Origin of the sequence: Streptomyces sp. NPDC002619 (genome assembly GCF_042889305.1) — a bacterium.
In the GTDB taxonomy this organism is placed as follows: Bacteria; Actinomycetota; Actinomycetes; order Streptomycetales; family Streptomycetaceae; genus Streptomyces.
This window is the reverse complement of the sequence record NZ_JBIAQV010000011.1, coordinates 1-55,961: the sequence shown is the minus strand read 5'-3', so window position 1 is coordinate 55,961 and position 55,961 is coordinate 1. Positions and strand designations below refer to the sequence as shown.

Annotated in this window: 52 protein-coding genes and 6 pseudogenes (1 of these 58 running past the window's edge); 34 read left to right on the top strand and 24 right to left on the bottom strand. The window is 70.0% G+C overall.

Translation table 11 applies throughout. The annotated features are described in order from the left end of the window. On the top strand, positions 1 to 330 hold the 3' portion of the coding sequence (locus ACFYXB_RS19525; RefSeq protein WP_389583802.1) for a 6-phospho-beta-glucosidase. Its footprint begins 1,008 nt before the window's first position; only the last 330 of its 1,338 coding nucleotides appear in the window; its start codon lies beyond the left edge, outside the window; its stop codon occupies positions 328 to 330. 184 nt (positions 331 to 514) lie between these two features. Continuing rightward, the gene (locus tag ACFYXB_RS19520; RefSeq protein WP_389583800.1) at positions 515 to 1,384 is read left to right on the top strand and encodes a sulfotransferase family protein; all 870 of its coding nucleotides are present in this window, start codon (positions 515 to 517) and stop codon (positions 1,382 to 1,384) included. 50 nt (positions 1,385 to 1,434) lie between these two features. On the opposite strand, the gene ACFYXB_RS19515 is transcribed toward ACFYXB_RS19520, so the two are convergent. Both ACFYXB_RS19515 and ACFYXB_RS19510 read right to left on the bottom strand, forming a co-directional pair. After that, positions 1,435 to 3,120, bottom strand: a complete 1,686-nt coding sequence (locus ACFYXB_RS19515; protein ID WP_389583798.1) for a carbohydrate binding domain-containing protein — start codon at positions 3,118 to 3,120, stop codon at positions 1,435 to 1,437. Positions 3,121 to 3,283: 163 nt separating this feature from the next. Further along, positions 3,284 to 4,429 carry an ATP-grasp domain-containing protein gene (locus ACFYXB_RS19510; RefSeq protein ID WP_389583796.1) on the bottom strand — a complete coding sequence of 382 codons (1,146 nt, stop codon included), beginning with the start codon at positions 4,427 to 4,429 and terminating at the stop codon, positions 3,284 to 3,286. A gap of 333 nt (positions 4,430 to 4,762) precedes the next feature. Here ACFYXB_RS19510 and ACFYXB_RS19505 point away from each other — a divergent pair, with 333 nt between their 5' ends. Both ACFYXB_RS19505 and ACFYXB_RS19500 read left to right on the top strand, forming a co-directional pair. Beyond that, complete coding sequence (locus tag ACFYXB_RS19505) at positions 4,763 to 5,671, top strand: metallophosphoesterase (RefSeq protein WP_351346708.1); 909 nt, start codon at positions 4,763 to 4,765, stop codon at positions 5,669 to 5,671. Then, complete coding sequence (locus tag ACFYXB_RS19500) at positions 5,619 to 6,299, top strand: 4'-phosphopantetheinyl transferase superfamily protein (RefSeq protein WP_351346709.1); 681 nt, start codon at positions 5,619 to 5,621, stop codon at positions 6,297 to 6,299. Before ACFYXB_RS19505 ends, ACFYXB_RS19500 begins: the two co-directional genes overlap by 53 nt. Positions 6,300 to 6,312: 13 nt before the next feature. Here the strand turns inward: ACFYXB_RS19500 and ACFYXB_RS19495 are convergent, their stop codons facing one another. From ACFYXB_RS19495 to ACFYXB_RS19485, 3 genes are all read right to left on the bottom strand, one after another. Continuing rightward, on the bottom strand, positions 6,313 to 6,540 hold the full coding sequence (locus ACFYXB_RS19495; protein WP_351346711.1) for a hypothetical protein: 228 nt from the start codon (positions 6,538 to 6,540) through the stop codon (positions 6,313 to 6,315). A 203-nt stretch (positions 6,541 to 6,743) separates the two neighbouring features. Beyond that, positions 6,744 to 7,277, bottom strand: coding sequence for a toxin-antitoxin system, toxin component (locus ACFYXB_RS19490; protein WP_389583793.1), 534 nt, complete (start codon positions 7,275 to 7,277; stop codon positions 6,744 to 6,746). 32 nt (positions 7,278 to 7,309) lie between these two features. After that, positions 7,310 to 7,975: a helix-turn-helix domain-containing protein gene (locus tag ACFYXB_RS19485; RefSeq protein WP_389583791.1), complete on the bottom strand. Its 666-nt coding sequence runs from the start codon at positions 7,973 to 7,975 to the stop codon at positions 7,310 to 7,312. Between the two features lie 232 nt (positions 7,976 to 8,207). Here ACFYXB_RS19485 and ACFYXB_RS19480 point away from each other — a divergent pair, with 232 nt between their 5' ends. Then, positions 8,208 to 8,879, top strand: coding sequence for a hypothetical protein (locus ACFYXB_RS19480; protein WP_351346715.1), 672 nt, complete (start codon positions 8,208 to 8,210; stop codon positions 8,877 to 8,879). Positions 8,880 to 8,952: 73 nt separating this feature from the next. Here ACFYXB_RS19480 and ACFYXB_RS19475 read toward each other — a convergent pair whose 3' ends face one another. Both ACFYXB_RS19475 and ACFYXB_RS19470 read right to left on the bottom strand, forming a co-directional pair. Then, positions 8,953 to 9,735 carry a cache domain-containing protein gene (locus tag ACFYXB_RS19475; RefSeq protein WP_389583789.1) on the bottom strand — a complete coding sequence of 261 codons (783 nt, stop codon included), beginning with the start codon at positions 9,733 to 9,735 and terminating at the stop codon, positions 8,953 to 8,955. A 37-nt stretch (positions 9,736 to 9,772) separates the two neighbouring features. Next, the gene (locus ACFYXB_RS19470; RefSeq protein WP_389583787.1) at positions 9,773 to 10,519 is read right to left on the bottom strand and encodes a FadR/GntR family transcriptional regulator; all 747 of its coding nucleotides are present in this window, start codon (positions 10,517 to 10,519) and stop codon (positions 9,773 to 9,775) included. 104 nt (positions 10,520 to 10,623) lie between these two features. Here ACFYXB_RS19470 and ACFYXB_RS19465 point away from each other — a divergent pair, with 104 nt between their 5' ends. From ACFYXB_RS19465 to ACFYXB_RS19450, 4 genes are read left to right on the top strand one after another with little or no spacing between them, the layout of a single operon-like run. Next, the gene (locus ACFYXB_RS19465; protein ID WP_389583785.1) at positions 10,624 to 11,664 is read left to right on the top strand and encodes an ABC transporter ATP-binding protein; all 1,041 of its coding nucleotides are present in this window, start codon (positions 10,624 to 10,626) and stop codon (positions 11,662 to 11,664) included. Positions 11,665 to 11,691: 27 nt separating this feature from the next. Then, positions 11,692 to 12,891, top strand: a complete 1,200-nt coding sequence (locus ACFYXB_RS19460) for an ABC transporter substrate-binding protein (protein ID WP_389583782.1) — start codon at positions 11,692 to 11,694, stop codon at positions 12,889 to 12,891. A 3-nt stretch (positions 12,892 to 12,894) separates the two neighbouring features. Then, the gene (locus ACFYXB_RS19455; RefSeq protein ID WP_389583779.1) at positions 12,895 to 13,794 is read left to right on the top strand and encodes an ABC transporter permease; all 900 of its coding nucleotides are present in this window, start codon (positions 12,895 to 12,897) and stop codon (positions 13,792 to 13,794) included. A gap of 11 nt (positions 13,795 to 13,805) precedes the next feature. Beyond that, complete coding sequence (locus ACFYXB_RS19450; RefSeq protein WP_389583776.1) at positions 13,806 to 14,621, top strand: ABC transporter permease; 816 nt, start codon at positions 13,806 to 13,808, stop codon at positions 14,619 to 14,621. Here the strand turns inward: ACFYXB_RS19450 and ACFYXB_RS19445 are convergent. Then, the gene (locus ACFYXB_RS19445; RefSeq protein WP_389583774.1) at positions 14,618 to 14,836 is read right to left on the bottom strand and encodes a hypothetical protein; all 219 of its coding nucleotides are present in this window, start codon (positions 14,834 to 14,836) and stop codon (positions 14,618 to 14,620) included. The two genes, ACFYXB_RS19450 and ACFYXB_RS19445, sit on opposite strands and share 4 nt — an antisense overlap. 71 nt (positions 14,837 to 14,907) lie before the next feature. Here ACFYXB_RS19445 and ACFYXB_RS19440 point away from each other — a divergent pair, with 71 nt between their 5' ends. From ACFYXB_RS19440 to ACFYXB_RS19415, 6 genes and pseudogenes are all read left to right on the top strand, one after another. After that, positions 14,908 to 15,444: a GNAT family N-acetyltransferase gene (locus ACFYXB_RS19440; protein WP_389583772.1), complete on the top strand. Its 537-nt coding sequence runs from the start codon at positions 14,908 to 14,910 to the stop codon at positions 15,442 to 15,444. Between the two features lie 2 nt (positions 15,445 to 15,446). Continuing rightward, positions 15,447 to 15,629 (top strand): annotated as a pseudogene (locus ACFYXB_RS19435) (transposase); the annotation flags it as partial. A 341-nt stretch (positions 15,630 to 15,970) separates the two neighbouring features. Then, positions 15,971 to 16,168, top strand: a complete 198-nt coding sequence (locus ACFYXB_RS19430; RefSeq protein ID WP_389583770.1) for a hypothetical protein — start codon at positions 15,971 to 15,973, stop codon at positions 16,166 to 16,168. A 109-nt stretch (positions 16,169 to 16,277) separates the two neighbouring features. Beyond that, the gene (locus ACFYXB_RS19425; protein WP_389583768.1) at positions 16,278 to 17,396 is read left to right on the top strand and encodes an alpha/beta hydrolase; all 1,119 of its coding nucleotides are present in this window, start codon (positions 16,278 to 16,280) and stop codon (positions 17,394 to 17,396) included. 160 nt (positions 17,397 to 17,556) lie between these two features. Next, a complete protein-coding gene (locus ACFYXB_RS19420) occupies positions 17,557 to 18,018 on the top strand; it encodes a nuclear transport factor 2 family protein (protein ID WP_351346734.1) in 462 nt (153 codons plus the stop codon). A 50-nt stretch (positions 18,019 to 18,068) separates the two neighbouring features. Beyond that, a pseudogene (locus ACFYXB_RS19415) lies at positions 18,069 to 18,221 on the top strand (IS3 family transposase); the annotation flags it as partial. Here ACFYXB_RS19415 and ACFYXB_RS19410 read toward each other — a convergent pair. The 5 genes from ACFYXB_RS19410 to ACFYXB_RS19390 form a co-directional block, all read right to left on the bottom strand. Then, on the bottom strand, positions 18,214 to 19,218 hold the full coding sequence (locus ACFYXB_RS19410) for an aldo/keto reductase (RefSeq protein WP_389583764.1): 1,005 nt from the start codon (positions 19,216 to 19,218) through the stop codon (positions 18,214 to 18,216). The pseudogene ACFYXB_RS19415 and the gene ACFYXB_RS19410 overlap by 8 nt on opposite strands. Beyond that, complete coding sequence (locus tag ACFYXB_RS19405) at positions 19,215 to 20,048, bottom strand: amidohydrolase family protein (protein ID WP_389583761.1); 834 nt, start codon at positions 20,046 to 20,048, stop codon at positions 19,215 to 19,217. The genes ACFYXB_RS19410 and ACFYXB_RS19405 overlap by 4 nt, the downstream gene beginning before the upstream one ends. Before the next feature lie 122 nt (positions 20,049 to 20,170). Beyond that, complete coding sequence (locus ACFYXB_RS19400) at positions 20,171 to 20,494, bottom strand: L-rhamnose mutarotase (protein WP_389583758.1); 324 nt, start codon at positions 20,492 to 20,494, stop codon at positions 20,171 to 20,173. A gap of 4 nt (positions 20,495 to 20,498) precedes the next feature. Then, on the bottom strand, positions 20,499 to 21,251 hold the full coding sequence (locus tag ACFYXB_RS19395; protein WP_389583755.1) for an SDR family NAD(P)-dependent oxidoreductase: 753 nt from the start codon (positions 21,249 to 21,251) through the stop codon (positions 20,499 to 20,501). Between the two features lies 1 nt (position 21,252). Beyond that, on the bottom strand, positions 21,253 to 22,086 hold the full coding sequence (locus tag ACFYXB_RS19390) for a fumarylacetoacetate hydrolase family protein (protein ID WP_389583752.1): 834 nt from the start codon (positions 22,084 to 22,086) through the stop codon (positions 21,253 to 21,255). Positions 22,087 to 22,461: 375 nt separating this feature from the next. Here ACFYXB_RS19390 and ACFYXB_RS19385 point away from each other — a divergent pair, with 375 nt between their 5' ends. The 10 genes and pseudogenes from ACFYXB_RS19385 (at position 22,462) to ACFYXB_RS19340 (ending at position 33,837) form a co-directional block, all read left to right on the top strand. Beyond that, positions 22,462 to 23,310 (top strand): FadR/GntR family transcriptional regulator, encoded by an 849-nt coding sequence (locus ACFYXB_RS19385; protein ID WP_389583750.1) that lies wholly within the window; start codon positions 22,462 to 22,464, stop codon positions 23,308 to 23,310. Between the two features lie 30 nt (positions 23,311 to 23,340). After that, complete coding sequence (locus tag ACFYXB_RS19380) at positions 23,341 to 26,712, top strand: discoidin domain-containing protein (protein ID WP_389583748.1); 3,372 nt, start codon at positions 23,341 to 23,343, stop codon at positions 26,710 to 26,712. A gap of 49 nt (positions 26,713 to 26,761) precedes the next feature. After that, the gene (locus ACFYXB_RS19375) at positions 26,762 to 27,859 is read left to right on the top strand and encodes an enolase C-terminal domain-like protein (protein ID WP_351346749.1); all 1,098 of its coding nucleotides are present in this window, start codon (positions 26,762 to 26,764) and stop codon (positions 27,857 to 27,859) included. A gap of 95 nt (positions 27,860 to 27,954) precedes the next feature. Further along, positions 27,955 to 29,340 (top strand): ABC transporter substrate-binding protein, encoded by a 1,386-nt coding sequence (locus ACFYXB_RS19370; protein ID WP_389583744.1) that lies wholly within the window; start codon positions 27,955 to 27,957, stop codon positions 29,338 to 29,340. Beyond that, entirely contained in the window at positions 29,337 to 30,269 is a 933-nt protein-coding gene (locus tag ACFYXB_RS19365) for a sugar ABC transporter permease (RefSeq protein WP_351346753.1), read from the top strand. Before ACFYXB_RS19370 ends, ACFYXB_RS19365 begins: the two co-directional genes overlap by 4 nt. Next, entirely contained in the window at positions 30,266 to 31,180 is a 915-nt protein-coding gene (locus tag ACFYXB_RS19360; RefSeq protein ID WP_351346755.1) for a carbohydrate ABC transporter permease, read from the top strand. The genes ACFYXB_RS19365 and ACFYXB_RS19360 overlap by 4 nt, the downstream gene beginning before the upstream one ends. Next, positions 31,177 to 31,794: pseudogene (locus ACFYXB_RS19355) on the top strand ((Fe-S)-binding protein); the annotation flags it as partial. The gene ACFYXB_RS19360 and the pseudogene ACFYXB_RS19355, both read left to right, overlap by 4 nt. Before the next feature lie 42 nt (positions 31,795 to 31,836). Further along, positions 31,837 to 32,139, top strand: a pseudogene (locus ACFYXB_RS19350) (lactate utilization protein C); the annotation flags it as partial. Between the two features lie 48 nt (positions 32,140 to 32,187). Next, the gene (locus ACFYXB_RS19345; protein ID WP_389583741.1) at positions 32,188 to 33,135 is read left to right on the top strand and encodes an alpha/beta hydrolase fold domain-containing protein; all 948 of its coding nucleotides are present in this window, start codon (positions 32,188 to 32,190) and stop codon (positions 33,133 to 33,135) included. A 105-nt stretch (positions 33,136 to 33,240) separates the two neighbouring features. Next, entirely contained in the window at positions 33,241 to 33,837 is a 597-nt protein-coding gene (locus tag ACFYXB_RS19340; RefSeq protein ID WP_389583738.1) for a cation transporter, read from the top strand. A 226-nt stretch (positions 33,838 to 34,063) separates the two neighbouring features. Here ACFYXB_RS19340 and ACFYXB_RS19335 read toward each other — a convergent pair whose 3' ends face one another. Further along, positions 34,064 to 35,035, bottom strand: a complete 972-nt coding sequence (locus ACFYXB_RS19335) for a magnesium and cobalt transport protein CorA (protein ID WP_389583736.1) — start codon at positions 35,033 to 35,035, stop codon at positions 34,064 to 34,066. Between the two features lie 417 nt (positions 35,036 to 35,452). Between ACFYXB_RS19335 and kdpF the strand changes: the two genes are divergently transcribed. The 7 genes from kdpF (at position 35,453) to ACFYXB_RS19300 (ending at position 43,997) form a co-directional block, all read left to right on the top strand. After that, entirely contained in the window at positions 35,453 to 35,542 is a 90-nt protein-coding gene (gene kdpF, locus ACFYXB_RS19330) for a K(+)-transporting ATPase subunit F (RefSeq protein ID WP_351346772.1), read from the top strand. A 13-nt stretch (positions 35,543 to 35,555) separates the two neighbouring features. Continuing rightward, a complete protein-coding gene (gene kdpA, locus ACFYXB_RS19325; protein WP_389583732.1) occupies positions 35,556 to 37,220 on the top strand; it encodes a potassium-transporting ATPase subunit KdpA in 1,665 nt (554 codons plus the stop codon). Next, positions 37,220 to 39,343: a potassium-transporting ATPase subunit KdpB gene (gene kdpB, locus ACFYXB_RS19320; protein WP_389583729.1), complete on the top strand. Its 2,124-nt coding sequence runs from the start codon at positions 37,220 to 37,222 to the stop codon at positions 39,341 to 39,343. The genes kdpA and kdpB overlap by 1 nt, the downstream gene beginning before the upstream one ends. 18 nt (positions 39,344 to 39,361) lie before the next feature. Continuing rightward, positions 39,362 to 39,991 carry a potassium-transporting ATPase subunit KdpC gene (kdpC, locus tag ACFYXB_RS19315; protein WP_389583726.1) on the top strand — a complete coding sequence of 210 codons (630 nt, stop codon included), beginning with the start codon at positions 39,362 to 39,364 and terminating at the stop codon, positions 39,989 to 39,991. Positions 39,992 to 40,056: 65 nt separating this feature from the next. Continuing rightward, positions 40,057 to 40,482 carry a DUF3592 domain-containing protein gene (locus ACFYXB_RS19310; RefSeq protein WP_389583724.1) on the top strand — a complete coding sequence of 142 codons (426 nt, stop codon included), beginning with the start codon at positions 40,057 to 40,059 and terminating at the stop codon, positions 40,480 to 40,482. Positions 40,483 to 41,045: 563 nt separating this feature from the next. Then, entirely contained in the window at positions 41,046 to 43,097 is a 2,052-nt protein-coding gene (locus ACFYXB_RS19305) for a phosphocholine-specific phospholipase C (protein WP_389583722.1), read from the top strand. A gap of 66 nt (positions 43,098 to 43,163) precedes the next feature. Continuing rightward, positions 43,164 to 43,997, top strand: a complete 834-nt coding sequence (locus tag ACFYXB_RS19300; protein ID WP_389583720.1) for a phospholipid scramblase-related protein — start codon at positions 43,164 to 43,166, stop codon at positions 43,995 to 43,997. Between the two features lie 91 nt (positions 43,998 to 44,088). Here ACFYXB_RS19300 and ACFYXB_RS19295 read toward each other — a convergent pair whose 3' ends face one another. Together ACFYXB_RS19295 and ACFYXB_RS19290 are read right to left on the bottom strand one after the other, a co-directional pair. Continuing rightward, positions 44,089 to 45,030: a hypothetical protein gene (locus ACFYXB_RS19295; RefSeq protein ID WP_388507151.1), complete on the bottom strand. Its 942-nt coding sequence runs from the start codon at positions 45,028 to 45,030 to the stop codon at positions 44,089 to 44,091. Beyond that, positions 45,027 to 45,821 carry a phosphatase PAP2 family protein gene (locus tag ACFYXB_RS19290; RefSeq protein ID WP_389583716.1) on the bottom strand — a complete coding sequence of 265 codons (795 nt, stop codon included), beginning with the start codon at positions 45,819 to 45,821 and terminating at the stop codon, positions 45,027 to 45,029. Before ACFYXB_RS19290 ends, ACFYXB_RS19295 begins: the two co-directional genes overlap by 4 nt. Positions 45,822 to 46,093: 272 nt before the next feature. Between ACFYXB_RS19290 and ACFYXB_RS19285 the strand changes: the two genes are divergently transcribed. Further along, positions 46,094 to 46,708 carry a TetR/AcrR family transcriptional regulator gene (locus tag ACFYXB_RS19285; protein ID WP_351346817.1) on the top strand — a complete coding sequence of 205 codons (615 nt, stop codon included), beginning with the start codon at positions 46,094 to 46,096 and terminating at the stop codon, positions 46,706 to 46,708. 152 nt (positions 46,709 to 46,860) lie between these two features. Here ACFYXB_RS19285 and ACFYXB_RS19280 read toward each other — a convergent pair whose 3' ends face one another. Further along, on the bottom strand, positions 46,861 to 47,868 hold the full coding sequence (locus tag ACFYXB_RS19280; protein WP_389583713.1) for a DUF2510 domain-containing protein: 1,008 nt from the start codon (positions 47,866 to 47,868) through the stop codon (positions 46,861 to 46,863). 423 nt (positions 47,869 to 48,291) lie between these two features. On the opposite strand from ACFYXB_RS19280, the gene ACFYXB_RS19275 reads away from it, so the two are divergent. Further along, the gene (locus tag ACFYXB_RS19275; RefSeq protein WP_389583710.1) at positions 48,292 to 50,970 is read left to right on the top strand and encodes an ATP-binding protein; all 2,679 of its coding nucleotides are present in this window, start codon (positions 48,292 to 48,294) and stop codon (positions 50,968 to 50,970) included. A gap of 43 nt (positions 50,971 to 51,013) precedes the next feature. Here the strand turns inward: ACFYXB_RS19275 and ACFYXB_RS19270 are convergent, their stop codons facing one another. From ACFYXB_RS19270 to ACFYXB_RS19240, 7 genes and pseudogenes are all read right to left on the bottom strand, one after another. Continuing rightward, positions 51,014 to 51,805, bottom strand: coding sequence for an SDR family NAD(P)-dependent oxidoreductase (locus ACFYXB_RS19270; protein ID WP_389583707.1), 792 nt, complete (start codon positions 51,803 to 51,805; stop codon positions 51,014 to 51,016). Positions 51,806 to 51,869: 64 nt separating this feature from the next. Next, complete coding sequence (gene pcaD, locus ACFYXB_RS19265; protein WP_389583704.1) at positions 51,870 to 52,991, bottom strand: 3-oxoadipate enol-lactonase; 1,122 nt, start codon at positions 52,989 to 52,991, stop codon at positions 51,870 to 51,872. Positions 52,992 to 52,993: 2 nt separating this feature from the next. Then, a complete protein-coding gene (pcaB, locus tag ACFYXB_RS19260) occupies positions 52,994 to 54,331 on the bottom strand; it encodes a 3-carboxy-cis,cis-muconate cycloisomerase (protein WP_389583702.1) in 1,338 nt (445 codons plus the stop codon). Further along, positions 54,328 to 54,933, bottom strand: a complete 606-nt coding sequence (gene pcaG / locus ACFYXB_RS19255; protein ID WP_389583700.1) for a protocatechuate 3,4-dioxygenase subunit alpha — start codon at positions 54,931 to 54,933, stop codon at positions 54,328 to 54,330. The genes pcaB and pcaG overlap by 4 nt, the downstream gene beginning before the upstream one ends. A gap of 6 nt (positions 54,934 to 54,939) precedes the next feature. Continuing rightward, on the bottom strand, positions 54,940 to 55,713 hold the full coding sequence (gene pcaH / locus ACFYXB_RS19250; RefSeq protein WP_389583698.1) for a protocatechuate 3,4-dioxygenase subunit beta: 774 nt from the start codon (positions 55,711 to 55,713) through the stop codon (positions 54,940 to 54,942). Between the two features lie 38 nt (positions 55,714 to 55,751). Beyond that, positions 55,752 to 55,826: pseudogene (locus ACFYXB_RS19245) on the bottom strand (acetyl-CoA acetyltransferase); the annotation flags it as partial. Next, positions 55,823 to 55,961: pseudogene (locus ACFYXB_RS19240) on the bottom strand (succinyl-CoA--3-ketoacid-CoA transferase); the annotation flags it as partial. The pseudogenes ACFYXB_RS19245 and ACFYXB_RS19240, both read right to left, overlap by 4 nt.

Sequence of the window (55,961 nt, the reverse complement as noted above, 5' to 3'; positions counted from 1 at the left end):
CGGGACGAACGCACGACCCTGATCCTCAACGTCCGCAACAGGAGCACCCTTTCGGTCCTCGACGCGGACGCCGTCATCGAGGTGCCCTGCCTCGTCGACGCCAACGGCGCGCACCCGGTGGCCGTGGACCCGCTGCCCGGCCACGCCACCGGACTGGTCTGCGCGGTCAAGGCCGTCGAGCGCGAGGTGCTGTCCGCCGCCGCGTCCGGATCCCGCACGACGGCGGTGAAGGCCTTCGCGCTGCACCCGCTCGTCGACTCGGTGAACGTCGCCCGCAGACTGCTCGACGGCTACACGGCCGTCCACCCCGGTCTGGCGTACCTCGAGTAGGACGTCCCGGTTCGGCCGTGGAGAGAGCGTGATCGCGGTTCCCATGAAGAATTAAGAGAAGGGTAAGTGGCCAGGTCACAGCGGGTTTGTGGACCGTAGTGACCTCGCCCGTTCGTCTGCCGGACACCTGGAGTTCGTCTGTTGCCCCTGGGATGCGGTGGCAGGTCGAGAGAGAGGTGTCACCGTGCGAGACCCGCGCATGTCCGCGATCGGCAAGGGGCTGAGGCGCCGGGGGAGGCTGATGGCGCAGGCGGTGAGCCCGCCGCGCCGCACGCTGAACGCGATGCCGGCTCAGCGGCAGGCCGAGGGCGCGTACGTCGCACCGCGCGCCCCGCGTCTGGTGCGGTCGCCGGTCTTCGTGCTGTCCTCGGTGCGGTCCGGTTCGACCCTGCTGCGGGTCCTGCTGAACAGCCACAGCCGGGTCCGGGCCCCGCACGAGATGCATCTGCGCACGGTCCACGTCCAGTTGTCGCGCGAGTTCACCGGTGACGCCATGCGGGAGCTCGAACTCGACAAGCAGGAACTGGAACACGTGCTCTGGGACCGGGTGCTGCACCTGGAGCTCATCCGCAGCGGCAAGGACGTCATAGTCGACAAGACACCGCCCAACACCCTCATCTGGCCCCGCCTGCACCGATGTTGGCCCGACGCCCGCTACATCGTGCTGCTGCGTCACCCCGGCGCGGTCATCGCGTCCCTGGCCGCCCGCCGCACGGACCCCGACCTCGACGAGATACACGCCGAGGTCCTGAACTACAGCGAGAAGCTGGAAGAGGCGCGCACCCACCTCGACGCGCACGTGATCACGTACGAGCGGCTCACCGCCGACCCCGAGGCTGTGACCCGCGGCCTGTGCGCGTACCTCGACGTCCCTTGGGAGAGCACGATGCTCGACTACGGCGCCCACGACCACGGCACCTTCCGGCCGCAGCTCGGCGACTGGAGCAGCGAGATCAAGTCCGGCCGGGTCCAGGCCGCCCGCCAGGCCGATCCCACGGTCGAACTGCCGTCCCGACTCCAGGAGTTGGCGAAGGCGTGGGGGTACCCGATCTGAGCACCCCCACGCCACCAGGTCCTGTCGCGAACAGGCCTTAGCTGTACGGCTCAGCCGGTGAAGCCGGCCGTGATCGATGTGAACTGCCAGTTGTTCTGGCTGATGCCGGAGCAGTTCTCGGCCACGCCGCCGCCCGGGCACGGGCGATCGCGGTTGACGGACCAGAAGGCGAGCCGCGCGAGGTGGTGCGCGTTCGCGTAGTCGCGGATCTGGGTCCAGATCGCCGTGGTGGTGGTCTCCTGCTGGTCCGACAGGCCGTTCATGCCGGAGATGCCGATGTGGGAGTACGCCGTCGCGTCGTCCCATCCGAAGGTCGACTTGAGCTTGTTCTTCAGGCCCTCGGTGGCGTTCACGGTGTTGCCGTACATGTCGGAGCCGCCGCCGAAGTCGAACGGCATGATCGTGAAGACGTCGATGTTCGCGCCGAGCGACTGCGCCTGCTCGATGAGCCGGTTGCCGTAGTAGGTCGGGCCGGTCGTCGCGGTGCCGAACGTGACGATGGTCTTCAGGCCGGGGTTGTTGGCCTTGACCGTCTTCAGCGCGGTGAGGATCTTCGCCTGCACGGCCTCGTTCTCGAACTCGTCCGTGTTCTCGATGTCCATGTCGATCGCCTTGAGGCCGTAGGCGTCGATCACCTTCTGCAGGGCTCCGGCGAGCGCGCTCGCGGAGGAGCAGTTGGCGCCGAGCTTGCTGCCCTGCCAGCCGCCGAACGACGGGACGATGTCACCGCCCGCGGAACGGATCTGGTTGATGGCCGTCTGATCGACGCCGCCGGTCAGCGGACGCTGGCCGTCCCAGGACGGGGTGCAGCCGCCGGAGTCCAGCACGAACGCCATCGTGAACCACTTGACCCCGGTCGCGCTCATCACCGTCGTCGGGCTCGGCGGGTCGCCCCAGCCCTCGTACAGATACGGCGCGGCCTGCTTGAAGCCGGTGCCACCGCCGCTGCCCGCGTCGGTCGTGACGCTCACGGAGTTGGATGTCGCGGAGGTGTTACCGGCCGCGTCCCGCGCCTTCACGCTGAACGTGTACGCCGTGCTCGGCGACAACCCGCTAACCGTGGCCGACGTACCGGAGACGGTCAGCACCTGGCTGGAGCCCCTGTAGACGTCGTACCCGCTCACGCCGACGTTGTCCGACGAGGCGTTCCACGACAGCGACACGCTGGAGGAGGTCTTGCCCGTGGAGGTCAGCCCCGTGGGCGCGGTCGGCGCCTGGGTGTCGGAGCCGCCACCGCCGCCAGGCCCGTCCAGGCTGATGTCGTCGGCGTAGTAGGTGCCTTGCGCGTACCAGCCGTGGACGTAGATCTTGGCGCTGGTCTGCGAGGCACCGGTGGTGAAGGAGACACTGAGCTGGCTGTACGCCGACGGGGACGTGGTCCACGTCGACGCGCCGCCGTCCACGCCGAGGTACACGTAGGAGCCGCGCACCCAGCCGGTGAGGGCGTACGTCGTGTTCGGCTGGACGGCGACGGTCTGGCTGCACTGGGCGTTGTCGCTCGAACTCACGGCGCCGGCCAGGGCCTTGGAGCCGCCGTGCGTGGGGGAGGAGACGACCGAGCCGAGGTTGCCGGTGCAGGTCCAGGGGGAGAGGCTGCCCGACTCGAAGCCGGGGTTGGTCAGGACGTTGGCGGCCTGCGCCGTGCCCGGCAGGGCGATGGCCCCGGCGAGCGCGAGGGCCGCGGAGCCGACCAGGGCGAGGAACCTGCGTCTGGAACCTCTGAGTATGTTGCGCACGTGATCTCCCTGGAGATATGGGGGTGTTGGGAGTACAGGGATGTGCGGAAGAGATGTGCGAAAGGGAGTGCGCAACCAATTTGGTCTGGACCAATCTGACTGTCAAGGGACGCGCGCGGATTGGTCCAGACCGGTGTGGAGTGCGGGGGTGTGGGGCGTGGGGCTACGCCCGTGCGGTGGCGGGAGTGCCGGCCTCCGTCGTGACCTCCGGGGCGGGTTCCGTGGCGGGCGCGGGCACGGCCGGCAGCAGCGGCTCGGTCTCGTCGACGCGCTGCGCCGGGAGCGACACCGGCCGCAGCGGGCGCGGGCCGGAGACGACCGTGTAGTCCTGACCCAGGAAGGGCGGCGCGATCTCGCCCGGGTCCTCGCCGAGCGCCAACCGCACCGCCGCCCAAGGGGCGTTGACACCGCACAGCGACAGCTGGTGCAGACCGCCTGCTGGACGCGCGTTGACATCGAGCAGCACCGGGCGGTCGCCGAACATCCGGAACTGGATGTTGGACAGGTGGTGCAGGCCGAAGCCCTCCGCGATCAGCCGCGCCGGCTCCAGCCACTGCTCGTGCAGGGTGAACCCGCGCCGACGGCCGTTCTTGGTACGGCCCACGGCCAGCCGGACCCGGTTGTCCGTTCCGGTCAGGCAGTCCACCGACACCTCCGGCTGCTCCAGACGCGGCATCACCAGCCAGTCCACCGGGTGGTCGGCGCGCTCCAGCGCGTCCACGACCAGATCGAGCTGGACGTGCGGGCCCGGGAAGCCGTTGAGGTGAAGAAGCGAGAAGGGGGCGCGCGTGATCACGCGGAAGCCCACACCGCCGGCGCCCGCAGCGGGCTTGAAGCATGCCCTGTGGCCGTCCGCCTCCAACTCCTCGACGGCCGAGACGAGTTCGTGCGCCGTCCGCACGCGCCACCACGGCGGCACCGGGACGCCCACCGAGCGGACCGCCTCGTAGGCCGTCGCCTTGTCCTCGAACACGGCCACGGCCTCGGGCGTCGGGGCGAGCAGAGCGGTGCCGACGGCCTCGAACTCGGCGCGGTGCGCCACGATCGCGGCCTGGTGCAGACGGGGCACGAACACGTCGATGCCGCGTCGGGAGCACTGGGCCAGGGCGTACTCGACGTACGCGGCGGGGGACAGGCCCTCGGGCTCCAGCTCGGCGGTGTCGGCGGCGGCCAGCACGGGGGAGTCGGGGTCGCCGTGGGTGGCATGGATCTCGACCGCGCGATCACTGGGATTTCTGCGCAGCTGATCCATGAAGAACACGTTCTCCGCGTACGTGCGGTTGAGCCAGACGCGTACGCGAGAGAGCATGCAGGCCGCCTTTCGGGGTTTCCGGGCACGGCGAAGCGGGGCCGTGCCCGGCCAGGGTGGTTGGAGGTACACCAAACCGCCCTGCGCGAAGGGAAGTTCGTGGCGGTGGTGTTGGGGCGATCATACGGCTTTCCAAGGCCGTGGCGTGCAACGCGCGTGTTACGGATTCCCGAACCGCGTACATCGAGTGCATGAGAATGCCGTGTGCCGGTTTGACCGGGGGTGGGAGTGGTACCCGCCCCGGCCCCTGGCGCAAGCGACCGGGTTTCCCCTTGTTCGGGCCGTGTGAATGTGTTCTCGTGTTGACATCGGTGTGATCGGAAGGGGTGACGGGTGGATTCGATGGCCGGTGGTGACGGGCAGTTGCTGGCCATCAGCGATCTGCACATCGCGTACGCCGAGAACCGCGCGCTCGTCGAGCGGCTGCGCCCGGAGTCCGACGCTGACTGGCTCATCGTGGCCGGCGACGTCGCCGAGACCGTCGCCGACATCAGATGGGCCCTGGAAACGCTGACGAGCCACTTCCACAAGGTTCTCTGGGTCCCCGGCAACCACGACCTGTGGACCCACCCCAAGGACACGGTCACCCTCCGCGGCGTCCCCCGGTACGAACACCTGATCGAGATGTGCCGTGAGCTGGGCGTGACCACCCCCGAGGACCCGTACCCCGTCTGGGACGGCCCCGGCGGCCCGGTCGCCGTGGCATCGCTCTTCCTCCTCTACGACTACTCGTTCCTGCCCGCAGGCTGCGCGACCAAGGAGGAGGGGCTCGCCTACGCCCACGGCACCGGCATCGTCTGCAACGACGAGTACCTGCTGCACCCCGACCCCTACCCCACCCGCGAGGCCTGGTGCCACGCCAGGGTCGAGGAGACGGAACGCCGCCTCTCCGAGCTCCCGGACGATCTGCCCACCGTCCTGATCAACCACTATCCGCTGGACCGGCACCCCACCGACATCCTCTGGTACCCCGAGTTCGCCATGTGGTGCGGCACCACGCTCACCGCCGACTGGCACCGTAGATTCCGTGTCGACACCATGGTTTATGGTCATCTCCACATCCCCCGGACCACCTGGCTCGACGGCGTCCGCTTCGAAGAGGTCTCCGTGGGGTACCCCCGCGAGTGGCGCAAGCGCCCGGAACCCCCGGGACAGCTGCGTCGCGTGCTGCCGATGGAGGTCGGATCCGGTGATCGAGGAGCTGCTCCCGGACTCGGTCGTGGCCGTGGAAGCGCACGGTGACGACGCGATCCAGGACGCCCCGCTCTACCCCGAGGAAGCGGCGCTCATGACCCGGGCGGTGGCCAAGCGCCGCCGCGAGTTCTCGGCCGTACGCGCCTGTGCCCGCCACGCGATGGAGAAGCTCGGGGTGCCGCCGCAGCCCATCGTGACCGGCGCGAGCGGAGCCCCGCGCTGGCCGGCCGGCCTGATCGGCAGCATGACCCACAGCGACGGCTACTGCGCCGCCGCCCTGGCCCGGGCCACCGACCTTGCCTCCCTCGGCATCGACGCCGAACCCGCGAGCCCGCTCCCGGAGGACGTCGTCTCCTACGTCTTCCTGCCCACGGAGGCCGAGCGGCTGCGCCGGCTCGCCGGGGACCGGCCCGCGATCCACTGGGACCGGATCCTGTTCAGCGCCAAGGAGTCCGTCTACAAGGCGTGGTTCCCGCTCACCGCCAAATGGCTGGACTTCGCCGAGGCCGACATCGAGCTCCTCGCCGACCCCGACGGGCGCCCGCACGGCCGGCTCCGCGCCGAACTTCTCGTCCCCGGCCCCTGGGTGGGCGGCCGGCAACTCCAGTGGTTCGAGGGCCGCTGGAGCTTCCAGCGCGGCGTCGTGACCACGGCCGTCGTCGTGCCGCACTCCTGACGGCGCCCGACGCTCAGGGCTCCGGGCACCAGGTCTGCAGCAGCCGGAAGAACGCCTCCTCGTTGCCCCGCACCCCCGCCCGGGTCAACGCCTCCTCCGCCTCGGCGAGCACGCCTGGCGGGACGACGACGGGCCGGCCGGCGTCCGATGGGCCGTCGAAGGCGGCGCGCACCGTATGCAGCAGCCGAAGATAGGCCTGGACGGCGGTGCGTTCACGGTCGGTCAGTACGGCAGTGGGCATCGGTCGGCTCTCCCCGGTCGGCGTCTCGCTCCCGCGCCCGTACGGCGCGTACGCCACCCCTCGTGGCGGCGCACTCCCAGCTTGCCGCCCACCACTGACAACGCCCTTCCTCCCCCGCTGCCGACATCGCCCGAGCAGGGGGCCCGGTACCCCGGTTCGCCCGGTTGGCGGAGGCGAAACCTCCCCGAAATCCGGCGGGGCCGTCAGGACCCCAGATAGCCCAGTGACGCCTCGATACGCCCCGCCAGATGGTCCCGCTGCACCGGGCCGCGCAGCGCCGAACCCGCCAGCCACGTACGGCACTTGCTGGCTAACAGCAGGCCGAACGTCTCGGCCTCGCGTTCCTCGTCGAGGTCGAAGTGGGTGCGCGCGGCGACCTTGAGGACCGCGGCCTGGAGGGCGGCCTGGTCCAGGTCGTCGCCGAGCAGCCGGGTGGCGACCGTGACCCCGTCGACGTGGTGGCCGCTGTGGTCGGCCTTCATGTGCCACAACTCATGGCCGAGGATCACCAACTGGTGGTCGGGTGCGGTGCGTTCCTCGATCACGATGAGGTCCCGGTCGGCCATGTCGAGCCACAGCCCGCTGGCGGTCGCGGGCGGGAAGGTGGCCGTACGGACGAGGACCGGCCGGCCGCGGCGCCGGCTCATCGCGTCGCACAGCGCCGTGTACAGGTCCTGCGGACGGGCCGGCGCGGGCAGCGTCAGCTCCCCGACCAGCTCGCCGCTCAGCCGTCGCATGTCCCTGCCGATGCCCACAGTCCTCCCCCGGCTCACGACTCGGGCCGCTTGACGCTCTCCAGAAGCATGTCCAGCCACTCCGCGACCTTGTCCCGGTGCTGGTCGGTGGGCAGCTGCGCGGCCCGCCAGGCGATGCCGCGGACGCCGTGGTCCTGCAGCAGTTGCTCAAGGGGATCCGCCGCCTCGGCGGCCGCCCCGTCCGCGGCCCGCTCCCGGTCGGCGAGCTTCTGCAGCAGTTCCTGCTCGGTGCGCTGCAGCGCGCCCGCGAGGGCCTCGGGGTCCTCCGCGGTGAGGAAACCCGCGTGCACGCGGAAGAACCGCTGCAAAGCGTCGCAGTGCTCCATGGTGGGCCGCCGGTCGCCGTTGATGAGCGCGCCGGCCTGCTGCCGGGACATGCCCGCGCCGTCGGCTATCTCCTGCTGGGTGTGCTTGCGCCCGTTCGGCTTGAGCCGGGTACGGCGCAGCAGGTCGAGGCGTTGCAGAAAGCGGGCCTGCACATCGGGCTCGCCCGCAGGCCGGCCGTTCAGCAGGGCCCTGACCACGGGCTCGGGGACGCCGCAGGCGACCGACAGGCGCGCGACGTCGAAGACCTCGGTGTGCGGCACCCCGAGCCGGTCCGCGAGCGCGGTGACGCGGGCGACGACGGCCGGCAGCCGGTCGGTCGCCGTGGCGCCCGGATCCTCGTAGCCATCCGTCACCGACAGAACTCCTACGTCTCTCATGGGTTTCAAGGGGTTCTCACTGGCGATTGCCGTGAACTTCCCGGAGAGTAGCGGGTGCCTCGAACTCACATCCAGGTCTCGCCACAACTGTGGCCAATTTCAGCCGTCAACGAGCATGAAATGCCACGATAGTTGACATGGCTCTTGCCGGGGCAGGAGGATCACATCGCCGCGTGAAGGCCGCATAGGCAAGAGGGGTGACCTCCCGATGGCACATCAGGCAGGTGGACCGTGGCCGGCGCCACGGCCCGTCCCCGAGGGGCTCGAGGCCCAGACGTACCTCCAGGACTATGCGACGCTTCTGGAAGCCGTCCCGTTCCCGTCGCTCGTCGTCGACCACCGCTGGGACGTGGTGCTCGCCAACAGCGCGTTCGAGACACTTTTCCGCGAAGTCGGCCCGCATCCCACGGCCATGCCCGGTGACAACTTCCTGCGGTTCGTCCTCTTCCACCCGGACGCCGGCACGGTCCTCGGGGAGCACGAGCCGGGCTGGTGCCTGCCGATGCTGGCCCAATTCAAGGCCGCCGTCGAGCGGTTCGGGCACGACCACGAACTGCAGGCCATCCGCAGGGAGATCGCCCAGGACCCGATCATGGAGGCCGCCTACCGGCAGGGCCTGCCGCACTGGATCCGTGCGGTCGGCGAGGGCGCCGTGGAGCACGACGGCGCGGTCCGCCGGCTGCTGCACCCCGACCCGCGCTGGGGCGCCACGGAGTGCCGGGTCGTCGGCGAGACCCCGAAGACCCTTCAGGACATGGGCTACACGCGGCTCACGCTGGTCCTGCGCGACTCCCGCCGCCCCGCGACCCCCGCACGCCGTCCGCGCCGCACCCCCGGCAACACCACCCATCTGACCATCGTCCCGACCGCGGAGGCCTGACCCGGCACCGCCGGCGTTCAGGTCGCCGACGGCGCCGGGTGGGCCCTCCGCGCACGGCGCCCGCCCGTACTCCTCACACCACGGGAACGACCAGGACCAGCGGCACACCCCGGCACGGCACCAGACGTACCCCTTCGAAGGTGTCCACCCGCCCATGCTCCAGTACGGCCGCGAAGTCCGGGCCCTTCGTGAGGGAGCCCGCCAGATGCGCCGGGTCCGCGGACGCCGCCACCCGTCCGCGGGCGTTCACCAGATGGGTGGGGCCGGGGAGTTCACGCAGCAGCGGGAGCGCCGCCGCCTCGAAGTGCCGCAGATACACGTCCGCCGCGGCCACCCCCGCGAACCGTCCCGCCACCCGCACCGGCGCGGACAGGGTGAGGCTGTACTCGTCGGAACACAGATAGTCGACGTACGGCCCGGCCACGGCCCGCCGCCCGGTGTCACGGGGCAGGGCGAACCAGTCCCAGTGCGTGTAGTCCGAGTACGCCGACTGGTCGGGGTCCAGGTCGGGCAGCAGCGGCCGTACGTCCCCCTCAGCGGTCGTCTGCCACCACTCCAGCCAACCCGGTACGTCCGCGAGCAGCCCCGGCGCGGCCACGAAGCCGACCCCGGAGACCAACTCGTCGCGCGCGAGCCGGGCGTGCAGTCCGGGGCGCAGCCCCGCGAGGTCGACCGTCGCCGGCCGGCGCCCCTCGGCGGCCACCCGCGCGAGCAGCGCGGCCGTATCGGCGCGGGTCTGCGCGACGGCGTCGAACACCGCCTCCAGCCAGCGCCCGATCTGCGCCGCGACACGTTCCTCCGCGGTGGCGTCCAGCGTCGTGGTCACCGCGCCGACTGGGCCGGGGCTCCTGCTCATGGCGCACTCCAGCGGACGGGGACCGGACGGCCGCGGCCTACAGGGTCAGGCGCAGCGCGATGAGCCGCGCCGTCGGCTCCCGGACGCACCGTTCGGCCAGCGTGCGGGCCGATTCGTGGGCCCCATCCTGCACGGCCGAGATTACGGACCGGTGACGGTCTGCCACTTCTTCACGATATTCGTCGTCCCCCAGCAACAGACACAGCAGCGCCCCGACCTCCGTCTGCAGCGCGACCTGCTCCCGGGTGAGCCGGGCCGACTGCGCCGCCGCCGCGAGCTCCACATGGAAGCGGCCGTACATCCGGCTTCGTGCCGCGGCGTCCGCCGCCCGATCCAACTCCTCGACCGTACGCCGCAGTTGGACGAGGTCTTCCGGTTCCGTGCGCTGCGCCGCGAGCAGCGCCGCCGCACCCGACAACGCGGCCCAGTGGTCGCCCAGGTCGCGCAGTTCCTCCGTGCTCCAGCCGCGCAGCCGGGCTCTCAGCCGCTCCTCGCCGGGGACCTCGGGCAGCGCGACGAAGCTGCCGCCGCCACGGCCCCGGCGGGTGGTGACCAAACCCTGTTGCCGCAGCGCCATGAGCGCCTCTCGCAGCGTTACCGTGGACACGCCAAGCTGCCCGGCCAGCTCGCTCTCCCCGGGCAGCTGTTCCCCGTCGGCCAGCAGCCCGAGCTCTATGGCGTCACCGAGCCGGCGCACGACCGCCTCGACCCGCGCCCGGTTGTCGACAGGGGCGAAGACGGCCCTGCGCGCTCCGCCGAAAGTCGGTTGCTTCACGGCCACCACCTTGCATTTTGACTCAAGCTTTACCACGAGGGGCCCTTGAGCTTTGAACTATGACTTCATATCTTTCCGTGCAACGTTCGAGAACGCCAGAAAGGTTCCCGTCGATGGAGGGAATTGCGATCCGGCTGGAGGGTCTGCGGAAGTCGTTCGGGGACACCTCCGCCGTGGCCGGTGTCGACCTGGAGATCCGGGACGGCGAGTTCTTCTCGATGCTCGGCCCCTCCGGCTCCGGCAAGACGACCGTCCTGCGGCTGATCGCGGGCTTCGAGACCCCTACCGAGGGCCGGATCGAGCTCGCCCGACAGGAGGTCACCGGCCTCGCCCCGTTCGAGCGGGACGTGCACACCGTCTTCCAGGACTACGCCCTCTTCCCGCACATGACGGTCGAGCAGAACGTCGCCTACAGCCTCAAGGTCCGCAAGGTGCCCAAGGCGGAACGCCTCGTCCGCGCCCGAAAGGCCCTCACCGAGGTGCGCCTGGAGGGCTACGGCAAGCGGCGTCCCGCCCAGCTCTCCGGCGGCCAGCGTCAGCGCGTCGCCCTCGCGCGTGCCCTCGTCGGCCGCCCCCGCGTGCTGCTCCTCGACGAGCCGCTCGGCGCCCTCGACCTCAAGCTGCGCGAGCAGATGCAGGTCGAACTCAAGGCGCTCCAGCGGGAGGTGGGTATCACCTTCGTGTTCGTCACCCACGACCAGGAGGAGGCCCTGACGATGAGCGACCGCATCGCTGTCTTCCACCAGGGCCGCATCGAACAGGTCGGCACCCCTGCCGAGATCTACGAACGCCCCTCCACCTCCTTCGTCGCGTCCTTCGTCGGCACCTCGAACCTGCTTACCGGCGAGTCCGCACAGCGCGTCGTCGGCACCCTGGGCACCTACAGCGTCCGCCCCGAGAAGATCCGTGTCCTCAAGGAGTCCGCCACCGCGGACGAACCCGAGCACACCACCGCCACCGGCACCGTCGCCGAGGTCGTCTACCTGGGCGACGCGACCCGTTTCCTGGTCGACCTCGACGCCGGCGGCCGCCTCACCGCGCTCCAGCAGAACCTGGAGACCTCCGCCGAGGACGTCGCCGCCTACCGCGGCTCCCGGGTGCGTCTCCAGTGGCACCACCGCCACACGGTCCAGGTCCCCGACGCCGCCCGCTGAACACCGCTCGCCCTAGGGAGAAACCTCGTGCGCTTCACCCGAACCCTCCAGGGAGCAGCCGCCGCCGCGCTGCTTCTCGCCGCCACCGCCTGCGGGTCCTCCGACTCGGGCGGCGGCTCCGCAGCGACTGGACTCAACCCGCCGAACCTCAAAGCCCCCACGAAACTCGGCAAGACGGAGGGCGCGGTCAACCTGATCGCCTGGGCCGGCTATGTCGAGGACGGCTCGAACGACCCCAAGGTCGACTGGGTCAGCGACTTCGAGAAGCAGAGCGGCTGCCAGGTCAACTCCAAGGTCGCGGCCAGCTCCGACGAGATGGTCAAGCTGATGAAGACGGGGGAGTATGACGCGGTGTCCGCCTCCGGCGACGCCTCCCTGCGCCTCATCGCCTCCGGCGACGCGGCCCCCGTCAACACCGACCTCGTACCGAACTACAAGGACGTCTTCCCCGACCTGAAGCTCCAGGCCTGGAACTCCGTCAAGGGCAAGGCGTACGGCATCCCGCACGGCCGCGGCGCCAACCTGCTGATGTACAACACCGAGAAAGTCACGCCCGCCCCGACGTCCTGGGCCGCGGTCTTCGACGACGCCTCGAAGTACAAAGGCCATGTGACGGCGTACGACTCGCCGATCTACATCGCCGACGCCGCGCTGTATCTCAAGGCCACCAAGCCCGAGTTGGGCATCAAGGACCCCTACGCGCTCGACCAGAAGCAGTTCGACGCCGCCGTGGCGCTGCTGAAGAAGCAGAACGCGGACGTCGGCGAGTACTGGAGCGACTACCTCAAGGAGATCTCCGCCTTCAAGAGCGGCGACTCCGTGGTCGGCACCACCTGGCAGGTCATCGCCAACCTCGCCGCCGACGAGGGCGCCAAGGTCAAGGCCTTCGTCCCGAAGGAGGGTTCGACCGGCTGGTCCGACACCTGGATGGTCGCCGCCAGGGCCAAGCACCCCAACTGCGCCTACAAGTGGCTCGACTGGATCGTCTCGCCGAAGGTCAACGCCCAGGTCGCCGAGTACTTTGGCGAGGCCCCCGCCAACGCCAAGGCCTGCGCCGAGACCAGCGACAAGGGCTTCTGCACCACCTACCACGCGGGCGACACCGCCTACTGGAAGAACATCGCCTTCTGGAACACGCCCATCGAGCAGTGCCTCGACGGCCGCACCGACGTCAAGTGCGTGCCGTACGCCAAGTGGGTCCAGGCCTGGACCGAGATCAAGGGCTGACCGATGACCGTCGTCGCGCAGACCGCCGGACGGAGCCCTGAGGGCGCCGTCCGGCGGCTCGCCGGGTTCCTGCACCGCCGGCCCCGGCTCCGGCTCGCCCTGCTGCTCGCCGCCCCGCTGCTGTGGCTGGCCGTGCTCTACCTCGGCTCGCTGACCGTGCTGTTCATCTCCGCGTTCTGGACGACGAACTCCTTCACCTCCGAGGTGGTGAAGGTCTGGTCGACCGACAACTTCCAGGCGCTGTTCACGACTCCGGTCTACCGGCAGGTGATCCTGCGCAGCGTCGGCGTCGCCCTCGCGGTCACCGCGCTGTGCGCCGTCATCGCCTTCCCGGTCGCGTTCTACACAGCGCGGGTCGCCCGGCCCCGGTGGCGCCCTCTGCTCGTCGTCGCCATCCTCACGCCGCTGTGGGCCAGTTACCTGGTCAAGGTGTACGCCTGGCGGCTGATCCTGTCCCAGGGCGGGCTCGCCGACTGGATGCTGGAGCCGTTCGGGCTGAGCGGACCGGGGTTCGGACTCCCGGCCGCCGTCCTCACCCTGACGTATCTCTGGCTGCCGTACATGATCCTGCCGGTGCACACCGCGCTGGAGCAGTTGCCCGCCAACCTGCTGGACGCGTCAGCCGACTTGGGTGCCCGGCCCGGACGTACCTTCCGGTCCGTCGTGCTGCCGATGGTGCTGCCGTCCCTCGCCGCCGGATCGATCTTCACCTTCTCGCTGAGCCTCGGCGACTACATCACCGTGCAGATCGTCGGCGGCAAGACCCAGCTCATCGGCAACCTCGTCTACTCCAACATCGAACTCAACCTGCCCATGGCCGCCGCGCTCGGCACGGTCCCGGTCGTCGTGATCGTGCTGTACCTGCTGGCGATGCGCCGCACGGGCGCACTGAGCAGCCTCTAGAGGAGCCGGCCGTGCAACTCTCCCGTTCCGCGCGCATCGCGCTGCGCATCGCCGCCGGGTTCGGCTTCGCGGTGATCTATGTGCCGCTGCTGCTGGTCCTCGTCAACTCCCTGAACCCCGACCGCAGCGCGAGCTGGCCACCGCCCGGCCTCACCCTGCACTGGTGGTCGGTGGCCTGGGGCAACTCCGGTGCGCGCAGCGCCCTTTGGGTATCGGTCAAGGCGGGCCTCGGCGCGACCGCCATCGCGCTGCTGCTGGGCTCGCTCATCGCGTTCGCGGTCGCCCGGCACCGGTTCTTCGGACGGGACGCCATCTCCTTCGTGGTCGTCCTGCCGATCGCACTGCCCGGCATCGTCACCGGCATCGCCCTCAACTCCGCGTTCGGTACGGTCCTCGAACCGCTCGGCGTGGGGCTCGGCCTGTTCACCGTGATCGTCGGACATGCCACCTTCTGCATCGTGATCGTCTTCAACAACGTCGTCGCCCGGCTGCGCCGCACCTCCGGCTCGTACGAGGAGGCCGCGATGGACCTCGGCGCCAACACCTTCCGCGCCTTCGCCGACGTCACCTTCCCGCTGGTGCGCTCGGCACTGCTCGCGGGCGGACTGCTCGCCTTCGCGCTGTCCTTCGACGAGATCGTGGTGACGACGTTCACGGCAGGACCCGGCATCGAGACCCTTCCCATCTGGATCTTCAACAACATGACCAGGCCGCAGCAGGCACCGGTGGTGAACGTGGTCGCGGCGGTGCTCGTGCTGCTGTCCGTGATCCCGATCTACCTCGCCCAGCGGCTGTCGGCGGACACGGCGGCGGAAAGCCGGATCTAGCGGAGATCTCTTGCGCCGGTGCTGAGCTCGCCGATGGCCGACGGGTGGGCGTGAGCGGCCGCGAGGAGTGCCGCGGCACCGCGCACCGCGGCGGTGTGGGGCGCGGGGACCGCCCGCACGCGGACGCTCAGCCGGTCGGCGAGGCCAACATCGCCGCCGCCCTGCGGCACAACGCCCGCGACCGGAACGTCCGCTCGCCCTCCTTGGGCTCGCATGACCGCCACCCGCGTGGAACCGCCGGGGCAATGCGGTTGATCAGCTGCTTCCCCTCGTATAGCAATGCTCTGTGATACATGGCGAAAAGATCGGGCTGCGTGCCCGGCACGAGAGCGACGTCCCAGTTCTCCAGTCCGAGCTGTACAACGATGTGGCTACACGGTCACGCGCCGACTCCCGCCCGTGGCGGCCCATCCCGCCAGGCTCGGGGCAGTCGCCCTACGCAGTGGCTGAGCCGTCGGACGAGGCAGCCTGCTTCTCCGTAGTGGAGCTGGAGGCGCAGGAGCTGGTCGGCGAGGCCCTGCTTTGGGGCATCGACACGCACAGCAGGATGGCTCACATCGGGATCTCCCTGCGACCCGCATTCCGCGGCCGCGGGCTCGGCGTCGATGTCCTGCAGACGCTGTGCGAATACGGATTCGCCGTACGTGGACTGCAGCGCCTGCAGATTGAGACCCTCACGGACAACACCCCGATGATCGCAGCGGCAACCAGGGCGGGGTTCACGCGAGAGGGAACGCTACGGCACTCCGCCTGGGTGTACGGCGCATACGCAGACGAGGCCATCCTTGGCCTCCTCGCGAACGAATGGACGTCCCGGGCATGAAATTGGACACCACCCAGCACGACCTGCTCGCCTTCACCGCCTTCCCGCACGAGATCTGGCGGCAGATCTGGTCCGACAACCCGCAAGAACGGCTCAACAAGGAGATCCGGCGTCGCACCGACGTGGTCGGCATCTTCCCCGACCGCACCGCCGTGATCCAGCTGGTCGGCGCGGTGCTGACCGAGTAGAACGACGAATGGACCGAGGCCCGCCGCTACATGGGCCGTGAACTCCTGGCCAAGGCCCGCCTGCACCCGATCGAGTCAGAAACCGACGAGCCCGTCCTGCCCACCGAACTCACCGCATAGCCTCAAAACGAGATCACCGAGTGGCCGTCGATACACCACCTCGGCGGACGTGACCGGATGCGGCCGGCCAGCAGGAGGGCCAGAGGGCTGGCGGGCCGCAGGGAGCAGCTGGCTCCGACTGGGGCGAGGTACGGAGAAATAGCGAGCTTTGAGCTTTCGGGGGTGAGTAATTCGGAGGCGCTGGACGCCGGCCGGCGCCGAGCCACACCGTGGGCTGCATGAGCGACGCACCAGCAGTGGACTACAGTCCTGACCCCCTCGGTACTCGATTTCCGCCGTATCGGCTCTGCGGCACGTGGCCGACGGCTCTGCGCCTGCACCCGGGCCACAACGAGCAGCTCCAGATCCGCATCACGCTCGTCGACTGCGGCCACACCGTCGGTGTGCCGTGGCCGGCAGCCCTTGCGTTGGTCTGAGGGTCACCACTCCGGCGGCCTACTCCGGCGAGCACCGCCCCGGCGTCACTGAGAGGCTGTCACCAAGGGGCGTTCTCGTCCGAAAGCGAGCAGACTGATGAATCGCGCTGTGTCGCGTCACCGGTTCCACGGCTGGGCCGCGCTGATAGCCGCCGCTGCCGCCCTGTCTGCCTGTGCCGCCCTGGGCACCGTCCCGCAGTCCGATGCCGGTGGCGTCCGCGCCGTCACGGAGGCGGCGAGCGCACCGTGCGGAAAGCCCCCTGTGTCCCTGGAGAAGACCGACCAGGACTTCCTGGACCAGCTGGCCGCCGCGGACGGACCGCCCATCTACACCCTGAGCTACACGGCGGCCCGCCAGGTCCTCGACAAACTGCAGGCAGGACCCGTCGCCAAACTTCCGGCCGACGTCAGTGACCGGACGGTTCCCGGCGGCCCCACCGGACCGGTGTCCATCCATGTGGTCCGACCGGCAGGAGTGAGCGGACCACTCCCCGGTATCGTCTACATCCACGGCGGTGGCTGGGTACTCGGAAACGAGCGGACCCACGACCGCCTGGTCCGCCAGATCGCCAACGGGGCACGCGCGACGGTCGTCTTCGTCAACTACACGCCGTCACCCGAGGCCCAGTACCCCGTCCCGATCGAGCAGGCGTACACCGTGGCCAAGTGGCTGGCCACCAACGGGCGTTCGATCGATGTCGACCCGTCCCGGCTGGCGATCGCCGGCGATTCGGTGGGCGGCGACATGACGGCCGCGGTCACCCTGCTGGCCAAGGAACGCGGCACACCGCATTTCAAGCAGCAGATACTGCTTTACCCGGTCACGGACGCCAACTTCAACACCGCGTCCTACAACCGGTTCGCCGAGGGCTGCTGGCTCACCCGGCCCGCCATGAAGTGGTTCTGGGACGCCTACGCCCCCAACCACGCCGACCGCCTGAAGCCCACCGCCGCACCGCTGCGCGCGAGCCTCGACCAACTGCGCGGCCTGCCCCCGGCGCTGGTGATCACCGACTCGGACGTGCTGTACGACGAGGGCACCGCGTACGCCGCCAAACTGCGCGCGGCAGGTGTTGCGGTCACCACGTCGCACTTCGGCAGCATCACCCACGACTTCATGATGCTCAACGCCCTGGCCGACACCCAAGCCGACAAGGAAGCCGTCGCCCAGACCACCGCGGCTCTGCGCGAGGCGCTGTACAGCACGCGCGGAGGACCGGGAAAGTAGCTCCGGCGCGAGAACTCCCCGTCACCACAAGGCATTCGGACTCCCACCTCGGGTAGCCACCACGGCGCGGGGGTCGACGGCCAGTACCGCCGCCGGCCCCCGCACCCCAGTCAGCTACGCCAGTCCCGCCCGGGTCGGGCACGGCCCACAGGAGAAGACGATGAATCCTCCGATCCCTCCCTTCACCCGGGAGACCGCCATCGAGAAGGTCCGACTCGCCGAGGACGGCTGGAACTCCAGGGACCCCGAGAGGGTGTCCCTGGCGTACACCCCCGACTCCCGCTGGCGGAACCGATCGGAGTTCATCACCGGCCGCACCGAGATCATCGCCTTCCTCACCCGCAAGTGGCAGCGTGAACTGGACTACCGTCTGATCAAGGAACTGTGGTCCTTCGACGGGAACCGCATCGCCGTACGCTTCGCCTACGAGTCGCACGACGACTCCGGCAACTGGTTCCGCTCCTACGGCAATGAGAACTGGGAGTTCGACGATCAGGGACTGATGCAGGTGCGGCATGCGAGCATCAACGACCTGCCCATCAAGGTCTCGGAACGCAGGTACCACTGGCCGCTGGGGCGCCGCCCCGACGACCACCCGTCGCTCAGCGACCTGGGCTTCTGAGGTCGGGCCGCCCGGACGGCGTCGGATCGGGGTCTCAGGCACTCCCCGGCGGGCCGGTGCCGGCGGCCGATGCCAGGCTCGCCGCCCGGATACGCAAGGTTCACCAGGACGCGGACGGCACCTACGGCGTCCCCAGGATCACCGCCGAACTGCGTGAGATGGGCGAGTTGGTCAACCACAAGAGGGTCACCCGCCCTACCCGCCGCCGCCACCGATACCACCGGGCCCGTCCTCGGCCGCTTCCGCGGCCGCGTCGAGCTCCGCCCACGCCGCGTCGCTCAGGTCGGTGCCGGCCCATGCGACGGCGGAGGTGACCTCATCGGAGGAACGGAAGCCCGCGACCACGCAGGCCACGACGGGGTCGCGGAGCGGGAAGCGAACGGCGGCATGGGGGAGGACGGTTCCGTGCCGGGCGCAGACGTCGGCAAGGCGCCGGGCACGACGCAACACCGCGTCGGGGACAGGGCCGTAGTCGAAGGTGGCGTTGTCCGGAGGGCAGGGCCGGCTGAGGAGGCCCGAGTTGAACGGGGCCGCGGCGACCACCGAGACACCTCGTTTCGTGCACGCCTCCAGCAACGGGCGTGCGGTGCGGTCGATGAGCGTCCACCGGCCGGCCATCATCACGGTGTCCACGTCCGCTTCGGCGACGACCCGCAGTAGTGGGGCGACGGCGTTCATGCCGACGCCGACGGCTCCGATGACGCCTTGGTCGCGGAGGGCCACCAGCGCGGGCAGTGCCTGGACTATGGCCGCGTCGAGGTGATCGTCGGGGTCGTGGACGTAGACGACGTCCACACGGTCCAGACCCAGTCGGGTCAGGCTGCCCTCCAGGCTCCGCAGGACGCCGTCGCGCGAGTAGTCAGGACGGCGGATCAGCGTGTCCGGTACGGCGAAGCCGCCTGCGGCCAGGTCGGATCCGGTCGGGGCGGGGTGTGGTTCCAACAGGCGGCCGACCTTGGTGGAGATGGTGAACTCCGCTCGTGGCCGGTGGGCGAGGGCTGTGCCGAGCCGGCGTTCGGACAGCCCCAGGCCGTAGTGCGGGGCGGTGTCGTAGTAGCGCACACCGAGGTCCCAGGCGGTCTCGACCGCGGCCCGCGCCTGGTCGTCGTCGAGCGGGGCGTAGAGATTGCCGATGGGGGCGGCGCCGAACCCCAGTGCACTGACCCGGACGCTCGTACGGCCGAGCCGGCGGGCCGTCACGCGGCGATCCCGTACCAGCGGGCGGCCGTCGTGCCGAAGACCGCCTCGCGCTCGACGGGGTTCAGGTGGTCGGTGAGCGTCTCGGCGACGGCCAGGACTTCGTCGTATCCCGCGGCGAGCAGGCAGACCGGCCAGTCCGAGCCGTACATGAGGCGGCCCGGGCCCATTGTCGCGAGCAGTACGTCCGCGAAGGGACGCAGAGCGCGGGCCGGGTCGGCTGCGGTCCGGGTGACCAGGCCGGACAGTTTCACTGCGACATTGGGGCAGTCGGACAAATCGGTCAGCAGCGAGGTCCACGGCGTCAGACCGTCGGTGCCGACGACCGGATTGCCGGCGTGATCCAGGACGAAGCGAACGTCGGGCAGTTCGCGTACGGTCCGGACGGCGGCGGGCAGCTGGTCGGGACGGACGAGCAGGTCGTAGACGAGGCCCGCGGCTCCGACCGCCTCCATGCCGCGGCGGACCTCGGGACGCGCCGGCCAGTTGGGGTCGGCCTCGTCCTGGATGCCGTGCCGGATGCCGACGAGCGCCGATCCCCCAGGCAGCTCGCGCAGTCGCGCGAGGCGGTCGGCGATGCCGGGGTCGGTCAGGCTCGTCCAGCCGACGACCGCTCGCACGTGCGGGTCTCCAGAGGCCACGGCGAGCAGTTCGGGGGTCTCCTCCGCAACGGCGATGGTCTGTACGAGGACGGTGGCGTCGATCGCGTTCCGGTCGAGTGCCGGCCGCAGTTCGGCGGTGGTGAAGTTGCGGCGCAGGGTGGGCAGGTCGCGGGTCCACGGCTGGTCCCGCACTGCGAGGTCCCACAGATGGTGATGAGCGTCGATGCGCACCGTTCGGTCCTTTGGGTCGGTGGACGGATGTCGGGAGGGCTCCTGCCCCCACCGTCAGCGTGGGAGCGGGGCCGGACCACCGCGGGGGCGGCGTGGGCTCGGACCGGGGCGGGCACGTGCCGTCAGTCGAGGTGGAAGACCTCCTCGGCGGGAGCCCACCACTGCCCGTCGGCCACGTTGTCCAGCGGCTGCTGGCACGGATCGGTCAACGCCCACCACTCGCGAGAGACCGGGTCGGCGGCGATCGCCGCGGTGTCGGCGGCGTAGTCGGTCCCCGTGTACTCGAGGTAGCTGAAGAGCAGGCCGTCCCGGAGGAAGATGGAGTAGTTGCCGATGCTGGCCCGCTTGAGGGCCGCGAGCACGGCCGGCCACGCGGCGGCGTGCAGTTCGCGGTACTCCCGCTCCTTCTCGGGCCGCAGACGGATCACGGCGGCGAATCGCTGCATCCGCTCAGCCCTCCTTCCGCAGTCGCAGTCCGTCCATGCCGCCGTCCACGGCCAGGGAGGTGCCCGTCGTGGAGGCGGCGGCCGGGGAGGCCAGATAGGCGACGGCGGCGGCGACCTCGTCGGCGCTGACCAGACGGCCGTGTGGTTGCCGGGCCGCCAGCGCCGCGTGTTCGGCCGCCGGGTCGTCCGCCCGGTCCAGCAGCCGGCTGACCCAGGGAGTGTCGGCGGTGCCGGGGTTGACGGCGTTGACCCGGATGCCGGCCGGCAGCAGGTCGGCGGCCATCGCCCGGGTCAGCGACAGCACGGCGCCCTTGCTGGCCGAGTACAGCGCCCGCTGCGGCAGGCCGGCCGTCGCCGCGATCGAGCTGATGTTGACGACCGCCGCGTGGGCGGAGGCACGCAGCGCGGGCAGCGCGGCGCGCGTGACCCGCACCAGCCCGAGGACGTTGATGTCCAGGACGCGGTGCCACTCGTCGTCGGGGTTGTCCTCGATGCCGCCCTGCGCGCCGATCCCGGCGTTGTTGACCAGCACGTCCAGGCCGCCGAGGGCCGAGACGGCCGCTCCGACGCCGTCCCTGACCGAGGTGTCGTCGCCGATGTCGGCCCGAACGTGAGCGGTGTAGCCCTCGGGCGCGGCCTCGGCCAGATCGAGCACCGCCACCCGGGCCCCCTCGGCGGCGAGCAACCGGGCGGTGGCCAGGCCGATGCCGGAGGCACCGCCGGTGACGAGGGCGCTGAGTCCGTCGAAAGCACCCATGTCAGGCCTGCCCGAATGTCTGCTGCTGGCGGCCGAGGCCGTCGATCTCCAAGTCCACGACGTCGCCCGCTCGCAGGTAGGGCAGGCCGGGCCGGCCCAGGGCGACGCCCGCGGGGGTACCGGTGTTGATGACGTCACCGGGACGAAGCACCATGAAGTGGCTCAGATACCGGATCAGGTGGTGCACACCGAAGATCATGTCGGAGGTGTTGCCGTCCTGGCGCGGCTCGCCGTTGACCGACAGCCGCAGGCCGAGCGCCTGTGGGTCGGGCACCTCGTCCGCGGTGAGCAGCCAGGGGCCCAGCGGATTGAACGTCTCGCAGTTCTTGCCCTTGTCCCACTGGCCGCCGCGTTCGAGTTGGAACTCGCGCTCGGAGACGTCATTGCTGATCGCGTAACCGGCCACGCATGCGGCAGCAGCGGCCTCGTCGGGCAGGTAGCGGGCCTCGCGGCCGATGACGACGGCGAGTTCGACCTCGTAGTCGGTCTTCAGGGAGCGGCGGGGGATCAGGACACCGTCGTCGGGGCCGACCACGGTGTCCGGCGTCTTGAGGAAGACGATGGGCTCCTCCGGGACGGCGGCGCCGGTCTCCGCGGCGTGCTGCCGGTAGTTCAGCCCGATGCAGACGATCTTCCCGATCCCGGTCAGCGGCGGTCCGAACCGGCCGGGCGACTCGACCACCGGCAGCGCGTCGAGGTCGACGCCGTCCAGGACCGTGGGAAGGGTGTGGGGCGTCAGGTCGGCGACGACGGGGCGCAGGTCGTGCCACGGTCCGTCGGCCTCGGCTATCAGGGGGCGTTCGGCTCCTGCTGTGCCGTGCCGGGCCAGTCTCATAGGGGTCTCTCCCACGGGTGCGCGTTCGGAAATCCCGCCGCATGGGGCGCCGCCGGGCCGTACGGCCCCGCGCTCCGATCGCGGCTCGAGCCGGATGCGGGTCCTGGTGGCAGCCGCGCCGAGCGCCCGTCCCGGGGCCGGCGTGATCTCCATCGCGAAGGATCTGCTTCATCCGACAGACAGGACCATAAAGATCTGATCCTTCCTGCGCAATAGTTCCGAGTGTGATTCCCGATTTGTCATGGTAGACGGGCATTTCGCAGAGGAGACGAACAAAAAACTCCTCAGACTCTTTCCAGTCCGTAACGTCGATGCCATAGTTACCCCCGCCGATGAACCTGATTAATGTGAAACAGGCAAGAGGAGGGTTACCCCGTGGCAGCCGCAACACAGGTCCCTGGTGAAGGGGATGACGACGCGTCGTCTCGCTACAGGCCGGGCTATGAGCTGGTCGCCGAGCAGCTGCTGAACTACATCGACGAGCAGAACCTGCGGGCCGGCGACCGGCTGCCCACGGAGCAGGGCCTGGCTGAGATCCTGGGCGCCTCCCGCAATGTCACCCGCGAGGCGGTGAAGGTCCTGGCCGCCATCGGCCGGCTGAGTGTGCGGCGTGGCGCGGGCATCTTCGTCGCCGAGTCCACCGGCGGGCTGGTGGACGACCAGCTCTCGCACTTCCGGCCGACGAGCATGGAGCACGTCCTGATGCTGCTTGACTACCGGACGGTGATCGAGTCGGAGACGGCGCACCGTGCGGCCTCCCTCGCCACGCCGATCGAGGTCCGGACCATCCGGGAGTGCGCCGAGTCGTCACTGGAGGCGGCCCGGGCGGCAGACGGGTACGCCTTCGCCAGGGCCGACGAGGCGTTCCACGACGCGGTGGGCGCCGCCGCACACAATGTCTTTCTGAGAGCGAGCGTCGCCAACGTGCGGCGTTTCGCGTCACAGTCCGACGTGCTGCTCTTTCACGGTGACGCTCCCGGGTCGCTGGAAGTAGCCGCAGGACAGCACCTCGCCATAGCTGAGGCGGTCGCCGCGGGGGAGGCCGATCTCGCCACGCAGCTGATGGTGGAGCACATCGCCACCACTCAGAGCCAGTTCGAACGCAAGATCCGTGATCGGCTGTTCAATCTTGACGGCCGCGGCGCCTCCGGGGCGCCGGCGCAGCCGCCGAGGAGCGCCGGTGCCGCGGACGAGCCATCGTCCCCGGAGACATCCGCCTCGTAGACGGCACCGCGCCGGTGCCACGGCTCGCGGATGGAGCCGCCCAACGCCGAAGGATCCGCAGGACGAGCGGTTTCCCGGACGTCACCTCATTCAGGCGATTGGATTCCTGTGTCTGTACCGTCTGTTTCAACACGCATATGTGTGCCGCTCCGAAGAGTGTTCGTGAGTGCACTGGCCCTCGCAGCAACAACGGCGCCCCTGGCCGCCGTGCCGGCCCAGGCGTCCCCCTCGAACGCGTCGGGACTGGACGTCTACGTCTCGCCCACCGGCCGCGACGCCGGCTCCGGTACCGCCACGCATCCGTTCAAGACGCTGGAACACGCACGGGACTACGTGCGTGACGTCAAGGAGAAGGTCTCCGGCGATGTCCGCGTGCGGCTGATGTCGGGTACCTACCGGCTGAGCCGGACCTTCACCCTCACCGCCCAGGATTCGGGCAGTGCCGGGCACCGGGTCATCTACGTGGCCGCGCCCGGCGCGCACCCGGTGATCAGTGGCGGCACGCAGGTCACCGGCTGGACCCCGGCCGACTCGTCGGGGAAGGTCTACAAGGCCAAGGTCGGCGACCTCGACACCCGTCAGCTCTACGTGAACGGCGAGTTGGAGACCCGGGCGCGGGGCGGGAAGAACCCGGCCGGCTTCAGCAAGACGTCCACCGGCTACACCTTCACCGACAGCAGCCTCAGCAGCTACAAGCGTCCCTCGGACCTGGAGGTCGTCAGCAGTTGGGGCTGGAAGCTCATGCGCTGCCCCGTACAGTCGATCTCCGGCAACACGATGACGATGCAGCAGCCCTGCTGGCACAACGCCAACCTTCAGCAGGGTCAGGAGATCACCAATCCGACCTGGCTGGAGAACGCCCGCGAGCTGCTGGACACTCCCGGCGAGTGGTACCTGGACAAGGGCGCGGGCGAGATCTACTACATGCCCAAGGACGGTCAGGATCTGTCCACCGCGACCGTCACGGTGCCGCGCGTGCAGGACCTGGTCGACCTGAACGGCACCAGGGCCGACCCGGTGACCGACGTGTCCTTCGAGGGCATCACCTTCTCGTACTCCACCTGGCTCGCCCCCAGCTCGTCCGACGGCCTCATCGAGGGTCAGGCGGGCTTCCGGATGGTCGGTGACAACAACCCCGACTTCGACTCGACCCGTCTGAAGTGGCAGAAGACGCCAGGCGCGGTCAACGTGAGCTACGGCCACGGCGTCGGTTTCCAGGACAACACCTTCACCCACCTCGGCGCGGTCGGTCTCAACCTGAACACCGGCACCCAGGGCACCGACATCACGGGCAACGTCTTCCGCCAGATCGCCGCCACCGGCATCCAGATCGGCGGCACCGACGTGATCGACGCCCACCCCGACGACCCGCGTGACATCACCAAGGACACCACGGTCGACAACAACGTGGTCACCAAGGTCGCCGACCAGTACAACGGCTCGCTGGGCATCCTGGCCGGCTACACCGACCACACGGTGATCACCCACAACAAGGTCTACGACCTGCCCTACAGCGGCATCTCCGTCGGCTGGGGCTGGGGTCTGACCGACAAGGGCGGCGACACCAACTACCCCGGCAACTCCGGCGTACCGGTCTGGAACACCGACACCACCAGCCGGGACAACAAGGTCACCGACAACGACATCTCCGACATCATGAAGTCGCAGGCCGACGGCGGGGCCATCTACACCCTCAGCACCAACCCCGGCGGCGTCGTCTCCGGCAACTACATCCATGGCGTTCCGGCGCCCGCCTACGGTGCCATCTACCACGACGAGGGCAGCCGCTACTGGCAGAACACGGGCAACGCGCTCTGCGACGTGTCGTACCAGTGGCTGTTGATGAACCACGGCATGGACATCACGGCCACCGGCAACTTCACCACGCAGCCCAAGTTCAGCACCCAGGCCAACAGCACGGGCGACACCGTGACCGGCAACATCACCGTCGGCTCCTGCGACCAGCTCCCGGCCTCGATCGTGAACAACGCCGGTCTCCAGCCGCGCTACCGTCACCTCGACCCGGGCCCGGACGTCACCGACCACCAGGCGCCCACCGCGCCCGGCACCCCGGCCACGGTCACCGACTTCCCGACCATTGCGGACCTCAACTGGTCGGCGTCCACTGACGACACGGGCGTCACCGGCTACTCCGTCTACCGCGACGGCACGCTCGTCAGCGCCTCCGGAAAGACCTCGGTGCGCCTGTCCGGCCTGACCGGCGGCAAGACGTACAGCTTCCAGATCACCGCCCGTGACGCGGCCGGCAACGAGTCCCAGCCGAGCCAGGCACTGCAGGTCACCATGCCCTCCGGCTCCGACCTGGCGCTGAAGAAGCCGGTCACCTACTCCTCGTACTCCGAGGACAACACCCCCGAGAAGGCGGTGGACGGCGACCTGTCCACCCGCTGGGCCCAGGGCCTCGGTCTGCCCGACCCGTCCTGGATCCAGGTTGACCTCGGTGCCCAGTACGACGTGAACGGCGCGATCACCACCTTCGAGAAGAGCAGCGGTTACAAGTACCGCATCGAGGTGTCCCCGGACGAGGTCCACTGGCAGACGCTGGCGGACCACACCTCCGCGAACACCACGGAGATGACCGACTACTCCCACATCGCCGATCCGGTCGCCGGCCGCTTCGTGCGGCTGACGGTCACCGGATCCAGCGGCAACGGCGGCAGCATCTACGACTTCCAGGTCTACGGCACCCCCAGGGCGCCCAGCTCGGACCAGACGCCTCCCGCGGCCCCCGGGCAGCCCACCGTCAAGCCGCTGCTGCCCAGCCTGGCGGATGTCAGCTGGCCGACCGCGACCGATGACACCGGCGTGACCACCTACGCCGTCTACCAGGACGGCAAGCGGATCGGTGTCACCGACGCCACGACCCTGCGAGTCTCCGGCCTCACGCCGGAGAAGCAGTACTCCTTCACCGTCGTCGCCCGCGACGCCGCGCTGAACAGCTCCGACCCCAGCCAGGCGGCCGTCATCACCATGCCGGCCGACCACGACCTGGCGCAGAACAAGGCGGTCACCGCTTCCTCGTACTCGGAGGACAACACCCCTCAGAAGGCGGTGGACGGCGACCTGTCCACCCGCTGGGCCCAGGGCCTGGGGCTGCCCGACCCGTCGTGGATCCAGGTGGACCTGGGCCAGGTCACCAACGTCTCCAGTGTGGTGACCACCTTCGAGAAGCCCAGCGGTTACAAGTACCTGCTCGAGTACTCCGCCGACGGCGTCACGTGGTCCACGTTCGAGGACCACACCTCCGAGAACACCGCCTCGGCGACCAACTACTCGTTCGCCGACGCGCCCGTCACCGCCCGCTACCTGCGACTGACCGTCACTGGATCCAGCTGGAACGGCGGCAGCATCTACGAGCTCCAGGCATACGGCGACTTCTGACCCGTACGCGCCCCTGGAGCCGGCTCGCTCACAGAGAAATGACATCAGGATGAAGATCACCCATGTCGAAGTACACCGGATCGAAGTTCCGGCGGCCAGCCCGCCCTTCCGCTGGAGGGACGGACTGAGCGGAAGCGCTCCGGTGGGCGACGGCGCGGTGCTGCGCATCGGCACCGACGAGGGAGCCGAGGGGGTGGCGCTGTTCGCCCGGCCCGGAGCCTTCGCCACCCTGCGGGACCTGGTGGAGCGGGTCTTCCGCGAGGAACTGGTCGGAGCCGATCCGTTCCAGCGGGAATGGCTGTGGCACCGGGTGTGGGAGCTGGACCGTATCCACGAACTCCCGCTCCCGGCCCTGGGCCTGATCGACACCGCCCTGTGGGACCTGGCCGGCCGGTACCACGGTCAGCCGGTCTGGCGCCTGCTGGGCGGTTTCCGGGAGGCGATCCCCGCCTACGCCTCCACCTCGACGTTCTCCAGCATCGCGGAGTTCCTCGACGTGGCGGACCAGTGCCTGGAACTGGGCTACCGCGGTATCAAGCTGCACGCCTGGGGCGACGCCCGGCGTGACGCCGAGCTGTGCCTGGCGTTGCGCGACCACGTCGGTCCGTCGATCCCCCTCATGTACGACGGGTCGGCCGGCTTCGACCTGCCCGACGCGATCCGCCTGGGCCGGGCGCTCTCGGAGGCCGACTACCTCTGGTACGAGGAGCCGATGCGCGAGTTCAGCATCTCCGCGTACCAGAGGCTGGCAGCGGCCGTGGACATACCGCTGCTGGTGGCCGAGACCTCCGACGGAGCGCACATGAACTCCGCGGACTTCATCCGGGCCGGTGCCGCCACCTTCGGGGTGCGGGCCGGCACCACCCTCCGGGGTGGCATCACCGGTGCCATGCGCACCGCACACCTCGCCGACGCCTACCGGCTGCGGGCCGAGGTACACGGTTCGGACATCCCGAACCACCACCTGTGCATGGCCATCTCCAACACCACCTACTACGAGTCCCTGGTGACCGCGGCGAAGGTCGTCCGCGAGCGCCATGTGGACGACCAGGGCCTGGTGCACGCCCCCACGGGGCCTGGCATAGCCCTCCCGCTCGACTTCGGCTACGGCAAGGAACTCCTGCCGTTCGTCGAGCAGCCGCGCTGACCGGGTGGTGGCCGTCCGCCCGGACCGCCACCGCAGCCGGCGCCCCCCATTAAGCGCGTTACCTGTCCCACGCAAGAAACAAGAAAGGCAAGACGATGAGGTCTTCCGGATCTCCCAGAGTCGGCCGACGCCGCACAGTGCTGCGCACTGCGGGGGCCGCGCTCTCCCTGGCCATGGCGGCTGTGCTGGCCGGGTGTGCCAGCGCCAACACCTCCACCGATGCCTCCTCCTCGGGGTCGGCGTTCAAGCCGGTCACGCAGAAGGACGGCTCGCAGATCACGGTGTGGGCCGACTCGACCCGCCTGCCGTCGGTGCAGGCGTACCAGAAGTCGCACCCGGACGTGAAGATGAAGATCGTCACGTACGACGGCGGTGCCGACGGCTCCACGTATCTCCAGACGAAGGTGCAGCTCTTCGACCGGACCGGCAGCGGCTGGCCGGACGTGGTGTTCGGTTCACCCACCGACGTGACCTGGGCGTCGGAGCCCACCAAGCCCGGCGCACAGCCGTTCGCCGCGCCCCTGGACGACAAGCTCGTACCGCAGAGCACGCTGGACGGCTTCGCCAAGGGCTCCCTCGCGCCCTGCCAGTTCAACGGCCACACCTACTGCCTGCGCAACGACATCGCTCAGGTCGTGCTCTGGTACAACAAGAGCCTCATGGACAAGTGGGGCTACAAGGTTCCCACGACGTGGGAGGACTACGAGGCCCTGGGCAAGCAGGTCGCCAAGGACCACCCCGGCTACCTCGTCGGCTCCGTCGGCGACACCAACTCCCACGAGTCGTACTTCTGGTCCGGCCAGTGCCCGGCGTTCAGCCTGACGAAGCCGGACACCCTGCGCAGCGCCCTGCAGGACCCGAACTGCACCCGGATGGCGAAGCTGCTGGACGGGCTGATCTCCACCAAGGCCGTCACCACCAAGGGCTTCTTCAGCCAGGGCTTCGCCAAGGAGAGCGGCAGCAAGGTCCTGATGGCGTACGGCCCGTCCTGGTACGGCCAGTACCTCTTCAAGGCCGCCTTCAACGCCCCGGCCAAGCAGATCGCCGCGGCGTCCCCGCTGACCTGGAAGGGTGAGACCACGGCCGCCACCGGAAACGTCGGCGGCGGCGTGTGGATGGTGTCCTCGCACAGCGCCAACCTCAAGGCGTCCACGGACCTGGCCACCTGGCTGACCACCTCCGACGAGAACCAGACGTCCGCGCCGACCTACCCGGCCTACACCAAGGCCGCCAAGGCCTGGCTGGCCAACCCCGCAAACAGCGACTACTTCGCCAACGACGTGAGCAAGCCCTTCCAGGAGGCCGCCAACGAGGTGTGGACCGGCTGGTCGAACACCAAGTTCCCGGACGCCACCGCCTGGTCCAGCGTCGTGCTGCCGGCCCTGACCGCCGGCAAGACCCTGACCTCGACCCTGCCGGCGTGGCAGCAGGAGATCAGCAACGAGGCGAAGGCCCACGGATACCAGGTGGTCAACCAATGACCTTGCTGGAGACCGAGCGCGTCGCCGTCTCCCCCCTCCGCCGCGGCATCACGCCGCGGCGGAGGGGCCGCGGTCTCGCGGGCTACTTCTTCGTCGCCGGCTACGCGGTGCTGCTGCTCGCGTTCGGCGTCTTCCCCACCGGCTACTCGTTCTACCTGGCGCTCACCAACGACCAGGGCCAGTTCACCGGACTCAACCAGTTCCTGAAGGTCGCCCAGGACTACCGCTTCGTGCCGGCCTTCACGAACATGCTGATCTACCTGGTCATGTGGTTGGTCACACTCGTCGTCCTGGTGGTCCTGGTCGCGGTGGTCCTGCGCAGCCGAGTGCGGCCGGGCACCTCGGCGCTCTTCCGCTTCCTGTACTACATTCCCGGCGCCCTCGCCGGGGTCGCCAGCGTCCTGGTATGGCTGTTCATGCTGGACCCGGACGTCAGCCCGGTGTCCTGGATGCTCAAGAGCATGGGACTGCAGACCTTCGCGGCCGTGCTCTCGCCCGGCAACCTGCCGCTGATCCTCATGCTGATCGCCTTCTGGACCGGCGCCGGCGGCTGGATGGTCGTGATGTACGGGGCGCTGAACAACATCCCCGACGAGGTGCTGGAAGCCGCCCGGATGGACGGCGCGGGGCCCTGGCGCACCGCCTGGTACATCCAGATCCCGATGATCCGGCAGTGGATCGTCTACATGGCGATCATGGCGTTCGCCACCGGCACCCAGCTGTTCGTCGAGCCCCAGTTGCTCCAGACCGCCAGCCTCGGCCGGGTGAGCCCCACGTGGTCACCCAACCAGCTCGCCTACGTCTACGCCTTCCAGCAGGGCGACTTCAACGGCGCCGCCGCCATCTCCGTCTTCCTGCTGGCGCTGGGACTCCTGGCGGCCGGACTGCTGGTGGCCCGATCGAACCTGTTCAAGTTGGACGAGAAATGACACAGACCACTCTCCCCTCGGCAGCGGCAGGCCGGCGCTTCGCCCCTTCCCGGGCCGCCTCCTTCCTGGTAGTGGGCCTCCTGCTGGCCCTGTTGCTGGTGTTCTTCGTGTTGCCGGTGATCTGGCTGCTGCTCGCCCCGTCGAAGACCGCCGGCCAAGTGGTGCAGGACAACCCGTTCTCCTTCGGCTCGTTCCGGCAGATCGGCGCCGCCTGGCGGCACCTGTTCGCCTTCCAGGACGGCGCCATGGTCACCTGGCTGCGCAACTCGGCCATCTACTCCGGTGGTTCGCTCATCCTGACGCTGGCCGTCAGCGTGCCCGCCGGGTACGCGCTGGCCCTGACGAAGTTCCGCGGACGCAAGACGCTCCTCATGATCACCTTGGTCACGATGATCATGCCGCAGGCCACCCTGGTGCTGCCGGTCTTCCTGGAACTCAACCGCTTCCACCTCATCGGCACCATCTGGTCGGTGATCCTGCCCTTCTCCTTCTACCCGTTCGGCGTGTACCTCGTGTACATCTACTTCGGGAGCAGCCTGCCCAAGGACCTGCTGTCGGCCGCGCGGATCGACGGCTGTACGGAATGGCAGCTCTTCTCGCGCATCGCGCTGCCGCTGGCGAAGCCGGTGGTCGGGCTGGTCGCCTTCTTCAGCTTCGTGGGCAACTGGAACAACTTCTTCCTGCCGTACCTCGTCCTGCCGAACAGCGAGCAATTCCCCGTCCAGGTGGGCCTGAACCAGCTGCTGACCTCCACGCCGTCCTTCAACCCCGTTGCCGGTGCCGGTCTGAACATCACCATCCCGGAACTGGCCCTGGCGATCATCGTCGCCATCCTGCCCGTTCTGGTGCTCTTCCTGTTCTCGCAGCGCACACTGGTGTCCGGGATGCTCGCCGGAGCGACCAAGGAATGAGTTCCCTCCGCGTCGCCCTCTTCCCCACCTGCGTCAACGACGCCGTCCACCCCGCCACGGCGATCGCCACGGTCACCGTCCTCGAACGGCTCGGCGTCGAGGTGGACTTCCCCTTCGAGTAGACGTGCTGCGGCCAGCCGCAGTACAACACCGGCTACCGCCGGGAGACCGAGCCGCTGCTGCGCCGCATGGCGAAGGCGTGCCATGGATACGACCACGTGGTGGCCCCGTCCGGCTCCTGCGTGGCCATGATCCGCGACAACTATCCCCGGCTCGGCGCCCGCGCCGCCGCCGAGGGGCGGGGCGACGACCTCGCCGAACAGGCTCGCTCCCTGGCCGGCCGCGTCCACGAGTTCACCGAGTTCCTGGTCGACGTACTGGGCGTCACCGACGTCGGCGCGTACTTCCCCCACACCGTCACCTACCACCCGTCCTGTCTCGGACTGCGGGTGCTGGAACTCGGCGACCGTCCCCGGCGGCTGCTGGAGGCGGTCGAGGGCCTGGAACTGGTCGAACTCCCCGGCGCGGACGAGTGCTGTGGGTTCGGGGGCACCTTCGCGGTGAAGAACCCCGATGTCTCGGCGGCCATGGGCGCCGACAAGATCCGCAACGCCTAGGCCACCGGCGCCCGCGCGCTGTGCGGCGCCGACAACTGCGACGCGGCGGACAGCGTGGTGACGGGGTGTGCGCTGGCCATCGCCGAGACGGGCACGATCGTGCTGGACGGCGGGCCGGGGCAGGGCCGCCGTGCGCTGAGCCTCATCCCCGACCACCACCTCTGCGTCGTGCGCGCTCCGGAACAGGTCGTCGCCTCGGTGCCGGCCGCCGTGGCAAGGCTGTCACCGAACCGCCCGCTCACCTGGATCTCCGGTCCTTCCGCCACCAGCGACATCGAACTCGAACGCGTCGAAGGCGTCCACGGCCCCCGCATCCTCGACGTCGTCCTCGTCCACCCCTGAGCCGCACCGGCGCCGCGCACCCCTCACCCGACGACACCTGGAGCACCCTTGCCCTCCGAGCCCATCGCCTGGCCGCCGCCCGAGCTCGCCGTACCGCCGGTACAGCTCCCGCCGACCGCCCCCACCACCGCCGCCGACGGCGTCCGCCGATACGACGGGCTGAGCTACGCCACCAACTCCGGTTACCGGCCGCGGCTGCTGGACCTGTCCGTGCCGGCGGCTGCCGAACCCCCCGCCGTGGTGGTCTGGATCCACGGCGGCGCCTGGATGGAGGGCGACCGGCGCCACCCGCCGCCGACCGTGAGCGCGGACCTCCTGTTCGGCTCCCTGCTGCGGGCCGGACTCGCCGTCGCCACCATCGATTACCGCCACGCCCGCGAAGCCCCCTTCCCCGCCCAACTGCACGACGTCAAAGCGGCCATCCGCTACCTGCGCCACTACGCCGGGACGCTCGGGATCGCCCGGACGCGGATCGGCTTGTGGGGGGAGTCCGCCGGCGGGCACCTGGCCGCGCTGGCCGGGCTCACCGACGCAGCCCACCCCTCGCTCGAAGGAACGGAAGGGATCGCCCAGGGCGACACGACGGTCGGGGCTGTCGTGGACTGGTACGGGATCACCGACGTGGGGGCGCTGCTGCCGGACGCGCCTGGCCCCCACGACCCCTTCGTCACCTTCCTGGGCGGCGACCCGGCCGACCGGCCGCACCTGGCGGCAGCCGCAAGCCCGGTCACCTACGCGCGGTCCCCGGCCCCGCCCTTCCTCCTGGTCCACGGGACCCACGACACGCTCGTCCCCTTCGAGCACAGCGAGCGCCTGGCCGGACTCCTGCGGGCCGCCGGCAACCACGCGGAACTCGTCGCCGTACCGGACGCCGAGCACATCTTCCTCAACGCCGACGTCGCACCCATCGTCGCCCGCTGCGTCGCCTTCCTCGCCCACCACCTGCGCCGCCCCGCGACCGACCGGGCCGCGGGAATCCGGCTGGTTGCCCAGTGACCCCTCAGGATGTGGTGCGCCGTGCCGTGCACAGCTCCGGCCGTGAACACGGCCGCAGACGGCGAACGATCCCGGACCTCTGGCCGTGTCTGGGAGACTTCAGCGGTGACCCCCTTGGACGACACCGCCCGCACGGCTCTGCTGCGCCGAGGCTTCGCCCTGGAGTACACGACACTCGGCTGGAACGTGATCGGCATCGTGGTCCTCGCGGCGGCAGCCGTGTCAGCCCGCTCGGTCGCGCTGGCCGGGTTCGGTCTGGACTCCCTGATCGAGATCGGTGCCTCGACCGTCGTGATCTGGGAACTGTCCGGCGTCGGCGAAGCCCGACAGCGCCGTGCGCTGCGGTTGATCGGTATCGGCTTTGCGGCACTGGCTCTCTATCTGGTCGTGCAGTCCACCTGGGTCCTAGCCGCCGGCTTCCACCCGCACACCTCGCCGCTGGGCATTGGCTGGACCGCGATCACCGCCGCCGCGATGTTCGCCCTGGCGTTCGGCAAGGCCCGCACCGGAGCCGCCCTCGCCAACCCTGTCCTGTCCACCGAGGGCCGGGTGACACGCATCGACGGTCTGCTCGCTACCGCGGTGCTGCTCGGCCTGGTCCTCAACACCGCATTCGGCTGGTGGTGGGCGGACCCGGCTGCCGGGTACGTTCTCGTCTACTACGCGCTCCGCGAGGTGCGGGAGATCTTCTCCGGCGACTGAGTGCAGCAGGCAGGGCTGCGGTAGGCGTTCGGCAAGGCCCCCCTGGACACGCGAAGGCCGCCTCGGTGGCACGGGGGAGTCCACCGAGGCGGCTCCGCCCAGCGTAGGGCTCCTGCATCCACAGGTCCACGAACCCCAGCCCGTTCAGCAGTCGCGCACCCAGCTCACAACACCGGGCCGAAACGGTCACGGCCCATGTGGCTTGCTGGTTCCCCCGAGGGCGGTGTCACAACCAGCCGTTGCGCTTGAAATTGCGGTGGAGGAGGAAGCAGGCGGTGGCGATGACGCCGAGAACGAGGGGGTAGCCGAAGGTCCAGCGCAGTTCGGGCATGTGGTCGAAGTTCATGCCGTAGACGCCGGCGATGGCGACGGGTACGGCGATCAGCGCGGCGGCGGCGCTGATACGGCGCATGTCGTGGTTCTGCTGGATGCTGGTCTGGGCGAGGGCCATGGACAGGGCGATGTCGACGAGTTCCATCAGGACGGCGATGCGTTCGGCTGCCTGGGTGCGGTGGTCCTGGACATCGCGGAAGTAGGCGGCCAGCTCCTTGTCGACGCCGGGGACGCGGCGTTCGGCGAGGTCGCGCAGGGGCTGGGCGAGCGGGGCCACGGTGCGACGGAGTTCGACGAGTTCGCGCTTGAGCTGGTAGATGCGGCCGACGTCGTGGGTGATGTCCGGGGAGAAGGCGTCGTTCTCGATCTCGTCGGCGTCGGTCTCCAGGGCGGTGACGACGTCGAGGTAGTGGTCGACGACGGAGTCGGCGATGGCGTGCAGGACGGCGATGGGGCCGTGGGCGAGGCGCTCGGGGTCGGCTTCCAGACGACTGCGTACGCCGGTGAGAGGTTCGGAGGGGTCGTGTCGGACGACCACGATGAAGTCGCGGCCCGCGAAGGCCATGATCTCGCCGGTGCCGACGATGTCGGTGGTGGGGGTCAGCCGGTCGTGTTCGAGGTAAACGGCGGTCCTCAGGACAAGGAAGTAGGTGTCGTCGTACTGCTCCAGCTTGGGTCGTTGGCCGGCGCCGTGGTGCTGCTGCCCGTACTGACGCTCCTGCTGACCGCGCTGCGGGGCCACCTCAGTCTCTCCAGCGACCTGGTGATCTATCTGCTCGTCGTCGTGGTGGTCGCCCTGGCCGGTGGGCTCTACCCCGATCCGGGTAGCGGACGGGATGCCCGAGCAGTGCACGGAATCGAGCACGCCGCCATCCCGAGCACGGGGTACCAGGACGGCCGAAAGCCTGGCTCTACGGGTTTCGCGTGACGTGGCCGAGGCCATGGACGGGACCCTGGAGACGATCAACGACGGGTCCGTCTTCTCGGTGACGCTCACTCTTCCGAGCTGTGCGCCCGGCGGTGGCGCGACATCCGACCGCGCCGGGTGAATGCCTTGGCTCCACCGTCACCCCATCGGTCCACACAGCGTCAGCGCTTTGCCGAAGTCAACTGATATAGCGTCAGAAATATATCAACCCCATATTCCAGCGGGGCGCGCCAGCACGGTCCCGCGCCTGATGACTCTGCGGGGTGCCTCGCGTATGTCGGACATTGCGTACATCGCGCTCACGGTTGTGGTGTTCGCCCTCATCGGCCTTGCCGCCAAGGGAGTCGGACGCCTGTGAGCGTGGAAAACATCGTCGGCCTGATCGTTGCGGCGTGCCTCGTGATCTACCTGGTCGTATGCCTGATCTTCCCCGAGAAGTTCTAGGAGACAGCCCTCGATGAACGACACGCTCGCGGGCTGGCTTCAGGTGCTCGTCCTGGTGGTCGCGCTGGGTCTCTCATTTCGCCCGCTGGGCGACTACATGGCCCGTGTCCTGACCGCCGATCACCATGGGCGGGCTGAACGCCTGGTTTACCGGGCCGGGGGAGTGAACGGCGACGTGGACCAGAGATGGTCGGCCTACCTTCGGAGTGTCCTGGCCTTCTCAGCGGTTTCGGTGCTGTTCCTGTACGCGTTCTTGCGCCTGCAGAACCATCTCCTGCTGTCCCTGGGGACGAAGCCGGTCCCCGCGGACCTGTCGTTCAACACCGCTGCATCCTTCGTCACCAATACCAACTGGCAGGCGTATTCCGGCGAGTCGACCTTGGGTCATTTGGTCCAGATGGCGGGCCTCGCGGTGCAGAACTTCGTCTCCGCTGCCGTGGGCATCGCCGTCGTCGCCGCACTGGTCCGCGGCTTCACACGGAAGAAGACCGATCGCGTCGGGAATTTCTGGGTGGACCTGACACGGATCGTGCTTCGCGTTCTGCTGCCGCTCGCCTTCGTCTTCGCGATCGTTCTGGTGGCCGCCGGTGCCGTTCAGAATTTCCACGGAATCCACGACATCACCACCATCGCGGGCGGGCAGCAGAGCCTGACCGGCGGGCCGGTCGCCTCCCAGGAGGCCATCAAGGAACTGGGAACCAACGGCGGGGGTTTCTACAACGCGAACTCCGCGCACCCCTTCGAGAACCCCAACGCCCTCACCAACCTGATCGAGATCTATCTGCTCCTGGTTATCGCGTTCTCGCTGCCGCGGACCTTCGGGACGATGGTCGAGGACAAGCGCCAGGGCTACGCGATCGTCGCGGTGATGGTGTTGATCTGGGGTGCGTCGGTCGCCATCGTGACCGCCAACGAGCTGCACAGCGTCAGCAGCGCGGCCGGCCACGCGGCCGGCGGAATGATGGAGGGCAAGGAGACGCGGTTCGGGATCTGGGCCTCGGCGCTGTTCGCCGTGTCCACCACCCTCACATCGTGCGGAGCGGTCAACTCCTTCCACGACTCATACACGCCGGGCGGCGGCGGAATGACGATCTTCAACATGATGCTGGGGGAGATCGCGCCCGGCGGCACCGGCTCCGGGCTCTACGGGATCCTGATCCTGGCGGTCGTCGCGGTCTTCGTCGCTGGACTGATGGTCGGCCGTACGCCCGAGTACCTCGGCAAGAAGCTCCGGGGCCGGGAGATGAAGTTCGCCTCGCTCTACATCCTGACCACACCCGCGCTCGTGCTGGTCGGTGCGGGGCTGGCGATGGCGTTCCCGGGTGAGAGGGCGGCCATGCTCAATTCCGGGCCGCACGGCTTCTCCGAAGTCCTGTACGCCTTCGCGTCTGCTGCGAACAACAACGGCTCGGCGTTCGCCGGGCTGAGCGTGAACACCGTCTGGTACAACGCCGTACTCGGCGTGATCATGCTCGTCGGCCGGTTCCTGCCGATGGTGTTCGTCCTGGCACTCGCCGGCTCGCTCGCCGGGCAGCAGCCCGTTCCGGTCACCGCGGGCACCCTGCCCACGCACCGGCCCCAGTTCGTCGGACTGTTGACCGGGGTGATCCTCATCGTCGTCGGCCTGACGTATTTCCCCGCGCTCGCGCTCGGACCCCTTGCGGAGGGGCTGCACTGATGTCCACGACCGCCGCTCCCATCCCGCCCGGCGCCGGACGCCAGCCGCTCCGGGTCTCGGGCGGTCTGCTCGATCCCAAGCAGCTTCTGACGTCCTTCCCCGATGCCCTGCGCAAGCTCGATCCGCGGGTGATGTTCCACAACCCCGTCATGTTCGTGGTGGAGGTCGGCGCGGTCCTCACCACACTGTCGGCCATCAGGACGCCCAGTGTCTTCGCCTGGGTGATCACGGCGTGGCTCTGGCTGACGTCCGTCTTCGCCAATCTCGCCGAAGCCGTGGCCGAGGGGCGCGGCAAGGCCCAGGCGGAGACTCTGCGCCGCACCAAGACGATGGCGATGGCCCGCCGGCTCGTCGGGTGGCGGCAGGGCGCGACCGACTCCGTGGAGGAGGAAGTTTTGGGCGTCGACCTCCGCCTGGGCGATCACGTTGTGGTCGAGGCCGGGCAGATCATCCCGGGCGACGGCGATGTGGTCGAGGGCATCGCGAGCGTCGACGAATCGGCTATCACGGGCGAGTCGGCGCCGGTCATCCGCGAGTCGGGCGGCGACCGGTCGGCCGTCACGGGCGGCACGAAAGTGCTCTCGGACCGGATCGTCGTGAAGATCACCTCGAAGCCGGGGGAGACCTTCATCGACCGGATGATCGCACTTGTGGAGGGCGCCGCGCGGCAGAAGACGCCGAACGAGATCGCACTCAACATCCTGCTGGCATCCCTCACGATCATCTTCCTGATCGCGGTGGTGACCCTGCAGCCCTTCGCCGTCTTCGCGGGGGCCGAGCAGACCATCGTCATCCTCGTCGCGCTGGTCGTGGCCTTGATCCCGACGACGATCGGCGCGTTGTTGTCGGCGATCGGCATCGCGGGCATGGACCGGCTCGTGCAGCGCAACGTCCTGGCGATGTCCGGCCGTGCGGTGGAGGCCGCAGGCGACGTCAACACCCTCCTGCTCGACAAGACCGGCACCATCACGCTCGGCAACCGCCAGGCCGCCGAATTCCTGCCCGTGGACGGGGTGGGCGTCGAGGAACTCGCGGATGCCTCCCAACTGTCGTCGATCGCCGACGAGACGCCCGAGGGCCGCTCGATCGTCGTCCTCGCCAAACAGCAGTACGCCCTGCGTGGGCGCAGCGAAGGAGAGCTGGCCCAGGCACAGTTCGTACCCTTCACCGCGCAGAGCCGGATGAGCGGTGTGGACCTCAACGATCCTCAGGAGAACCGGTCTTTGCGCAAGGGCGCGGCGACGGCAGTGATGCGCTGGGTCCGTGACAATGGCGGCCACCCCACGGCAGAGGTCGGTGGCATCGTCGACGGCATCTCCGCGAGCGGAGGCACCCCGCTGGTCGTCGGCGAGGTGACCCGGCACGGCGGCACGCCCGTCGCCCGCGTCCTCGGGGTGATCCACCTCAAGGACGTCGTCAAGGAAGGCATGCGGGAACGGTTCGACGAGCTGCGTCGGATGGGCATCAAGACCGTCATGATCACCGGCGACAATCCGCTCACCGCCCGCGCCATCGCCCAGGAGGCAGGGGTGGACGACTTCCTCGCCGAGGCTACCCCCGAGGACAAGATGGCGCTGATCCGGCGTGAACAGGAGGGCGGCAAGCTGGTCGCGATGACCGGAGACGGTACCAACGACGCCCCGGCGCTCGCGCAGGCGGACGTCGGCGTGGCGATGAACACCGGTACGTCGGCCGCCAAGGAGGCCGGCAATATGGTCGACCTCGACTCCAACCCGACCAAGCTGATCGAGATCGTGGAGATCGGCAAGCAGCTGCTGATCACGCGCGGTGCGCTGACGACTTTCTCCATCGCCAACGACGTCGCGAAATACTTCGCGATCATTCCGGCGATGTTCGCGAGCGTCTACCCCGGCCTCGACAAGCTCAACATCATGCGCCTCCACAGCCCGACCTCGGCGATCGCCTCCGCGATCGTCTTCAACGCGCTGATCATCATCGCGCTGATCCCGCTCGCGCTGCGGGGCGTGCGCTACCGGCCGTCCTCCGCCGCGAAACTGCTCAGCCGCAACATCTGGATGTACGGGCTCGGCGGCCTGGTACTGCCCTTCCTGGGCATCAAGCTGCTCGACCTCTTCATCCAGTTCATCCCCGGCCTGCGCTGACAGAAGGCGATCCCACCCGTGCGTACCCTCCTTCCCCCTGCACTCCTGCAGCATCTGGTGGCCCTGCGGATGCTGCTGGCGTTCACCGTGATCACCGGCATCGCCTATCCGCTGGTCGTCACCGGCATTGCCCAGGCCGGTCTCTCCCACCAAGCCAACGGCTCCCTGCTGACGACGAACGGCACGCCGGTGGCTTCGAGCCTCATTGGCCAGAACTTCGCCCTGCCGAAGAAGAATCCCAATGACGCGCAGGAGCCGCTGCGCCCCGACCCCAAGTGGTTCCAGCCCCGCCCGTCCGCGGGCGGCTACGACCCCATGAGCTCCGGCGCCTCCAACCTGGGACCGAACAACACCGACCTGATCAAGACCGTCAGGGACCGCCGAGCGGCCGTCGCCGCCTTCGACGGGGTCCCACCCTCGTCCGTCCCCGCAGACGCCGTCACAGCCAGCGGCTCCGGGCTCGATCCGGCGGTCTCCGCGGCGTACGCCTACGAACAGGTGGCCCGTGTCGCGAAGGCCCGCCACCTCGCCCCCGCCAAGGTCAAGGCTCTGGTAGCCCGGCACGTCCAGGGACGTGTTCTGGGCTTCCTGGGTCAGGAACGCGTCAACGTCGTCGAGCTCAACCACGATCTGGCCGGGCTGGTGTGACCACAATGTGAGGGTGTCGGCGACGGCGGCCGAGGTGGGGACGAACACCGGAACGGGGGCGTGGCGTGGACGTGGGGGTCGTGGCCGTACTCGCGGGGATCGCCGCGTTCGGCGGCATGTTGGCCGTCCTCGCGGGGGCGTATGGGCTGCGCCAGGCACGGCGTGTGACCAGGACGGGCGTGCGTGTCGAGGCGCTGGTCAAGCGACGCCCGGGAGAGACTCCTGAGGAGTCGCCCCCGCCACGCCCGCTGCTCCAGTTCGTGACGGAGGACCACAGGGTGATGGAAGTGGTCTGTCCCGTTCCCCCCACTCGGCGACAGCCGCTCATTGACGGCGGCAACGTACTTGTCTCCTACGATCCGGCCGACCCGCGAAATGTTGTCGTCCACGGGCGGGAACGCCTGGGGTCTGAACGCGTGTTCATTGTTGGGGGCGCCCTCGTGGTGCTGCTCTCGGTCGTCCTGCTCGTTGTCGCGATCGCGGGTCAGTGACAGATCCCGAGCGATTCTCGGTGTTGCCTCTTGCGGGCGGAGTCCCGCGATCAGCTCGGGGGGTTCACCTGCTCGGAGCCCGGCCCGAATCGCCTGTGCGATGGCGCGTGTATGTCCGGCAGCACCACGTACATCGGCGAGTGGGCCTTGGGGGTTGAGGCGCCGGAGCGACCACTCGGCTCGGTTTTCGGCAGCGGTTCCCAGTCGGAGATGGGCCGGGTTGGTGCAGCCGTGGAAGTCGCGGGTGTGACACACAACGGGGTCCTGGGCGGCGGACCAGCCAGAGGGGCTATTGGCGCGCAGGACCAGGTGTCGGGGCAACGGTGAGGCCGCTGGCCCCGTTCAGCGTCTTCGACGGCGCCTTGCGGCGGCCAAACGCCGTATTCCGGCCGGAAATCCACCGTGACCCCGGTTTGGCCGGATCTTGGTCACACGTACCTCCGGCTTTCACACGGGCGCCATCCGACCCTTCCCTGACGTTCGCTGCCCTTGGAACACTCGCACCGCGCGCATTCCGCCACGTTCCGGCCATCCCGCACGCCAGGATGAGAGGTTGCTCAACCATGCCCGAAGTCAACCGGCGCAGATTCCTCCAACTCGCGGGCGCCACCACGGCGTTCACCGCGTTGTCCAGCAGCATCCAGCGTGCCGCCGCGCTGCCCGCGAACCACCGCACGGGCTCGATCGAGGACGTCGAGCACATCGTCGTCCTGATGCAGGAGAACCGCTCCTTCGACCACTACTTCGGCTCACTCAAGGGCGTCCGCGGCTTCGGTGACCCGCACCCGGTGTCCCGCCCGGACGGCAAGCCGGTCTGGTACCAGTCGGACGGCACCAAGGACCTGCTGCCCTTCCACCCCGAGGCCGACGACCTGGGCCTGGCGTTCATCCAGGACCTGCCGCACGGCTGGAACGACGGACACGCGGCCGTGAACAACGGCAAGTACGACAAGTGGGTGCCCTCCAAGGGCGCCACGACGATGGCGTACCTGACCCGCGACGACATCCCGTTCCACTACGCGCTCGCCGACTCCTTCACGGTCTGCGACGCCTACCACTGCTCGTTCATCGGCTCGACCGACCCGAACCGCTACTACATGTGGACGGGTTACACCGGCAACGACGGCAAGGGCGGCGGCCCGGTCCTCGGCAACGACGAGGTGGGCTACGGCTGGACGACTTACCCCGAGCGCCTGGAGAAGGCCGGGGTCTCCTGGAAGATCTACCAGGACGTCGGCGACGGCCTCGACGCGAACGGCGGCTGGGGCTGGATCGGCGACGCCTACCGCGGCAACTACGGCGACAACTCGCTCCTCTACTTCAACCAGTACCGCACCGCCCAGCCCGGCGACCCGCTGTACGACAAGGCCCGCACCGGCACCGACGCCCGCAAGGGCGAGGGCTTCTTCGACCAGCTCAAGGCCGACGTCAAGAGCGGCAAGCTGCCGCAGATCTCCTGGATCGCCGCCCCCGAGGCCTTCACCGAGCACCCCAACTGGCCCGCCAACTACGGCGCCTGGTACATCTCGCAGGTCCTCGACGCGCTCACCTCCAACCCGGAGGTGTGGGCGAAGACGGCCCTGTTCATCACTTACGACGAGAACGACGGCTTCTTCGACCACCTCGTCCCGCCGTTCCCGGCCGGCTCCGCCGCGCAGGGCAAGTCGACGGTCGACGCCGGACCGGACCTGTTCAAGGGCGACTCCGGCCATGTGGCCGGCGCCTACGGCCTGGGCCAGCGCGTGCCGATGCTCGTCGTCTCCCCGTGGAGCAAGGGCGGCTTCGTCTGCTCCGAGACCCTCGACCACACCTCCATCATCCGGTTCATGGAGAGCCGCTTCGGGGTGCACGAGCCGAACATCTCGCCCTGGCGGCGCGCGGTCTGCGGCGACCTGACCGCCGCGTTCGACTTCTCCCGCAAGGACACCAAGCCGGCCGCGCTGCCGGACACCGCCGGCTACCAGCCGCAGGACAACGACCGCCACCCCGACTATGTGCCGGCCCCGCCCGCCAAACCGGTTCTGCCCCGGCAGGAGCGCGGCCACAAGCCCACCCGCCCGCTCAAGTACGCGCCGGCCGTGAACGGTTCGGCCGACACCGCGGCCGGCAAGTTCACGCTCACCTTCGCCTCCGGCGCGCACGCGGGTGCCGCCTTCCTCGTCACGTCCGGCAACCGCACCGACGGCCCCTGGAGCTACACCACCGAGGCCGGCAAGTCCGTCTCCGACACCTGGAACTCGGCGTACTCGAACGGCTCGTACGACCTCACCGTGCACGGCCCCAACGGCTTCCTGCGCGTCTTCAAGGGCCCGGGCAAGGCCGCCGGACCCGAGGTCACCGCCCGGCACACCGGCGACGACGTCGAGCTCACCTTCACCAACAAGGGCGCGGACACGGTCAGGCTGAAGCTGGCCAACGGCTACGGCGGCCGGCCCCGCACGGTCACGGTGCGGGCCGGGGCGACGGTCCGGCAGACCGTGGACCTCGCGGAGAGCGGGCGCTGGTACGACCTGACCGTCACGTCCGAGTCGGACCCGGCGTTCGTGCGCCGGTTCGCGGGACATGTCGAGAACGGCCGTCCCGGGGTCAGTGACCCGGCGATCACCACGGAGTGACGGGTCGATGAACAGCGCCTCGTACGGGCTGGTCAGGCACCGGCCACAGCAGGGTAGTGTGCCCCGATGACCACACATTCGAACACTCCTGCAGGCTGGTACCCGGATCCGCACGGGGCACCCCAGACGCTCCGTTACTGGGACGGCGTGCAGTGGACCAACCACACGAACCCCGCCCAGCAGGTTGCCCATCAGACGGCTCAGCCGCAGGCGGCCGTCCCGCAGCAGGCCGGTGCCGACCCGCGGGTGCAGCGCCAGGTGCAGCAGCAGGCCGGCGTCACCGCGGGCGGCGCCGGCGGCGGCACGCTGTTCACCGAACCGGTCCTGGTGGTGAACCAGAAGGCCAAGCTGATCGAGGTGACCAACGAGTACAAGGTCATGGACCAGGGCGGCCGGGAGATCGGCTCGGTCGTCGAGGTCGGGCAGAGCGCGTTCAAGAAGGTCCTGCGCTTCGTTTCCAGCCTCGACCAGTTCATGACGCACAGGCTCGAGATCCGGGACGCCTACGGCCAGCCCCAGTTGGTGCTGACCCGGCCCGCGAAGTTCCTCAAGTCGCGGGTGATCGTGACCCGTCCGGACGGTTCGCCGGTGGGCGAGATCGTCCAGCAGAACATGATCGGAAAGATCAACTTCGCGATGAACGCGAACGGCCAGCAGGTCGGCGCGATCAAGGCGGAGAACTGGCGGGCGTGGAACTTCGCGATCGTCGACCACGCGGACAACGAGGTCGCCCGGATCACCAAGACCTGGGAAGGCCTCGCCAAGACGCTGTTCACGACCGCGGACAACTACGTCCTGCAGATCCATTTCCAGCTCCCCGAGCCGCTGCTGAGCCTCGTCGTGGCGACGGCCCTCACCGTCGACACCGCGCTCAAGCAGGACTCCCGGGGCCTGGGCTGACCCGGCGCCGACACGGCACAGGGCAACGGCGGCCGGTGCGTGCGAAGTTCCGCACGCGTCGGCCGCCGCCTTCGTGTGTGCGCGTACAGGGCTACAGGGGCGTGAGGCGCCCGGGATCCGGCTGCCGGGGCATCACCACGGATTCCGGTGACACGGTCCTGGCCTGCAGGGCGAGCACCGCGGCCACGGGGTGCTCGGCGTCGGGCTCCGGGGCGGGCGGCGCCACCCGGGTCAGCAGCACCACGCCCCAGGACGCCACCGCGGCCCCGGCGAGTGCGAGCAGCACGCCGGCCACGCCCCCCTGAAGGCCCTGCCCGAGCAGCGTGAGGCCGATCACCGCGGCCGCGACCGGGTTCGTCAGTGTCACGACCGCGAGCGGGCCGCCGAGGCCGCCGCGATAGGCCGTCTGCGACAGGAGCAGCCCGCCGGTGGCGAACGCGGCGACCAGTACGGCGACCACGACCACCTCCAGACTCAGCGCCGGACCGGAGCGGTCCGTCGCCGCCACCGTCACCGTCTGGGTCAGCGCCGAGGCCACGCCCGAAGCGAAGCCGGACGCCGTCGCGTGCCTGAGGCCCGGCCGCGCACCGGGCCAGGACAGCAGCCCGATCAGGGCAGTGGTCGTACCGGCGACCGCCAGTGCCTCGCCCAGGGACAGCGCCCGGTCGGGCGCCGGACCGGACGCGGTGACCAGCAGGGCGGCAAGGCCGAGCAGCGTCAGGGCGGTGCCCCGCCACTCGACCGGGCTGACGCGCCGCCCGGCCATCCGCGCCCCCATCGGCACCGCCGCGACCAGGGTGAGCGCGCCCAGCGGCTGGACGACGGTCAGCGGACCGTACTTCAGGGCCACGACGTGCAGCAGCGCGGCGCCCGCGTTCAGCGCGACCGACGTCCACCACGCGCCGGTGCCGAGCAGCCGCAGCAGGCCCGCGCCCACGTCGCGGGCGGCGAGCCGCTCCTGGGCCACGGCCGCGGCCGCGTAGGCGACGGCCGAGACCAGGGACAGGGCGACGGCGACCAGGGTGGCGCTCATCGGCCCGCTCCGACCAGGACCCGCTCCTTCGGTACGAGCCTGCGCGCGCCGCGCCCGGCCGTGCTCGCCGTACGGTGCGGCGGGTGGATCACGGCGAGGGCGATGCCGAGCAGGACCGTGGCGGCGAGCGCGTCGAGCCAGTAGTGGTTCGCGGTGCCGACGATCACCAGCAGTGTGACCAGCGGGTGCAGCAGCCACAGCCAGCGCCACCGTGACCGGGTCGCCACGATCAGGCCGATCGCCACCATCAGGGCCCAGCCGAAGTGCAGCGAGGGCATCGCCGCGTACTGGTTGGAGAGATGGTCGGAGGTCGGCGGGCCGTACACCGAGGGTCCGTACAGCCGGGCGGTGTCCACCAGGCCGGTCGCGGCCAGCATGCGCGGCGGGGCGAGCGGGAACGTGAAGGGCAGGATCAGGGCGGTCGCGGTGACCGCGGCGAGGACCCGGCGAGCCCAGACGTAGTGCGCGGGCCGCCGCAGGTACAGCCAGAGCAGGAAGGCCAGGGTGGCCGGGAAATGGACGGTCGCGTAGTAGGTGTTGGCCAGCTGGACGGCGGCGTTGCCGTGCAGCAGCGCGGACTGCACGGAGACCTCGTCCGGAAGGTGCACGGCCCGTTCCAGGTCCCACACGCGGTGGGCGTTGTGGAAGGCCTCGCCGGTGTGGCCCGTGGCCAGTTGCCGACCGAGCTTGTAGACGAGGAAGAGTCCCGCGACGAGCAGGAACTCTCGGACGAGCGGGGGCCTGGCTATAGAGCCAGGCTCCGCTTCTGCAGGCTCGGTTCGGGCGTTCATCCCCCGGCCCCTTCGCTGACGGTGGTGCGTGTGCTGGTGCGTCGTGTGGTGGTGCGTTCTGAGACCCGGACCATGGCCCGAACTCATCGACACGTCTCTGTACCGATACAGCGACGTACCGATACATCACCGTACCGATACGTCAGTGTACCGATACGCTTGAGTACCGGTACACTGGCGTATCGATTGACGTACGCCACACTGGAAGCTGGTTTCCGACCCGCCCTCGGGCGCACCCCGAGCGGGCCGCCCACGAGTGAGGAGAAGAGCAGATGACGTCGCAGGCCGCGGACGGACCGAAGTCGGTCGCCGCCTCGCGCCGCTCCAAGCTCACACCCGAGCGTGAGCAGGAGTTCTTCGACGCCGCGCTCGAACAGATCCGTGAATGCGGGTACGCAGCGGTCACCATGGAGGGCATCGCCGCCAGCACGCGCTGCAGCAAGTCCACGCTCTACCGGCAGTGGAAGACGAAGCCCCAGTTCGTCGTGGCCGCCCTGCGCTCCCGGAGCCGGTCGCGGCTCACCGGCATCGACACCGGATCACTCGCCGGTGATCTGCGCGAGGCCGCGCGGGCGGTGGGCCGCTGGTCGCTGAAGGACACCAACCTGCTGCAGGCGCTGGGCCATGCCGTCACCCAGGACGAGGCCCTGGCGCGGGCGCTGCGCGAGGCCCTGGTCGAGCCGGAGATCGACGCGCTGCGGTCGATCCTGAGGCGCGGAGTGGAGCGCGGTGAAGTAGCTGCCGACCATCCGGCCCTTGAGTACATCCCGGCGCAGATCTTCGGCATCGTGCGCGCCCGGCCCATCGTGGACGGGGAGTACGCCGACCCCGACTATCTCGTCTGTTTCGTGGAGGCCGCCGTGCTGCCCGCACTAGGCCTCACCTGAGACCCAGGCCGCCGTCCACGGGATGACTGGACGGTGACCTGCCGGCGCCGCACCGTGGGGACGGGGGCGGCGCACCACCCGGCCGGGTGGGGCTCCCTTTGAGCGGAGGGGCGCCCCGCCCGGCCGACCTTTGTGCCGTGAGCGGTACGGCGTCAGACGTTCTGCCCGTTGCCCCCGCCGGAGGACACCTTGATGCCCTTGGTGATCTCGTCGATGACCGAAGCTTGCTGGCCGACGTCGACACCGAAGCGGACCACGACCAGCTGCCGGGGGTTCGCGGGGGAGGGGAAGGCGAGCGACTCGACATAGCCGTCGGCGCCCTTGCTGGTGACGGCCTTCCAGCGGACCAGATAGCCCTTCTGCCCGGCCACCGTCACGGCCTTGGAGGCCAGCACCTCGTGCGAGGTGATACTGCCGTAGCTCTTGCCGCCGTACGACTCTTTGGCGTTGGCCGCGATGTCCGCCTTGGCGACCTCCTCGGCCGTGCTGCCCTTGGTGCCGAGCACCAGTGCGGGCGCCGAGTAGGCGCCGCCCGTGGTGCAGCTCTTGGAGGTGTCGCCCGGGCACTTGTAGGAGTGGTCGGACGTCACCTGCGCCCCCACGCTCAGCTGCTGCCCGGTCCAGCTCTCCGGCACCGGCAGGCTGATCGCGTTGACCGGGTCCGGCACGCTGCCGCCACCCTCGACCTTCGGCGCCTCGGACTGCCCGGGCGCGGGCGACTGACCGTCGGAGCCACCGGAGCCGCCGTCGGAGCCCCCGGACCCGCCGAACGGACCGCCGTTCTGCCCCTCCGGCCCGCTTCCGCCGCCCGGCCCCTGCTGTGAACCGGCCCGGTCGTCGCCGGAACCGCTGTTGGAGAGGGCGTACACACCGACTCCGATGCTCACCAGTACCGCGGCCGCCACCGCGACGGCTATCCCGGTCCGCAGACCGCGCCGGGCACCGGCCGGCGGCTGCGGGGGGTAGGCCGGGTACCCGGGATACGCCGGGTACGGCCCGGCGTCGGGCTGTGACTGCGCCGGCGGACCCCATACGGCGGCCGACCCGGCGGGGCGGGTCTGTTCCGTCCATGCCTTGCCGTCCCACCAGCGTTCGGTGGGCGGACCGTCATTCGTCTGCCCGGGGTCGGGGTACCACCCGGGAGGAGTCACCTGCGTCATGCCCCCACCGTAAGAGACCTCGGTGAAAGCGGGATGAGAGGCCCCCGGAAAACCCTGTACCGCAGAACTCACGCAACCACCGGCGGACCGCCGGCGGCATCACGAAAGCGCCGCCGGTACCGGCGCCCGCGGCGCGGATCGCGACAGCCCCCAACCCGTCCCGCAGTCCTCCCCTCCACCGTTGCATCCGTGCCGTCAGTTGGCGCGTTCTCGACCCGCCACCGTAAAAAGTCGGCTTGATTTTCAAGGTTATTGACGATCCGTTCGTTGCACCGTGGCTGGTAGTGGCCGGTTCGCGTCGCCCGCCTGTACCCCGGTTCACCCGTCAAGGCAAGAGCTGTCATGTCCCGCCACCACTTGACCGCCGGGACGGTTACGCTCGGAGGTCTGTACGTCGTTCGGGCGACTTGGGGAGGTAACGGGATGACGGAGGTACGGCCCCGTGCGGCCGCTTCGACTTCCCTGTGGGAGCGCGACGCCGAGATCGCCGCCGTCACGGAGACACTCGACCTCCTGTGCGCGGATCGCTCGTCCTCCGGGAACGTCCTGGTGTTCCGGGCCGAGGCGGGACTGGGCAAGACCGCCCTCCTGGCCGAGACCCGTCGTATCGCCGAACGGCGCGGTTGCACGGTGTGGTCCACCCGAGGCGGCGAGACCCTGAGGTCCGTACCGTTCAATGTGGTACGGCAGTTGCTGCAGCCCGCGCTGGTGTCCCTGATGCCCGAAGAGGCCCGCGAATACCTCGGCGACTGGTACGACATCGCGGGCCCCGCGCTCGGCATAGCGGACCCCGGCGACCGGCAGGCCGACCCGCAGGGTGTGTGCGACGGCCTCGTCGCCGCCGTACGCCGCCTCGCCAAGCGTGAGTGGCCGCTCGTGCTGCTGATCGACGACGCGCACTGGGCCGACCAGGAGACCCTGCGCTGGCTCGCCGCCTTCACCGAACGCCTCGACGACCTGTCCGTCCTCGTCGTGGTCGCGCGCCGGCCCGGAGAAGTGAGCGGCGCGAGCGCCCGTCACCTCGACGCGGTGGCTGCCGCCGCGGGCTGCCCCGTCAACAACCTGAGCGCGCTCACCCCGGACGCCACCGTCGGCCTCACCCGCGCCACGCTCGGCCGGCATGCCGACGCCCCGTTCTGCCGCGAGGTCTGGGCCGTCACCGGCGGCAACCCGTACGAGACCGTCGAACTTCTCGCCAAGGTGCAGGACAGCGAGCTCGACCCGGTCGAGGCCCACGCCGGCGAACTGCGCCGCCTCAACCGCTCCGCCCGCGGCGGCGGACTCGTCGCCCGCCTGGAGAGCCTCGGCATCGACGCCACCCGGTTCGCCTGGGCCGCCGCCATCCTCGGCAGCGGTATCACGGTGGACCTGGTCGCCCAGCTCGCGACCATGAGCGTCGAGGACGCGCAGCGCTGCGCCGAACTGCTGTGCACCGCCCGCATCCTGACCGAACCGGACCCCTCCGTCCGTTCCGGGGACGGCGACCTGGAGTTCGTCCACCCGCTCATCGCCTCCGCCGTCTACAACTCCATCCCTGAAGCCCTCTGCACCGCCATGCACGGCATCGCGGCCCAGGTCGTCACCGAGTTCGGGCGCGGTGCCGCCGCGGCCTCCCGGCACCTCCTGCAGGTCCACCCGGACGACGACGAGGAACTCGTCGAGCAGCTGCGCGAGGCCGCCCGGGAACATCTGGCCGTCGGCGCGCCCGACGCGGCCCGCCGCTGTCTGGAGCGAGCCCTGCTGGAGCCGCCCCTTCCCGACGTCCACGCGCGCGTGCTCTACGAACTCGGCTGCGCCACCCTGCTGACCGCGCCCGCCGTCACCATCGACCATCTGCAGAGCGCGCTCGGCATGCCGGGCCTCACCGGGGACCAGCGCGTCGACGCGGTCTTCCGCCTCTCCCAGGCCCTGATCCACAACGACCAGCTCGAGGAGGCCGTCCGCACCGTCGAGGCGGAGGCGGCCCGGCGCGAACCCGGCCCCGCCCGGATGCGGTTGCAGGCCGTGCACTACATGTGGGAGGGCATCCGCGGCGAGAGCCTCACCCCGGGCCGCTCCGAACGTCTCGCCGACCTCGCCGCGACCTGTACCGGCCGCGACAACTCCGAGCGTGCCCTGCTCATCCTGCGCGGCTTCGAGGCCATGGCCCACGGCGAGAGCGCCGAGGAGGTCGTCGAACTGTGCGACCGCGCCCTCGTCAACGGCCGTCTCGCGCCCGGGCTCAGCTGGACCGACACCGAGTGGGGCCTGGAACTGCTGATGATGCTGGGCAGCTCGTACGCCTACACCGACCGCCTCGACCGCGCCGAGAGCCTCTTCTCCGAAGCCCTGCGCGTCTACACCCGCGCGGGCTGGAGCGGCGGGCACCTCGCCCTGGCCAACGCCTACCTCGGCCTCGCCTACCGTAGGCAGGGCCGCCTCAGGGACGCCGAGACCGTCCTGCGCGAGTCGCTGCGACTGGCCGAGCGGGTCGGCCGCGGACTGCCCCTGTACTGGTCGGCGACCTGCGGACTCGTCGACACACTGCTCGCCCGCGGCCATGTCGACGAGGCCTGGTCCGTCGCCGAGCAGTACGGCTTCCACCCGCCCTACCCGTCGACGATCGTGCTGCCCGACACCCGCTCGGTGCGCGGCCGGCTTCTGCTCGCCGTCGGCCGTACCGAGGAGGGCGTGAACGAACTCGAGGCCGCCGAGAAGACGGCGGTCGCCCGCGGCGGCCACAACCCGATGCTCGCGCCCTGGGCCGTCGACCTGGCCCTCGCCCTCGCCGCGACGGACCCGTCCCGGGCCGCCCAGCTCGCCGGCGACGCGCGCCGCCAGACCGAGCGGTTCGGCACGGACACCGCCATCGGCGAGGCCCTGCGCTGCGCGGCCGCCCTGGAGACCGGTCAGCGCGCGGTGCGCCTCGCCGCCCAGGCCGTGGCCCATCTGGAGGCCTCGCCCTGCCAGTACGAACACGCGGCGGCCCGCGTCGAGTACGGCATTGCGTCCCGCTCCATCGCCGAACTCAACCGGGGCATGGCGCTGGCCAGTTCCTGCGGCGCCGACGGCCTGGTGGCCAGGGCCAGGGAAGCACTGGACACCTGGCGCGGGGTGGACTGACCGGAACCGAACCGACCGGACCGACGGCTACGACCGGTCGGCCTCACATGTTCAGCAGCTGCTCGGTCACCGCCGTCAGCCGCTTGCGCACCTCTGGGTCGTACGTCGCCTCGTGCGCGCGGGCCGGGCGGGTGCCGTCGAAGTAGCCGCCCGTGCCCGACTCGCGCGTGGCCAGCATCAGGACGCCCGGCGCGCCGTCGGCGACCGAGTTCCACGGGCTGATCCCGCTGTCGCGGACCATCGCCGTGTCCATGTAGGTCGCCGGGTGCAGCACATTGACCGCCACACCGCTGCCCGTCAGCTCCTCGGCCAGCGAGAACGTGTGCGCGGCCAGCGCGAACTTGCTGCGGCAGTACGCCGACACACCGCTGTAGCCCCCGGTCAGCTCGGGGTCGGCGAAGTCGAGCGGCTCCTGTCCGGCCGAGCCCACGTTGACGATCCGGGCCGGTGCGTTGCCGCGCAGCACTGGCAGCAGGGCCCCGGTCAGCGCGACCGGCGCCAGGTAGTTCACCGCGAGCCGCAGCTCGTGCCCGTCCGCGCTCAGCTCGCGGCCCGAGCCCGGCGAACCGCCGCCCACACCCGCGTTGTTGATCAGCACATCGAGCTCGGGACGCGCCTCGGCGACCCGGGCGCCCAGCTCCCGCACCTGAGCGAGCGAGGCCAGGTCGGCGACGAACCCCTCCGCCTCGCCCTCGGTGCGCAGCTCGTCGACGAGCCGCTCGGTCCGCACCGGGTCACGGCCGTGTGCGAGGACGACATGACCGGAGCGGACCAGCTCGAAGGCGACGTACCGGCCGAGTCCGGAGGTGGCGCCCGTGATCAGAACAGTGGACATGCCCCCAGCCTAGGCACGACCCGGCGCCGGCAGCCTGGTGCCGCTGAAGCTACGACCGGCAGGATCACTCTCCGGCGGCGTCCTCCTCGGCGAGGACCCGCTGGGCCGTGGCGAACGCCGAGTTGGCCGCCGGGACCCCGCAGTACACGGCCGTCTGCAGCAGCACCGCGCCGATCTCCTCCGGCGTGAGCCCGTTGCGCCGCGCCGCCCGCACATGCAACGCCAGCTCCTCGTGGTGGCCGTGCGCGACCAGTGCGGTCAACGTGATCATGCTGCGCTCGCGGCGCGTGAGCGTCGGGTCGGTCCAGATCTCGCCCCACGCGTAGCGGGAGATGAAGTCCTGGAAACGGGCGGTGAAGGGGGTCTGCCGGGCCTGCGCCCGGTCCACATGGGCGTCGCCGAGCACCTCCCGGCGTACCACCATGCCCCGCTTGGCGCCCCCGTCGAGCTGCGTGCGCAGCGCGGTCAGTACGGCCTCCGGACACTGCGCGGGCGCCAGGTGCGAGGCGCCGGGGATCTCGACGAGCGCGGCGTGCGGCACCGCGTCCGCGATCTCCCGCAGATGCGCGGGCGGCGTCGCGGGATCCTGCCGGCCCGCGACGAGCAGTGTCGGTACGGTGATTCCGGCCAGCCGGTCGCGCAGGTCGAACGCGGCCAGTGCGTCGCAGCAGGCGGCGTACGCCTCCGGGTCGGCCTCCCGTTGGTCCTGGACCAGCCGGGGCACCGTGAAGCCGGGGGTGAACCAGCGCGCGTCGGCGCTCTCCACCAGCCACTCCAGGCCTTCCCGGCGGACCCTCTCGGCCCGCTCGCGCCACGGTTTCTCCCCGTTGAAGTGGGCGGAGGAGCACAGGACAGCCAGGGACTCCAGCCGCTCCGGGTGGTGCACGGCGAGGTGCAGCCCCACCGCGCCGCCCAGCGACACACCCGCGTACGCGAACCGCTCGATGCCGAGGGAGTCGGCGAGCGCCAGCACCAGGTCCGCCAGATCGCCGACGGTCGCCCCCGCCCCGATCAGATCCGCCGCCGAACCGCCGTGTCCCGGAAGATCCCAGCGGACCACCCGGTGGGCGGTGGACAACTCGGGCGCGACCGCGTCCCAGAGGGCGTACGACGTGCCGAGCGAGGGCCCGAGCAGCAGCGCGGGAGCGGAAGCGGGGCCCTCGGCACGGTGGTTGAGGAGTTTCATGATCAGTGTCGCTCCAGAGCACGATCGGTGAGGGATCCGGCGGAGCCGGTGTAACGGGCGGGGTCGGTGAGCTCGTCGAGGTCGACGTCCTTCAACTCTGGCTCTTCGGCAAGGAGTTCGGTCAGGGTACGGTCCTCGGTGTGGGTCCGGCGGGCGATCGCGGTGAGCAGTTCCTTCGCGCGAGCCCGGCCGAGGACCGGTGCCAGCTCGGCGGACAGTCGCTCCGAGACGATCAACCCGTGGGTGAGGTCCAGGTGTTGGCGCATGGCCTCCGGATGCACCCGCAGTCCCTCGGTCAGCTCCACGGCGTCCCGCGCCGCGCCGCCCACCAGTCGCAGCAGGTCGCGCAGCGGCTCCCACTCGGCGTGCCAGGCCCCGGCCGGGCGCTCGTCCTCGGCCACGAGTGACCCGTACAGCGTGGCGGCGAGCTGCGGAGCCTGCCGTGCGGCGGCCGCGATGAGCGTGGACCGTACGGGATTCGCCTTGTGCGGCATGGCCGACGACCCCCCGTCACTGCCCTCGCTCACCTCGGCGATCTCGGTGCGGGAGAGGGTGAGGACGTCCACCGCGACCTTGCCCAGCGACCCTGCCGCGAAGGCGAGACACCCGGCGAGGTCCGTGATGGGCGTGCGTAGGGTGTGCCAGGGCAACAGCGGTGCCCGGAGGTCGAGTTCACGCGCGTACGCGGCCGGGAGCGCGGTCGCGTCCTCGGCGCCGTACGCGGAGAACGCCGCCAACGTCCCGGCCGAACCCCCGAGTTGGACCGGAAGCCCGTTCCGGACGGCCGATACGCGGTCCCGTGCGTCGAGCACCAGCGACCGCCACCCGGCCGCCTTCAGCCCGAACGTCGTCGGTACGGCGTGCTGGGTGAGCGTCCGCCCCGGCATCGCCGTGTCCCGGTGGTCCGCCGCCAGTCGGGCCAACGCCCGCTGGGTGCGGGCGAGATCGGCAAGCACGAGGTCCAGGGTGCGTGCGGCGACCAGCATCGTCGCCGTGTCCATGATGTCCTGGCTGGTCGCGCCCCGGTGGACGTACGGGCCGTACTCCTCGCCCACCGCCGTCGTCAGCTCGGCGACCAGGGGAATGACCGGGTTCCCGCCCGCGCGGGCGCGTGTCGCGAGGGAGCGGAGGCCGAAAACGCCCGGGTCGGCCGCCTCGTCCACCGCCGCCGCTGCCTCCGCCGGGGCCAGTCCCAGCGCGGCCTGCGCTCGGGTGAGCGCGGCCTCCGCGTCGAGCAGCGCGCGCAGATACGCGGCATCGCTCGTCGCGGACGCCGCCGGGGAACCGGCCCACCCGGGTGCGAGCAGACCGATGTCGGAACCGTCGTCGGCGTTCGTCACTGAAACTCCAGGAAGACCGTCTCGCCCTCGCCCTGAAGGCGGATGTCGAAACGGTACGTCCCCCGGCCCTCGTCGCCGGCGATCAGCGTGCCGCGCCGCTCCGCGTCGATCCGCGTCAGCAGCGGATCGGCGGCGAGGGCGGCGTCGTCGCCCGGCAGATAGACCCGGGTGAACAGATGCATGAGCAGTCCCCGCGCGAACACGCACACGCTGAGGTACGGGGCGCTTCGCCCGAGCGCGCCGGGCCGCAACGTGCGCGCGTACCAGTGCCCGTCGGCATCCGTCTGCACGCGGCCCCAGCCGGTGAACTCCACGCCGTTGCGGCCGAGATGGCCGCCGGTGGCCGGGTCGCGCCGCATCGACCCGTCGACCCGCGGCACATTGCCGTCCGGGTCCGGTCCCCACACCTCCACGAAGGCGTCCGGCAGGGGCTTGCCCTCGCCGTCGTACACATACCCGCGCACGGTGATCGTGTCCGGATGCCCGACCGGCGCGATGTCACCGCCGCCGGGGAAGGGCAGCGCGTACCCGTAGAAGGGGCCGACCGTGTGCGAGGGGGTGGGCAGCACGTTCTCGGGCCTGCTCGTGTCGATCTTCGTCATGGCAGGTCAGCGCCCTTCTTCGAGCCAGGTGGCGTGCGGTCCGTCCAGCACGACGTCCCAGTGGTAGCCGAGCGAGAACTCCGGCACCGACAGACTGTGGTCGTACGTCGCCACCAGCCGCTGCCGCGCCGCGTCGTCCGTCACGGACTGCAGGATCGGGTCGTACGGGAACAGCGGGTCGTTCGGGAAGTACATCTGCGTCACCAGCCGCTGGGTGAACGCCGTACCGAAGAAGGAGAAGTGGATGTGCGCCGGGCGCCAGGCGTTGAGGTGGTTGCGCCATGGGTACGGCCCCGGCTGGATCGTGGTGAAACGGTAGAAGCCGTAGTCGTCGGTGAGCGTGCGCCCGACCCCCGTGAAGTTCGGGTCGAGCGGCGCGTCGTGCTGTTCGCGCTGGTGGGCGTACCGGCCGGCCGAGTTGGCCTGCCAGATCTCGATCAGCTGACCGCGGACCGGCCGTCCGGCGCGGTCGAGGAGCCGCCCTGACACGGTGATGCGCTCACCGATCGGCTCCCCCGTGTGCTGCCGGGTGAGGTCGTTGTCGATCTCGGTGACGTCCCGCTCTCCGAAGGCGGGGGAGTGCAGCTCCACCAGCTCCGGGTCCTTGGTCACGTCGATGGTGACCGGCGGCCGCTTCGGGTGCCGGAGCACGGAGGAGCGGTACGGCGCGTAGCCGCGGCGCGGATGGTGCTCCGCGGGCGCCCCGTCGGCGACCCGCTTCTCATAGCCGGCGTGCTCGGCCGCGATCTCCTGGTCGATGTCCTGCTGGGTGAGAGTCATGAGGGTCTCCTGGCGTTCGAGGAGGAGGGCGAGGCCTGCCGTACGGCTGCCAGGCCGCCGTTGTAGCGGCCGACCGGGGTGCGGACGGCATCGACGATGTACACGGTCTTCACGGCGTGACCTTCACATGGATCTTCGCGGCCGTCTTCGCGGTGATCTCCGTGGTGCTCACGCCGGGTGCGCATTCGACGAGGTGCAGTCCGTGGTCGGTGATGTCGAGGACGCCGAGGTCGGTGATGACGCGGTTC

Excerpts from the sequence above, each read along its gene's own strand:
- ACFYXB_RS19395 (WP_389583755.1), bottom strand. The coding sequence starts at position 21,251 with ATGGGTGCTTTCGACGGACTCAGCGCCCTCGTCACCGGCGGTGCCTCC.
- pcaG (WP_389583700.1), bottom strand. The coding sequence starts at position 54,933 with ATGACGAAGATCGACACGAGCAGGCCCGAGAACGTGCTGCCCACCCCC.
- ACFYXB_RS19455 (WP_389583779.1), top strand. The coding sequence starts at position 12,895 with ATGACCGTCGTCGCGCAGACCGCCGGACGGAGCCCTGAGGGCGCCGTC.
- ACFYXB_RS19285 (WP_351346817.1), top strand. The coding sequence starts at position 46,094 with ATGACGTCGCAGGCCGCGGACGGACCGAAGTCGGTCGCCGCCTCGCGC.
- ACFYXB_RS19420 (WP_351346734.1), top strand. The coding sequence starts at position 17,557 with ATGAATCCTCCGATCCCTCCCTTCACCCGGGAGACCGCCATCGAGAAG.
- ACFYXB_RS19475 (WP_389583789.1), bottom strand. The coding sequence starts at position 9,735 with ATGAGCAGGAGCCCCGGCCCAGTCGGCGCGGTGACCACGACGCTGGAC.
- ACFYXB_RS19480 (WP_351346715.1), top strand. The coding sequence starts at position 8,208 with ATGGCACATCAGGCAGGTGGACCGTGGCCGGCGCCACGGCCCGTCCCC.
- ACFYXB_RS19490 (WP_389583793.1), bottom strand. The coding sequence starts at position 7,277 with ATGCGACGGCTGAGCGGCGAGCTGGTCGGGGAGCTGACGCTGCCCGCG.
- ACFYXB_RS19465 (WP_389583785.1), top strand. The coding sequence starts at position 10,624 with ATGGAGGGAATTGCGATCCGGCTGGAGGGTCTGCGGAAGTCGTTCGGG.
- pcaH (WP_389583698.1), bottom strand. The coding sequence starts at position 55,713 with ATGACTCTCACCCAGCAGGACATCGACCAGGAGATCGCGGCCGAGCAC.
- ACFYXB_RS19390 (WP_389583752.1), bottom strand. The coding sequence starts at position 22,086 with ATGAGACTGGCCCGGCACGGCACAGCAGGAGCCGAACGCCCCCTGATA.
- ACFYXB_RS19370 (WP_389583744.1), top strand. The coding sequence starts at position 27,955 with ATGAGGTCTTCCGGATCTCCCAGAGTCGGCCGACGCCGCACAGTGCTG.
- ACFYXB_RS19280 (WP_389583713.1), bottom strand. The coding sequence starts at position 47,868 with ATGACGCAGGTGACTCCTCCCGGGTGGTACCCCGACCCCGGGCAGACG.
- kdpB (WP_389583729.1), top strand. The coding sequence starts at position 37,220 with ATGTCCACGACCGCCGCTCCCATCCCGCCCGGCGCCGGACGCCAGCCG.
- ACFYXB_RS19290 (WP_389583716.1), bottom strand. The coding sequence starts at position 45,821 with ATGAACGCCCGAACCGAGCCTGCAGAAGCGGAGCCTGGCTCTATAGCC.
- ACFYXB_RS19305 (WP_389583722.1), top strand. The coding sequence starts at position 41,046 with ATGCCCGAAGTCAACCGGCGCAGATTCCTCCAACTCGCGGGCGCCACC.
- ACFYXB_RS19365 (WP_351346753.1), top strand. The coding sequence starts at position 29,337 with ATGACCTTGCTGGAGACCGAGCGCGTCGCCGTCTCCCCCCTCCGCCGC.
- ACFYXB_RS19430 (WP_389583770.1), top strand. The coding sequence starts at position 15,971 with ATGAGCGACGCACCAGCAGTGGACTACAGTCCTGACCCCCTCGGTACT.
- ACFYXB_RS19270 (WP_389583707.1), bottom strand. The coding sequence starts at position 51,805 with ATGTCCACTGTTCTGATCACGGGCGCCACCTCCGGACTCGGCCGGTAC.
- ACFYXB_RS19360 (WP_351346755.1), top strand. The coding sequence starts at position 30,266 with ATGACACAGACCACTCTCCCCTCGGCAGCGGCAGGCCGGCGCTTCGCC.
- ACFYXB_RS19375 (WP_351346749.1), top strand. The coding sequence starts at position 26,762 with ATGAAGATCACCCATGTCGAAGTACACCGGATCGAAGTTCCGGCGGCC.
- pcaD (WP_389583704.1), bottom strand. The coding sequence starts at position 52,991 with ATGAAACTCCTCAACCACCGTGCCGAGGGCCCCGCTTCCGCTCCCGCG.
- ACFYXB_RS19495 (WP_351346711.1), bottom strand. The coding sequence starts at position 6,540 with ATGCCCACTGCCGTACTGACCGACCGTGAACGCACCGCCGTCCAGGCC.
- ACFYXB_RS19300 (WP_389583720.1), top strand. The coding sequence starts at position 43,164 with ATGACCACACATTCGAACACTCCTGCAGGCTGGTACCCGGATCCGCAC.
- kdpA (WP_389583732.1), top strand. The coding sequence starts at position 35,556 with ATGAACGACACGCTCGCGGGCTGGCTTCAGGTGCTCGTCCTGGTGGTC.
- ACFYXB_RS19295 (WP_388507151.1), bottom strand. The coding sequence starts at position 45,030 with ATGAGCGCCACCCTGGTCGCCGTCGCCCTGTCCCTGGTCTCGGCCGTC.
- ACFYXB_RS19510 (WP_389583796.1), bottom strand. The coding sequence starts at position 4,429 with ATGCTCTCTCGCGTACGCGTCTGGCTCAACCGCACGTACGCGGAGAAC.
- ACFYXB_RS19380 (WP_389583748.1), top strand. The coding sequence starts at position 23,341 with ATGGAGCCGCCCAACGCCGAAGGATCCGCAGGACGAGCGGTTTCCCGG.
- ACFYXB_RS19275 (WP_389583710.1), top strand. The coding sequence starts at position 48,292 with ATGACGGAGGTACGGCCCCGTGCGGCCGCTTCGACTTCCCTGTGGGAG.
- ACFYXB_RS19400 (WP_389583758.1), bottom strand. The coding sequence starts at position 20,494 with ATGCAGCGATTCGCCGCCGTGATCCGTCTGCGGCCCGAGAAGGAGCGG.
- ACFYXB_RS19445 (WP_389583774.1), bottom strand. The coding sequence starts at position 14,836 with ATGCGAGCCCAAGGAGGGCGAGCGGACGTTCCGGTCGCGGGCGTTGTG.